Here is a 57,505-nt window from a genome sequence, read left to right on the forward strand (position 1 = left end):
ATGGCTAAAGGTGTTCGCGAGAAGATCAAGCTGGTTTCTTCTGCTGGTACTGGTCACTACTATACCACTACGAAGAATAAACGTACCAAACCGGAAAAGTTGGAATTGAAAAAATTCGATCCGGTTGTACGCCAGCACGTACTGTACAAAGAAGCTAAAATCAAATAATTTTAGCGGCTTGCAAAAAACCCGGCCTCGGCTGGGTTTTTTTATGACGTATGAAAAACAACGGGTGACATATGCCAGAACTCCCCGAAGTGGAAACCAGCCGGCGCGGCATAGAGCCTTGGGTCGCCGGCCAGCATATCGTCCGGGCGGAGGTACGCAACGCGCGCCTGCGCTGGCCGGTATCCGACGAAATCATCGCCCTGCGCGATCGTTTGGTCATCAGCGTGCAGCGGCGGGCCAAATACCTGCTGCTGGAGCTAGGCGACGGCTGGATCATCATCCATTTGGGCATGTCGGGCAGCCTGCGGGTCTTGCCGCGGCCGGCGCCGCCGGAAAAGCACGATCATGTGGATCTGCTGATGAGCAATGGCTGCACCATCCGCTATACCGACCCCAGGCGTTTCGGCGCCTGGCTGTGGAGCGCCGATCTGGCCACCAGCCGCGTGCTGGCGCATCTGGGGCCGGAGCCGCTAGGCGATGAATTTAACGGCCGCTGGCTGTTCGACAAGTCGCGCAATAAACGTACCCTGGTCAAACCCTGGCTGATGGATAACAAACTGGTGGTGGGCGTGGGTAATATCTATGCCAGCGAGTCCCTGTTTGTGGCGGGGATCCTGCCTGGGCGGCCCGCCGGTACGCTGACCGTGGCCGAGGCCAACCTGCTGGCCGAAACCATTAAGGCGGTATTGCTGCGTTCTATCGCGAAAGGAGGCACCACGCTGCGCGATTTTATGCAATCGGACGGCAAACCCGGTTATTTTGTGCAGGAGCTGCAGGTCTATGGCCGCGGCGGCGAAAACTGCCGGGTATGTGGAACGCCGATTCAGACGGCGAAGCATGGTCAGCGCAGCACGTTCTTTTGTCCCCGCTGCCAGCATTGAATCAGGGGTGCAGGCGCGCTTTGACTTCCCGCGCAATCGGATCCGGCAGGAAATGATCGACATCGCCGCCGTGCAGCGCCACCTCTTTCACCAGCGTCGATGAGATATAAGACCACTCCTGGGCCGGCATCAGAAACACGCTTTCCAGTTCCGGCATCAGGTGCTGGTTCATCCTGGCCAGCTGCATTTCATACTCGAAGTCCGACACCGCGCGCAGTCCCCGCACCAGGATATTGGCCTGCCGCTGATGGGCAAAGTTGGCCATCAGATCGCTAAAACCCGTTACCTCCACGTTGTGCAGATGGCCGGTGACCTGCCTTGCCAGCGCGACGCGTTCATCCAGGGTAAACAAGGGCTTTTTGCTTGGGCTGTGGGCAATGGCCAGGATGACCTGGTCAAACATTTTCGCGGCGCGGGTGACCAAATCGAGATGGCCGTTGGTAAGGGGATCAAAGGTGCCCGGATAAATGGCTTTGGTGGTCATCAGGCGTCTCTCTTATTAGCGCGGCGAAGCGCCCACAGGGCGGCATATTTATTAAATGTATACTGCGCGTTGACCATTGCCAGCAATAACCCCTGCTTGCCGTCAAGAAAACCGGCGCGCAGCAGCCAGGTCTTGATAAACGCGCCGAGCGTATGGCCGATGATGGCGAGGTAGCCGCAGTCTTTATTTTGCCGGTGGCGTTCAAGCGCCCAGGCTTCGGCATATTGCAACTGCTTGCGTTGGAAGGCCACCAGATCGCGGCAGGTCAGGTGTTGCAGGCAGCCGTTAAGATTGACCACCCGCGCCCGCCGGATCTCCAGGGATTCATGCACCGGATTATCATTGTAGCGAAACAGTTCGCGCGCATACAGGCGCACCACCCGATCCGGATACCAGCCGCTGTGGCGCATAAAGCGGCCGAGAAACAGATTGGAGCGCGCGCAGCTGTAGACGGTATCCGGCAGGGGGGGCAGGCGGGCTATCTGTTCAATCGCGCGCCTGAGCTCGGGCGTCACCCGCTCATCGGCGTCCAGCATCAGGATAAAATCGCCGGTGGCGTACTCCTGCGCCCGCTGGCGCTGTTTGCCGAAACCCGGCCACCCCTCGCTCTCAAACACCCTGGCGCCGGCCTGTAACGCGATTTGGCGCGTGAGATCGGTGCTGGATGAATCCAAGACGACTATCTCGTCCGCCCATTGCACCGACGCCAGGCAGTCCGGCAGCAGCTCGGCTTCGTTATGGGTGATAAGCACCACCGACAGACGCGTTCCCGACGGCATTTATTGACTCCGCTGTGGCAGGTAAGGCTCCAGCAAGTGTAGCAGCCGCTGCAGCGCGCCTTGGTTTTGGTGCAGTACCTCCACCGCGTGGCGGCCGTAATACAGGCGATAATCTTCGTCGGTCAGCAGGGTAGTGACTTCCTTGACAAGCGAAGGCATGTCGGTGACGGTAATCAATCCCCCGGCTTCGGCAAGCTTGCTGCAAATGTCCTTGAAATTGATGGTATAGGGTCCCATCAGCACCGGGATGGCATGGGCCGCCGCCTCCAGCGGATTATGGCCGCCGCGCTCGACCAGGCTGCCGCCGACAAAAGCCAGATCGGCAATGCCGTAAAGCAGCATCAGCTCGCCCATGGTATCGCCGATCACCACCTGCGTATCATGCGCCGGGATATCGCCGGAGCTGCGTAATATTGAGGTGAAACCGGCCTTGTCGGTCATGTCCCGCGCCACCGGGAAGCGTTCCGGATGGCGTGGAACCAGGATCAGCAGCAAATCGGGAAAGACGGCCAGCAGCTGACGATGGGCCTGTAGCAGGATGGTCTCCTCGCCTTCGTGGGTGCTGGTGGCAATCCATACCGGGCGGCGTGATGCCCACTGGCGCCGCAGCGTCAGCGCCCGCGCCGCCAGTTCCGGGGTCACGGAGATATCGAATTTCAGGCTGCCGGTAACGGCCAGCTGGCTGCGTTTAAGCCCAAGCTCCAGAAAACGTTCGCCGTCCTCTTGGTTTTGCGCGGCGATGAGCGTTATCCGCCCCATGATCCGGGCGATAAACGTGCTGAATTTCTTGTAACCGGCGGCGGAACGGGCGGATAAACGCGCGTTGGCCACCACCAGGGGGATTTTTCGTTTGTACAGGGCCTTGATCAGGTTGGGCCAAAGTTCGGTTTCCATCACGATAACCAGCTTGGGATTCACATGGTTAAGGAAGCGATTCATGGCTCCCGGCAGATCGTAGGGCAAATAAACGTGATGCACATCTTTGCCGAAGGCGGATTGGACGCGCTCCGATCCGGTCGGCGTCATGGTGGTGACGGTAATGGGCAAAAAAGGATAACGGTGGCGCAGGGCGCGGACCAAAGGAATGGCCGCCAGGGTTTCACCGACTGATACCGAGTGCAGCATAATGCCGCCGGGTTTCACCTTGCCCTGGCAGTATCCGTAGCGTTCCGCCCACCGGCGACGGTATGCCGGCGCCTTGCGGCTGCGCCATAATAACCGGATCCATATCAGCGGCTGGATGAGATAGATGAGTATGTTATAGATCATTATAGTTAGCTATAGTAAGGCACCGCGGCTGGTGTGAAGAGTTAATGTTTAACGAAATTCTTGAAAACGCTTTTAAGCGCGTCCATGCTAACAGATAAGTTGTTTTCCCACAGTATATCAGGTGTTTTTATACGGATAACAATTGGGTGTATAGCCCGGTCAACTGCTGGGAAAGACGCAAGGGAGTACAGTCTTTCACCCGCTCGCGTGCCGCCATGCCCATGGCGGGCTGCAACGGACGCGGTGATATGGCATCGACAAACTCCGCCAGCATGCCGATATCCAGCGCGTCGCAGACAAAACCTTCCTTACCGTTCTCGATAAACTCAGCCCCGCCGCAGCGCTCGCTGGTGATAACCGGCAGTCCGCAGGCCATGGCTTCCAGTATCACATTGGGGAACGGATCGTACAAGGTAGGTAAAATCAAACCGTCAGCGCCATGATAAAAGGCTAACACGTCCTTTTGCACCCCGACAAAACGGATGCGCCGCAGGCAGCCCAAACCCTGGGCAAAGGCACGGTACTTATCCTGGTGTTTATCCTGGCCGACCACGATCAAATAACAATCGCTGGCGGCGATGGCGGCGATGGCCGCTCTCAGGCCTTTGCGCTCAAATCCGGAACCGACGTAGATCAGGGCGCGGGCCTGTTCGGGTATGGCCATGTGCTCCCTGGCCCGCCGGCGCTGTTCCGGCGCGGCGGGATAAAAACGCGTGGAATCGATAGCGTTATAAATCAAGGCAAATTTTTCTTCCGGCACCTGATAACAACGGATAATGTCGTTTTTTACCATCAGGGAATTGCAAATGATCTTTTTTAACTCAGGCGCGTGGAACAGGGCTTCTTCCGCCGCCAGCACATAACGATGATAGCCGCTGAATGAGGTCAGCCATTGCTGATAAGCCGGGATAATCCGCGCCCGCTGCTCCAGCCAGACCCGATGCACGCCGTCGCCGGCGCGGAACACGTCGCAGCCGGCGATCCGCTCGTGGCTTTGCACCAGATCAAAATGTTCCTGTTGCCAGCAGCGCCTGGCGGCGTGGGCAAACCCACGCTCGCGGGATACCCGGCCCCATTTGGCCGGATTGCAGATATGCACATGCCAGTCGGGCCGGGGTTCGCCCGACCATTGCCGGGTAAGGATATTCAGCTCCAGCCCGGAGTTATCCAGAGCGTCGAGCGCCCGGGTGATAAAACGCTCCGCGCCGCCGTCGGGCCGGTACTTTTGCCGGACAATCGCCAGCCTGGTTTTTTTCATCATGCCTGCTTAAGGTGCGGTTGATAAATAACGCCGCGCGGCGTCCAATACCCTGTCGACGGGAATGGCGTCGAGATAACGTTGCCGGGTGCGGGTATCAATGGCGTCAGGCCGCGGAATCTCGGCGAAATCGCCGGCCCAGATCACGGTGCTGTTATCACTCCAGGGCCGCCAATGTTGCAGCTTGGTCGGGCCGAACAAGGCGACACAGGGCGTATCGAGCGCCGCGGCCATGTGCATCGGCGCCGAGTCGACGCCGATAAACAGCCTGGCATGGTCGATAAGCGCCGCCAGTTGGGTCAGGGTCAGCTCCCCTGCCAGGGAGATAACCTGGGGATTATGGCAAAGGGATTGAATATGCGTGATCATATCGCACTCTTTTTTATCCGGCCCGGCGGTGAGGATTACCGTTAATCCCTGTGGCTGCAGGGCGTCAATCAGCTGCGCCATCTTGGCGTCGTCCCAGCATTTGTAGGTCCAGCGCGAGGTGGGCTGGATGACGATATATCCGCCGGTAACGGCGCGTTCGGTCAATAGACGCTGCCGACTGCTTTCATCATCGGGCGAGTAGTGCATCGAGGCGCGCCGGTCGGTAATGCCGATATTCAACGGCGCCAGAATGCTGAGGTTTTGCTCAACGGTATGCAGGACGCCATGGTTTTCGGTGGATACCAGGCTGGTATGCGCCTTGCGCCAGAAAAACGATTGCCGTTTTTGATAATTAAAGCCGATGCGTACCGGCGCCCCGCTTAACAATGTAATGGCGGCGCTACGCCACTGGTCGGCCAAATTGATCACCAGATCAAAATGGCGCGCGCGAATGTTTTTCAGCAACGCCAGTTCTTGTTTGAGCTGATATCGGATCCCCTGTTTTTTCCAGGTGCGATCGATGGCGTGGATAACCGATATCGCCGGATGATAGCGCAGTATGGCTTCGGTTTCCTTATACAGCAGGACATCGATTTCGCAATCCGGGTAATGCGCGCGCAGGGTATTGATAACCGGCGTGGTCAACAGCATATCGCCGTGATGGCGAAGTTTGATTAACAGAATTCTTTTAACCGGGGCGGGTGTAACGGCATGGCGAATGGACATGTTGGCACTGACCTATTGATATTCTGATAACTCAGACCATGAAATCACGCTTAAATTCAGCGCTCGCGCCACGCATAAATTCTGCGCAGCCACAGTAATAATTGATACCACTGTTTAATACCGCGGGCATTGCGGATCATACGCTTATGGGTTCCGCTGGCAAAGATATCATTAATCATGATTTGTCTGGCCGCCGGGTCAGGTTCGCGGCGCAGGGAATGACAAATGGATAGCGCCTCATGCGTGACCTGGTAGGCGAATTCGGGATACATTTTTATCTTGCCGCGATAACGCTCATTGATTTCTTCCAGACGTTGCGCAATCCGCAGGTAATGGCGCTGGTACTCAACGTTCTTCATGCCGGTTCTTTTGCGGTTGCTGATGGATTGATCGTGAATGTAATAGCGGTACAGCACCTCCTGGGTATAGCGCACCCGGCGGGCATTAAACATCAGCTCCGTGGTCCAGGGAATATCCTGGTGATGCAGGCCCGGCTCGAAGTCCAGGTTGAGCCGCCTGATTAATGCCAGACGATAGATCCCCAGCCAAACCACATGCAGGTAACGTTTGGTCGCCAGGGCTTTATGCAGCCAGGTCGGGCCGTCCAGCACGCCGGTGGATACCAGGCGATCCGTTGGGATGAGGGTTTTTATGCGCCTGGATCCCAGGAAAAAACGCTCGCCGTTACATTGGGCGACATCAAGATTATCTTGTTCGGCCATGTCCATCAGCGTCTGGTAAAGCGTGGGATACAGCAGATCGTCGGCATCGGGGAAGGTCACGTAGGCGCCGCGGGCCACGGCAAGGCCGGCATTGCGCGCGCGCGAGACGCCGCCGTTGGCCTGGTTGATAACGGTAATATGCCCATGGGCGCTGGCATACGCTTGGGCCAGGATTTGCGAACCGTCGGTTGAACCATCGTTAACGATGATAATTTCGATGTCTTGCAGCGTCTGGGCCAGCAGCGAGTCCATAAAAGCCGTAAACATCCCCCCGGCGTTATACAGGGGGATGATGACGCTCAGCTTGATGGGGGGAGGCATATTAGTGTTCATAAAATAAACTTTTCGGCCAAAGTGACGCTATACCCCCGGGCCGTATCGGCCGATAGCATGGATGTTTAAACCGCATTGGTGGTTTTTTCGGCGCTGTCCGACCGGCGGCTTGGCATGCCGGGTGCCGGCTCAACCTGGCGCAACAGCATTAAAAAACCCAGGACAAGCATGAAAAAATAGGGCGATTCACGGTTATAAAACTGACAGTCAACCTGGCTGAAGATAACCACGGGCAGCGACAGCAGCAAGAATGCCCCCGCGCCGGTAAACAGGACAAAAGGGTAGACCAGCAGGGCCAAAAACACCGCCAGCATCAAGACCGCGCCGACAATACCCTGTAATGACAGCGTATCCAGCAGATCGTTATGCATGTGAAATTGTACGTTATACAAGGCTTCCGGGTTTCCCGCTTCGTGCTGCTGGATATAGCGCGTGGCCAGCGCATTGCGGCTATCCACCGATTGCCCGAACGGATGCTGGCCAAAGCTGTACCAGGCGGATTTCCATAAGCTGAGCCGCGCGCCCAGCGAGGTGTTGTTTTGACCGTCCATGTATTGCTCCGCCTCTTGCTGCATAGCGTCCAGCCGGTCCAGGGCGGGGTGATAATACGATTTGCCGTAGAGCAGGGCGCAGACCCCTAAAATGACAATGGCGGTGGCAAAAATGCGTTTATGGTTTTTTTTGCCGTAAAACAGCTCATGTCCCAGACAAAATACGACAAATACGCCATAGAACAATAATGCCGAGCGGGTTTCGGTGGCGAGCAATGTCACCAGGGTCAGGCCGATGGACAGCAGACATAGCGGACGGTAGAGACGCGTGGCGAAACGGCGCAGGCAATAGATGGCGATCATTGAGAACAACACCAATATATAGGCGCCGGTGGTGGCGGCATCGGCGTTGATTTTTATTCGATCGCCGCTCTTGATATAAAGCAGCGTATCGATAATGGCAATGGCCGCCAGCAGCGCAAACATCACGTAGCCGGCGATTTCGGCGGTACGGAAGTTGAAACGCCAGTTCGGCCTGTTGCGCTGGATGCAGTAAAGCACAAAAGAGCCTAATACCATCCGCTTACCGCTTATCTGATAATGGTAGGCTACCAATGGGAAATCGGTGTTGCTGGTCAAGGACAGCCAGATGAGCTTGCTCAGGCCGAGCAGGAAAAACAGGGTGGGGAAAAGATAAAAATAGATTTTTTTATCGATCCTGAATACCAGGATCAGGAAATGAATGGCACTGATATACGTCAGGATGTAAAACGCATTACGACTAACCGGTCCTGAATACAAAAAAAAAGCGATGGAAATGCTGACGAGAAAAAAATAGGTCAGCGAAAGAATTCTATCAACATTAGCCAATCGAAAAGCATTATTCAAAGCAATCATTTAGCGGTTCCAGCATGGAAATATTTATTTTTTATGTATTTTATCAACCATACCAGGCTATCTGAATAACGCTTTTGGAACCAAAGCACATAAGCATAGCGCTTCATTTCCTTATGCTTGACGGGGGTATCCAAAGGCTCGGATTGCCAGGGCGTACGCAGATAATAAGTACTATAGAGATCGGACAAGGGCCCCGAGCCCCATAAATGCCAAGGCTTGCATTTGCCGGTGTAGTGGATCAGCACGGTATCAGCGGGGATTTTGGGTCGATGGCTGACCTTATTGGCTATGATATCGTAGATAAAATTGTATTTTTTCGGCAATAGCAGGACTTCTTTTTCCAATACCAGATTAAGCGCATCCTGATCGGGGAAACGGAAATAGTCGCCCTTGTCATTGAGCAGCTTGAGCAAACGCGCGGTAGTTTTACGCTCCAGCCATAACGGGATATTGATATATAAAAATCCAGAATTGAAATAGTTTCCCGAGGCCAGGCTCAATTCCGGGCAAAGCGTATTGCGCGCGCGTTTGTTATCGTTGACCGCGCACAGGGTATAATTTTCAAAATTAAGATCAATCAAGGGCTTGATGCTACCGATGCACAGCGTATCCGCATCCAGATAGATAACCCTCGACGCGCAGTCCTGAAGTATCAACGGGATGAAAATCCGGAAGTAAATCGTTTTGGCGTACCTGCCGATACAAGGCATGTCATCAAAACAGCCGCCTCGATACTTGTATAATGTCATGGCAAGCGAACGCCCCGCCACCAGGGTCAGCAGCTTCTTTTTAACGTCATCGGCCAGGCCATTGCTGAAAATATGGATATGAAAAAAGCTATCCGGATTATTTTCCAGCAATGAAAACAACGTTACGCCCATACCGCGCGCATACTGGTTATCAATGCCGAACGCAATATGACACCGTGAGTGGGCGGTGGTCGGCAACGTATCGATGAGCACCTCTTGATGCTCAATCAAGTTTGTCACGACTTTGCTATTCATTGATCACTTCCTTATGATTAAGTTTAGCAACAAAGGCGAAAATATCGTTGCGATTAGCCGATGTTAGCGCAAATAATCTTAACGGAGAGTGTTCGAAGCGGTAAGGCGCGGAAAAAACAAACGATGATGGCGCAATATCCGCGGGGGAGATGACAAGCACATGGCCCAGCGGCCGCTGTTCGGCCATACAGCAAGGGCCGGACAGGCAGATCACCGGTACCCCCTGCGCGTCGGCAATATACACATTGCCCGAATCCGAGGCGATATAGCAATCCATGCGCGCTATGGCCCAGGGAATTTCCTCCAGCCGCAGCTGACCGACCAGGCTTACCACGTTGCCGGTGTTGCCGTTGACCTGGTAAAACTCATCCAGGTAGCGCTGCTCATCCTGGGGTCCGAAGACATAATACACGCAAGGCAGGGGAGCCAGGGTGGCCAGGATTTGTCCCCAGACGGCGGCGGGAATGGTTTTAGCCTTGTTGCCGGCGGAGATGCTGATGCCGATTTTTATTTTCCCCGGCGCATCCGGTATCGGCAATGGCCGCGTCGGTTGCCAGAGCGGCAGCGTGGCATGTTTGGGTTGGCTGCGCCAGGTCAGCGACCGATCGGCAAGCTTCAGGTAGCTCTCAAGCGTCAGCATATCGCGATGGTGCTCGACGCAGCCTGAGGCCGTCAGATAAAAAATGCCGTGGTACCATTTGCGCGTGTAGACATTAAGGAATTGTTTATTACGCGCATTACAAACGGCGGCGTAAAACAGATTGGTGCTATTGGGTTGCAGCAGGTAGACATGGCTATAGCGGTTTAGCAACTTCAGCGCCAGGCGCATTTTTTTTAGAAAACCAGACTTGTGGTCTTCAATAAAAAAACAGTCGGCAAGCGTAGCGTCACGGGAGGCCAGCGGCCCCACCGTTCGGCTAAGCAGCGCGTCGGATCGGCCCAGTTGCCGCAGCAGCGGCGTGATATTGACAAAATCGCCAATCTTGGCGGTTTGGATGATTAGGTTTCTACCCTTGTGCTTTTGAAAAGGCTTCAGCGCCAGTTTGATTGGTAGCAGTAATAAAAACAGAAACACATAGTTCATTAGTGAATTCGTCCGCTTGCCTCAAGCGATAATAGGGCCGCCAACTCGTCGTAGACACGCGTTGCCGGGAGATTCTCCAGCCGGTTATCTTCTGACTGCACTGCATGCTGATTATCGCCATAACCCCCAATCAATCCCGGATCGGTGGGGCCGTATAACGTGATATTCGGCCGATCGAGCGCGGCGGCAAGATGGCTCAGGCCGGTGTCAACCGAGACCACCGCCCTCGCGCCCGCCAGCACGGCGGCCACTTGCGCCAGATTAAGCCTGGGAAGCACCTCGACAGAAGGGAAATTTTCCGAAAGACGCAGGGCGCGTTCATATTCCAGCGCCGTCCCCCATGGCAGCCTGATGCCAAAGCCGCTGCGGGACAATAATTCGATAAGCTTGCGCCAATGCGCTTCGGGCCAATGCTTTTCCGGACGGGTGGTGGCATGTAAAAAAACCAGATAAGGCGCCACGGCGTCATCTCGTCGTGTGGCGGGGCCGGTAAAATGCCCGGCGATGGCATAATCCCCGCGTCCCGCCGGCACGTCATAACCGAGGCTGGCGGCAAACAGTTGGCGAATGCGCTCAACCGCGTGCTGCCGGCGATCGACGTGATGGCGATGATGGTAAAACCAACAGGCAAAAGGTTCGCGCGCGCTTTGGGCATCCAGGCCATGTTTTTCACCCCTGGCGGCCCGGGTCACCAACGCGGCGCTTTTTATCAATCCCTGCGCATCGATCACCACATCGTAGCGTTTTTCCCGCAGCTGGCGCTTAAACTCGCCGCGTTCCCGACGGGTTGCCGCGCCAAACCATTTTTTCCGCCAACGCCTGATGGCCACCGGTATAACCCGGTCGACCGCCGGATGCCATGAGGGAATTTGCGCAAAACCTTCTTCCACCACCCAATCAAAACGAATGCCCGGCAGCGCGTGCATGGCGTCGGTCAGGGCGGGCAGCGTATGCAGCACGTCGCCCATGGAAGAGGTTTTAACAATCAACACCTGCATCAGTTCCCCTCGCCCGCCGCAAGCAGTTTTTCCAGCTCATCGCACACCCGGTCGGGCTGGATATCCATCAGGCTCTGATGATAGCCCTGCGCGTCATCCCCTTTACGGATGCGCTGATACCCGCTGATTAAACGGATCACTTTGGCATGTCGGGCAAGCGGCGGGGTAAAATCGGGACTGCTGGGACCGTAAAGCGCCACCAGGGGCCTGTCCAGCGCGGCGGCGATATGCATCAGGCCGGAATCGTTGCTGACCACCGCCCTACAGCCTGCGAGCAGCGCCACCGCCTGTTCAAGGGTGGTCAGTCCCGCCAGATTGAGGCAGTGTTCACCCGCGGCCGTTTCCAGCATGCCGGTTATCTCATCGCCCGAGGCGCGATCGTTCGCCGAGCCGAACAGCAGGACCTGATAACCGCGGGCGATAAGCATGTCGGCAAGCGCGGCGTAATGATAATGGGGCCAGCGCTTGGCCGGTCCGAATTCCGCGCCGTGACAAAAGCCGATTGCCGGCCGTTGGGCGGACAGGGAAAAGGCGGCGCGGGCAGCCGCTATTTCATCCTGGCCGACGACAAGGCGCGGCCAGAGCAGCGGCTGCGGCAAATCCCCGGCGCCGCGGATATCCGCTTTGTCATATGCCAGCGCCACATAGCGCTGCACCATGAGGGGAAAGGCCGTTTTATCCAGCACGCGCAGGTCGTTTAACAGCCCGTAGCGCATTTCCCCGCGCCAGCCGGTGCGTCTGGCGACGCCGGCAAAAAAAGGCACCAGGGCGGATTTAAAGGAATTGGGCAGAACGATGGCCCGCTGATAGCCCTTGTTTTTCAGGCTGAGGCCAAGCCGCCGCCGCTGTGCCAACGCCAGGGCGCCATGGCCAAGCGGCATCGACAACGCATGCCGCACCTCCGGCATAAGGCTTAACAGCGGACGACACCATTCGGGCGCCATCACGTCTATTTCCGCGCCGGGATGAAGGCGTTGCAGAGTACGGTACAGGCTTTGCGACATCATCATATCGCCAACCCATGACGGCCCGATAACCAGTATTTTCATACCGCTATATCATTCCTTGCTCAATCCTTGCGTGGGAATCAATGGTTGCGATTTAACCATGCTAAATATTCATCAACGCCTTCGGCCACGGTTTTAAACGGCCGATTATAGCCCGCGGCCCGCAGCTGGGTCAGATCGGCCTGGGTGTAAGCCTGGTAACGGCCCCTGAGCTTCTCGGGGAAATCGATGTATTCAATCTGGCCTTTTTTATGGAAATCCAGCACCGCGTCCGCAACCGCCTGGAAGGACTCCGCCCGTCCGGTGCCGCAGTTGAAAATGCCGGAAGCGCCGTTTTGCCAAAACCAGAGATTCACCTCGGCAACGTCGCCTACGTAAATGAAATCACGTTTAAAGCCTTCACTGCCGGAAAATAATTTTGGATTTTCGCCGGCGTTGATCTGGTTATTCAAATGGAACGCGACGCTGGCCATGCTGCCTTTATGACCCTCATGGGGACCATAGACGTTAAAGTAGCGAAAGCCGCAGATCTGGGATTCAGCTTCCGGCAATAAGGCGCGGACATACTGGTCGAACAGGAATTTTGAGTAGCCGTACACGTTCAGCGGCTGCTCGTACTGCCGTTGCTCGATAAAATGCTCCGTCCTGCCGCCGTAGGTGGCGGCGGAAGAAGCGTACAGAAAGGGAATCGAGCGCTCCAGGCAATAATGCAGCAGCTCCTTGGAGTATTGATAGTTGTTGTCCATCATATACTTGCCGTCCCATTCGGTGGTTGAGGAACAGGCGCCCTCATGGAATACGGCTTCGATATCGCCGAAATCATCGCCGGCCATGATACTGGCGATAAAATCTTCCTTATCGATATAATCGGTGATATCCGCATCCACCAGATTAATGAATTTTGTGCCATCCTTGAGGTTGTCCACCACCAGGATATCGCTGTGTCCGATTTTGTTCAGCGACTTAACAATATTACTGCCGATAAATCCGGCCCCACCAGTGACGACTATCATGGGTTACCCTTGTTGATCTTGCGTGGAGCCGGCACTGTGCCTGCCCCTTTATGTTCATTATGATACCATTTCCCCGGTGACCTTAGTATCCATGCGGTGAATTGGCCGGAGGTTAAGGCAATACTGTTTAAAGACGCGTTAGATTACAATAATTGTTTTTCATTATCAGTAAGATAGCGTACTTTTCTGGTATAATCCTGCGATTTGAACAACAGCTCGCTATCCGGAGATTCCAAATATTTGCGCCACTCCGCCAGCGGGAACCCCCCATGCGCTCCCACCACCTGCCTGGGGATGGGCGACGGCGTGCCGCCGATTTTTTTCGACACCGGCCAATTCATCCATTCGCCCAGATTGACGGTGCGGATATCCAGCGTATCGAGCATGGCGGCCAGGGGCAACTGGTCGGTCGGCGGCTGGTCGTCCCCCAATCGCGTCCAGGTATCGATAAAGAACGCCGTCCAGAGGGGGCACATCCGCCGCCAGGTTCCGGCCGTGGCCGCCAGAAAAGCGCCGTTAACGTGATAATCCAGCGCCGGCCGTACGGCGTCGCGATAATACGCCGGGATGCGATCGGGCGCGGCGCCGCTGAGCTTGGCCATCATTTTGCCCCGCCGGAAACTGGAGTACAGGTGATCGTCCGCCAGCCGGATAACGGGCATCTGCAGCAGGTTCAGATCGGAATCGATCATCAATACGCCCTCGGTGCGGGCCTGCAGTGGCGCCTGTAGCTTGAAAAGACGGCTGAGATAGATTTGTTTATAGCGATATTCCCCGTCCCGGGTTGCCGTCGCCAAGGTAACGACCCTGACTTTTTCGGGCAGCGGCGGGAATTTTTGCTCGGGCTGGTCGGTCACAATCACGATTTCCCGCACCTCCGGGGCATAGCGCTGCGCAAAGGTGGCGCTCAGCATCGCTTCTTCGATATAGTCCACGCCCACCGATGGGATCACCACGGACGTCACCGGCACCCCAGCCATAGCGGACGATGCTTTTTCATCATAGGCGATGTTATGACGACGGACGATATGGCGATATTTGGCGTTTAGATATTCGAACATATCTACCTCAAAGTGTTTTTATGCTGCCGAGCACGGCTTCGACGCCCAGGACATATTTATCGATGGTGAAATGGGTCTTCACCATATGATTGGCCTGCTGCGCCAGCGTGCGGCGATATTGGGCATCGAGATAAACCCTGTTCAACTGTTTGAACAGGGTCTGGGTATCGCCGTAGGGGAACAGCAGTCCGGTTGTTTCATGTTTTATCAATTCCATGGTGCCGGTCACGTCGGATCCGATAACCACCGTGTTGAGCAGCATGGCTTCCAGGATCACGCGCGGCAAACCTTCGCTGCGCGACGCCAGAATGAAGGTATCGAAGGCGGCCAGATATTCCATGGCGTTGCTTTTAAAACCGGTAAACACCACTTTATCCAGCAGGCGAAAGCCGGCGGCCATCCTGACCAGGCGCTGATGCTCGGGACCCGCCCCGACAATCACCATTTTCCAACGCGCCTCGGGATAGGCCTGGTTGAATAAATGCAAGGCCTGCAGGGTATGGTGGTGCGCCTTGCGCGGGATAAGGGAACCTATGCTGCCGAAGATAAAGGTTTGATCGTCCGCGCCTAACGCGTGGCGCAGCGGCAGGCCGTCCGGCAGGGGCTGTTCGACATCGATGCCGTTAAATACCGTATAGCAGATCTCCGGGCGCACGCCGCTTTGGATCAGCTTATCCTGCACGCCGGAGGATACCGAGATGATGGCATGGCATAAGCTATTGACCATCTTGACTATCTGGCGGCTCATCACCGGTTCGATACGGCAGTGCTGCACCACGGTGGTCGATAAACCCATGGTGGCGTAATATCCCTCGACATTGGAGCTGGGCTGGTTGTTCATATACAAAATATCATATTGGCCCATTTCCAATAGGGAATTGATTTTATTGATATTGGGATCAATGCGCCAGATTTTATCAATGGCGTAAATGGCCGACAGCCGGATTTTTTTATTAAAAAACAAGATAGTACGAAGGAATTCCTTACCCCATTTCGCCCAGGCGGGTTGACAGGTTTGGGGAATAAAGAATACCTGGATCCCAAGCGCCGACAGCACCTCGCTGACGGTCTCGTTGTTGTCGCGAGAATAATTATTATAAAAACAGCAACTTATATCGAATTTGTCGCGGTCGATGCGTTTAAGCAATTCCAGCATGCTGTTGGTGCCACCGCCCCATTCCTTGCCGCTGTCCAAGAGAAGAATTTTCATCCGGCTTTGTGGCATCGTCATGCATTCCTAATATGTGATGATTGTCATTTAAGGCCCGATAACACGGGTAATCACCCGCCATTATCCCGCGTTTCACGGTCGCAACCCATTACTTTTCCGGGCGCGATGGCGCCGGCAACGGTTTGCCGCCCCCGCCGAACATAACCCGTCGCGTGTCTTCAAGGCTTGAGAATATGGCCTTGAACATGGCGTCGGCGTAGACCGGCGGCGGCGTTTGTTTCGCGATACACTGTGGTATGCCACGGAACGGGGTGCGCGGCGGCACGGGTTTTGGCCCAGGCGCGGGGGCCGGGGCGTAGGATTCATTCAATAACATGCTTGGCCGTACCAGCACAATATCCGCGGGCAGCGTGGACAACATTTGCGTCAAGACCCGGACGGTATTGGGATGGGGATGACCGATGGCGATCGCCGAGCCGTTACGGCGGGCCAGGGCGACGGCGCGGTTGAACTGCTGGCGAATGTCCGCTTCGTTGCTGGTATCGTCCAGAAAAACGTTACGCTTAATGACGCTGATGCCGGTGCCCGCGGCCGCCTGGCGCGACTGGCTGTTGCCGATGGTCATGCTGTCGAGGAAATAAAAGGGATATTGTTCCAGCACCTGCATGACATTGCGCATGCCGCCGAGACTCGAGGTCATGGCGCTGCCCATATGATTGTTGACCCCGCGGGCGTAGGGCACTTTGCCGACCGCGTCGCGCACGATGCGCGCTATTTCATCGCGGCTCATTTCGGGCCGCAGCGTATCGCGTTCCAGGGGCTGCTTGCTCAGGGGCGCCATCGGCAGATGGATCAGTACCTCGCGCCCCTGCTGATGCGCCCGGGTGGCCATTTCCCGCGCATGGGGCGCGTTGGGCAACACCGCAATCGACACTGCCGTCGGCATGGCGAGAACCTGGTTTTCGTTACGCGGCTGATAGCCAAAGTCATCGATGACAATCGCCAGTTTGCCGGCATTAACCCCGGCGGAGGCGGTGAGCAGGATGGTCATTAAAATGCGATGAAGGTTTTTCCTAAGCAAACTATCTTCCTAACCAGGGTAAAGGGTTCACCGCCTGGCCCTGGCGACGAATTTCAAAATAGAGCGCAGGACTTCCCTGGCCGCCGCTGCTGCCCACCAGCGCGATGGGCTGGCCGGATCTGACCTGGGCGCCTACGCTTACCAGCGCGCTTTGGTTATAGCCGTAAAGGCTCATATCGCCTTTGCCATGTTCAACCACCACCACCAGCCCATATCCTTGCAGCCAGTCCGCCATCAGGACGCGTCCGTCGGCGATGGCCCTGACTTCACTGCCTTCCGCCGCGGCGATCACCATGCCTTTCCAGCGTAGTTCACCTTGCAGGGATTCACCAAACCGATGCAGCGTACGTCCCCGGACCGGCCACAAATCCTGGCCCGCCGGCTGTCCCAGGCCGCCGGTGCGGGAAACCAGGGCGCGTTCGGTGGGCGAAGGCTTATAGGTATCGCCTTTGCGTTTGGCTTGTTCCTGGCGTTCGCGGACCTGCTGCGCTTCCCGTGCTTCCCGTTCGGCCCGCGCCCGCGCTTCCCGCTCCGCCCGGGCGATGTTATCCCGCAAACGTGATTCGTTCTGACGCAGTTCGCCCAGGCTTTGCTGATCCTGCGCAATAGACGAGTCGAGGCTTGAAACGGTTTTACGCCTGGCCGCGCGGGCTTTTTCCAGCACGTCTTGCTGCGCGCTCTGCTGTTGCAGCAGGGCGGTTTGCTGCTGCTGCTTTTGTTGCTGTTCTTTTTTCTGGTCCGTCAGCGCCTGCCGGGTGGCGCCAAGATCGCGGATGGATTTTTCCCGCGCTTCATTCAGATAGCTGTAGTAAGCAAATATACGCTCGTTTCGCATACTCTGCTCACCGCTCAGGATAAGCTGCATGCCCGCGTTGCGGCCTTGCCGGAAGACGGCGTCGAGCTGTTTGGACAGCAGCTTCTGCTGCGCGGCCAACCGCGCTTCCAACTGTTTGATGGACAGGTCAAGCCGGGCAATCGCCTTGTCCAGCGCCGCCAGGTTGGCCTGCGTTTCATGCAGGAGACGGCTGGATTGGGAGACGGCGATTTCCTGCTGCTTCAACTGCCCGAGCAGTTTACCGCGCTGCTGCTGTTGCAGATGCACGCTTTTCTCTTTTTCGGCAATGCTTTGCTGCAGGGTTTTGAGCTGTTGGTTATTATCCTCGGCACGGCCGATCGCGGGCAATAACATAACGCCAGCGAAAATAATGCTGGCGAACATGGTATGTTTTCGCGTGGAAGGACGGCGCTGCCGGCCGTTTTCCCTGACACTCAATCTGTTCAACGATGCCTTTCCCCTCATTGGCGGGATTATTCCACGTTGAACTGCCGCTTACCAGTCATCTCTTGCGGCCATGCCATGGCCGGCGCCCGCGCGCGCGGAACAAAACAGCCGATAAACCGCCCTGTTTTTAGCGACATGACGCGCATTGCAGGTAGTTTCTTCTTTTCGGTCATGTATATTGGCTGAATTTGCCGTAATGCGAGGGTATACTCGAATGCTTCAAAGCGTGGCCACAACTAACGGGAGCTTTTACACCCCATGCAAGAAATTACGCAGTTCGTCAGCGATCACCCTATGCTATGTTTGGCGTGGGTCGCTTTATTGATCGCCGTCATCGTCACAACGTTCAAAAATCGTTTTTCCAAGGTTAATGAAATTTCCCGCGGCGAAGCCATCCGCTTGATCAACAAGGAAGACGCGGCGATCGTTGATCTGCGCACCCGTGAAGATTACCGTAAAGGACATATCGCCAACGCGCTTAACCTGACGTCGGCGGAGATCAAAAACGGCAGTCTGGGCGAGCTGGACAAGGCCAAGACCAAACCGGTCATCGTGGTGTGCGCCACCGGCAGCACATCGCGTGAACCGGCCGAAAACCTGAGTAAAGCAGGCTTTGAGCGGGTTTATGTTCTGAAAGAAGGCATATCCGGCTGGAGCGGAGAAAATTTACCGCTGGTCCGGGGTAAATAAATTATTACCTGAAAGGGGGAACCATGGCCAATATAGAAATCTACACCAAATCGACGTGTCCATATTGCCATCGCGCCAAGGCTTTACTCACCCGCAAGAACGCCGTGTTCCAGGAAATACCCATTGACGGGGACGCGGATAAACGGGAAGAAATGATTAAACGCAGCGGGCGCACCACGGTTCCACAAATTTTCATCGACGGACAGCACGTGGGTGGCTGTGATGATTTACACGCGCTTGATGCGCGCGGCGGCCTGGATCCCCTGCTGAAATAGGCGGGGCCGGCCGGCGCGCCCGGGCGCATGCAGCACATTAACCATAGGGTTTTTTTAATGTCAGAACAAAATAGTACCGAGATGGCGTTTCAGATCCAGCGTATCTATACCAAAGACGTCTCGTTTGAAGCGCCGAACGCGCCGAAGGTTTTCCAGTTGGAATGGCAGCCGGAAATCAAACTGGATCTGGATACCGCGTCCAGCCAACTGGCCGATGGGATCTATGAAGTGGTGCTGCGGGTTACCGTCACCGCTTCGCTTGGCGAGGAAACCGCGTTCTTATGTGAAGTCCAGCAGGCGGGGATTTTCACTATTTCCGGCATCGACGGCGCGCAAATGGCCCATTGCCTGGGCGCATACTGCCCGAATATCCTGTTCCCGTATGCCCGCGAATGCATCACCAGCCAGGTTTCACGCGGCACGTTCCCGCAATTGAACCTGGCGCCGGTAAACTTCGACGCCTTATTCATGAACTACCTGCAACAGCAGTCGGAAAGCGAAGGAAGCCAGCCGGCGCAGGAAGCCTGATAATGCACAAGAACGCCTCAATGATTGTTATTGGTGCCGGTTCCTACGGTACGGCCCTGGCTATTACCCTGGCACGCAATGGTCATGAGGTGGTGCTCTGGGGGCACGAACCGCAACATATCCAGGCGCTGCAGGCGGCGCGATGCAATCAGGCGTTTTTGCCCGATGTGCCTTTCCCGCCCTCGCTGCGCCTGGAAACGGATTTATCGCTGGCGCTTGCCGCCGGCCGCGATGTGTTGCTCGTGGTCCCCAGCCACGTATTCGGCAGCGTTCTGGCGCAATTAAAGCCCCATTTGCGGCCGGATGCCCGGGTGGTTTGGGCGACCAAGGGCCTGGAGGCGGAAACCGGACGATTGCTGGCCGACGTCGCGCGCGAGGTGCTGGGCGATGATATCCCCCTGGCGGTCATCTCCGGACCGACCTTTGCCAGGGAACTGGCGGCGGGCCTGCCCACCGCAATCGCCCTGGCGGCCACCGACGCCGTTTTTTCGGCGGATCTGCAGAATTTACTGCACTGCGGCAAAAGTTTCCGGGTCTACGGCAATCCTGATTTTATCGGCGTCCAGCTCGGCGGCGCGGTTAAAAACGTCATTGCCATCGGCGCCGGCATATCCGACGGCATCGGTTTCGGCGCCAACGCCCGCACCGCCCTGATTACCCGCGGCCTGGCTGAAATGACCCGCCTCGGCACGGCGCTGGGGGCCGACCCCAGCACCTTTATGGGCATGGCGGGGCTGGGCGACCTGGTGTTGACCTGTACCGATAACCAGTCCCGTAACCGGCGTTTCGGCATGCTCCTGGGCCAGGGCGTCGACGTGCAGGCCGCGCAGGATTCCATCGGCCAGGTGGTGGAAGGTTACCGCAACACCAAGGAAGTGCTGGCGCTGGCCGGGCGCGCCGGGGTGGAAATGCCGATTACTGAGCAACTATACCAGGTGCTTTACCAGCATAAAAACGCCAGGGAAGCAGCCCTGACCCTGCTGGGTCGGGCGCAGAAAGATGAAAAAACCGGCGGTTGACGCCGGTATGACAGCAGATACCCATCCGCGGAAGGTAGTGAGTATGTCCACTGAAGAATTGGAATTAGTCTGGAATAACATTAAAGCTGAAGCACGTTTGCTGGCGGATTGTGAACCCATGCTGGCCAGTTTTTTTCATGCGACCCTGCTCAAACATGAAAACCTCGGCAGCGCGTTAAGCTATATGCTGGCCAATAAGCTCGCCAATCCGATTATGCCCGCCATTGCCATCCGGGAAATCGTCGAAGAGGCATACAGCGCCGATCTGCAGATGATTGTGTCGGCGGCGCGCGATATCAACGCGGTGCGGCTGCGCGATCCGGCGGTGGATAAATTCTCCACGCCGCTTTTGTACCTTAAGGGGTTTCACGCCTTGCAGGCCTATCGTATCGGCCATTGGCTATGGGGCCAGGATCGCAAGGCGATGGCCATCTATTTCCAAAACCAAATTTCGGTCTCCTTCGGCGTCGATATCCACCCGGCCGCCAATATCGGCTGCGGCATCATGCTCGATCATGCCACCGGCATCGTTATCGGTGAAACGGCGGTCGTTGAAAACGACGTTTCCATCCTCCAGTCGGTTACGCTCGGCGGGACCGGTAAAACCAGCGGCGATCGCCACCCGAAGATTCGCGAAGGCGTAATGATTGGCGCCGGCGCCACCATCCTCGGCAATATCGAGGTCGGGCGGGGCGCCAAAATCGGCGCGGGTTCCGTGGTGCTGCAATCGGTGCCGCCGCATACCACCGCCGCCGGCGTGCCCGCCAGGATTGTCGGACGGCCGGATAGCGATAAGCCGTCGATGGATATGGATCAATACTTTGGCGGCCAGGGTTTTGAATATGGCGACGGTATCTGACCGGCGTTAACGGCTACGGACGCGCGCTCTCATACCCCAGCTGGCGCCAGGCTTCATAGACCACCACTGAAACCGCGTTGGAAAGATTCATGCTGCGACTGCCCGGCTGCATGGGGATACGGATCTTTTGATCCAGGGGCAGGGTATCGAGGATATCGGGCGGCAACCCGCGCGTCTCCGGACCGAACAGCAGATAGTCATCCGGCTGATAGCTCACCGCGCTATGGGCCGGTCCGCCTTTGGTGGTCAGCGCAAACAGCCGTCGCGGCGTTTGCGCGGCCAGGAAAGACTCATAATCAGGGTGGCGCCTGATATGGGCGAACTCATGATAGTCCAGGCCGGCGCGGCGCAGGCGCTTATCATCCCAGTTAAATCCCAACGGCTCGATCAAATGCAGATGAAAACCGGTGTTGGCGCACAGGCGTATGATATTGCCCGTATTTGGCGGGATTTCCGGCTCGAATAAAACGATGTGTAGCATGATGCCCCCTTGACGAGGGCGAAGGATAGCAAAAAAAACGGCGGCATGCCGCAACCGCGGCCGCCGGATACGCCTTATTTATCCTCGGCTTTGCTTTCTGCGCCCGCCGCCTGGCGCCGGTGATGCAACGGCAGCCACATGATAAGCCTCAGTCCGCCCAACGGGCTATCCTGCGCTTTGACCCAGCCGTGATGTTGCTCCACCGCTTTTTCGACAATCGCCAGGCCCAGTCCGGAACCACCGGAAGCGCGATCGCGCGCCTCGTCCGTGCGATAGAACGGCCGGAAAATCTGTTCCCGGTCTTCAGCGCTGACGCCCGGGCCGTCGTCGTCGACGATAATAGTGACGCCCTGCGCATCGGCGGTAAACGTCACCGAAATTTGCTGATTTGAATAGCGCAGCGCGTTGCGCACCACATTTTCCAGCGCGCTGTCGAGCGCGGCGGGATTGCAGACCAGCATCCAATTACCGGGAGGCGAGGCAATGAGCAATGTTTTACCCATCTGCTCGGCTTCAAATTTGGCATCATCGAGCACATCGCTCCACAGATCGCCGGCCGTAACGTATTCGCGGGTCAATTCGTTCTTATGCTGATTGCGCGACAGGACCAGCAAATCGTTAATCATCGAGTCCAGTCGCTGTGCCTCGGTTTCGATACGGGCCAGCTCATGGCCTTCGCCATGTTTACGCCGCATCAGGGCGGTAGCCAGCTGCAAACGCGTCAAGGGGGTGCGCAGCTCGTGGGAGATATCGGACAGCAGACGCTGCTGCGCATTAACCATCCTTTCCAGAGCGCTGACCATTTGGTTAAAGCTGACGCCGGTGGCTAAAAATTCCTGTGGGCCGGACTCCAGCTCGGGATGCTGGCGTAAATTGCCGCGGGCGACCTCATCGGCGGCGTGCTTGAGCTTACGCGCCGGTTTCGCCAGGCTCCAGGCCAGCCAGAGCAGCAGCGGAATGCTGATGAGCATGGTCACGATCAGCAGCAACAGCGGGCGGTCGAACATCAGGTTGATGAAATCAGACTGTGAATTGCCGGCGGGGCGGATTTGATAAAGCTGATAGTTGTCTTCGCCGTCACGCACCGGGAACGGCCCCACCAATTCGACGCGGCCATATTTTTTCTTTTGCGGATGGTCGGAGTTATCGGACTGGCCGATGAAATTACGGATTACCTGCATCTCATTACGCTGGGCGCCGATAACGCGTCCTTCGCTGGTGACCAGGATCAGCCGCTGCCCGGGCGGTGCCCATTTATCAATGGAACGGAACAGCCGCCGCCACCACATCAGGTCATTGGCCGGATCGCCGGCCAGCTCCGCTTCCACATGCTGTTGCAGCATGATGCCCTGGCGCTGTTCACTGTCGAGCAGCGTCGTCAACTGACGCGAATCCAGCTTGGGCACCATCAGCACCAGCATCAGCACCAACGCCAGGGTCAGCCAAAAAATGGCGAAGATCCTGGCGGTTAAACTGTTTATCATGCGGCCGATACCATCAGGTAGCCCCGTCCCCGCAGCGTTTTGAACCACGGATGTCCGTCCCTGCGTTCCGGCAGTTTGCGCCGCAGGTTCGAGATGTGCATATCGATCGCCCGGTCAAACGGCGTCAGGCGTTTGCCCAGCACCTCCTGGCTCAGGTGTTCGCGGGATACCACCTGGCCAAGATGCTGGGCCAGCAGGTAAAGCAGGGTGAATTCGGTGCCGGTCAGCTCCAGCGCGACGCCGTCGAAGGTGGCCTCCTGCCGCCCCGGATTCAGGCGTAGAAAATCCACTTCCAGCGCGGGGGTGCCGGCATCGCCGGCCTGCTGCTGCTCAGTCCATTGCGAACGGCGTAAAATCGCCCTGATTCGCGCCACCAGCTCACGATCGTTAAACGGCTTGGGTAGGTAATCATCCGCGCCCAGTTCAAGCCCCAGCACCCGATCCAGCTCGCTGCCGCGCGCGGTCAGCATGATTACCGGCGTCTGGTGCTGCTGGCGCAGTTCCTTAAGCGTATCGATGCCGTTTTTGCGCGGCATCATCACATCAAGCAATAAGAGATCCACCGAGCTGTCCAGCATGTTCAGCGCCTGCTCGCCGTCATAGGCGACCAGCACCTCGAAGCCTTCCATCTCGAGTAATTCTTTTAATAACGCGGTTAATTCGCGATCGTCATCGACCAAAAGGATTTTATTCATTTTTATTCACCTCATGATGCAAAATACGTCATCAATCACTACCAATCCATGACTTTACGTAGCTTTACATCCCCTGACGCATGTTTGCAGCGGCCTCAGTAGAATGACTTCATGGTTAAGCAACAAAGAAAGAGTCAAGGGGTTAAGGATGCACAAACTTAACGTATTGGTCATCGCCGCCGCCCTGGCAACAGGAAGCACCCTGGCTGGCGAGCAGACCGCTACGGAAGGTTGGCATCATGATGACATGGCCAGTCGGCTAAGCGATAGTCATTACAGCATGTTTGACGGCGTCAGGCTCACAGAGCAACAGCGGCAGCAAATGCGTGATTTAATGAGTCAGGCCCGGCTTGCAACGCCCCGCTTTAATATCAGCGAAATGGAACGGCTGCATACATTGGTAACAGCGGAACATTTTGATGAACCGGCGGTCCGGGCTCAAACCGAGCAAATGGCGCAGCAGCAGGTAATCCGCCAGGTTGAAATGGCCAAGGTACGCAACCAAATGTACAACCTGCTGACCCCGGAGCAAAGACAAATTTTGAATCAGAAACATCAGCAGCGCATTGCCGAGATCCGGCTGCAGATGACGGAAATGACCCAAACTTCGCCCCAGAAGCCAGCGTTGAGTCAATAGTAGCAGCGCAAAGTGAAATGATGTGAGATGTGAAAAGTTGTGATGAGTAAAGTAACGCGTAAGTAACGTAAGTGTAAGTGAGTAATGAGTAAATAGTGCATTCCCATTTTTCCTTGCCATAGACACCATCCCTGTCTTCCCCACCGAAAGGTGGGGTTTTTTTTGCCCAAACCCGCCCGCGGCCCACGCCAAAAATATAAATATAATCGGCGGCAGGCCTCAAGTATCAGGATGGCCTTCAGCGTAATGGCAACATTTGTTATCACCTGCAATGCTGCATTCACCTGGCATTGGCATTATGGTACCAAGCGCTGCGTTATCGGCGCCATTGTCAAATGTACGGAAAAAAAGCACGGGCAAGCGGAAATGCAATGCATTATCATATGCCTTAAAACAATCATATAGTCGGAAGTTGCCTGACCTGAATCAATTCAGCTAAACGGATTTGATATACTATTTTTACCATAAGCCATGGGCCATGTTGCGAATGGGACCCGATATCGAGTCGGCATAGTGTATTCTACAATTATATTTAAAGTTCAGAGGTAGTCATGATCAAGAAAATCGGAGTACTGACAAGCGGTGGCGATTCGCCGGGTATGAACGCCGCGATCCGTGGCGTGGTGCGCGCCGGCCTGTCCGAGGGATTGGAAGTGTATGGCGTCTATGACGGCTACCTCGGCTTGTTTCAGGATCGGATGAGCAAGCTGGACCGCTATAGCGTGTCGGATATGATTAACCGTGGCGGCACCTTTCTTGGCTCGGCGCGTTTCCCGGAATTCCGGGAAGAGGGAACCCGCGTCATCTCCATCGAAAATATGAACAAGCGCGGACTTGACGCCCTGGTGGTGATCGGCGGCGACGGTTCCTATATGGGGGCGAAACGCCTCACTGAAATGGGTTTCCCATGCATCGGCCTGCCCGGCACCATTGATAACGACGTCGCCGGCACCGATTACACCATCGGCTATTTCACCGCGCTTGAAACGGTGGTGGAGGCGATAGACCGACTGCGTGATACGTCCTCTTCCCATCAACGCATCTCCATCGTTGAAGTCATGGGCCGCTATTGCGGCGACCTGACAATGTCCGCGGCTATCGCCGGCGGCTGTGAATTCATCGTGTTGCCGGAAGTGGAATTTAAACCCGACGATCTGGTTTATGAAATCAAGGCCGGCATCGCCAAAGGTAAAAAACACGCCATCGTCGCTATTACCGAACATATCTGCAATGTGGCCGAACTGGCGCAATATATCGAAAAAGAAACAGGCCGGGAAACGCGCGCCACGGTGTTGGGTCATATCCAGCGCGGCGGCAGTCCGGTGGCCTACGATCGCATCCTCGCCTCGCGCATGGGCGCTTATTCGATCGAGCTGCTGCTGCAAGGCTACGGCGGGCGCTGCGTCGGCGTGCAAAACGAAAAACTGGTACACCATGACATCGTCGATGCCATAGAAAATATGAAGCGGCCGTTTAAAAGCGATTTGCTGGAATGCGCTAAAAAACTGTATTAATAACGTTGCGCAGCAGGCAAAGGTAACAGCGCCGCCCAGGGTTGGACCTTTCACAGGTTCTCATGGATGAGAACGCCATTGCGGTGTTCCATGGCACCCTGGCGAAATGCCAGACCGACCTTCCCCCTTACCGCCCCCGTTCTTCCTCGCCTCCCGTTGGCGCCAAACCGCGCATTATCGTCTTATGCCGACATTCTTATCGCGCTCGCCATCGCCGATTCGCCATGGCCATATCGGGCGGTTATCTCTTTTGCTTATATAAATTGCGTTTTTATTCTTTAAAAGGCGGAGCGATTTCTGACACTCTCTGGTGAAGCACTATTCATACGATTAAAAATTCTCTTGGGGAGTGGAACGATGTCGAAATGGCAAGCAGGGCTGTTATTGATTTTATTATCAGGAAGCGCACTGGCAAAAGATGTGCAGATATTGAATGTGTCCTATGACCCGACGCGCGAGTTATACCAGGATTATAACGTGGCTTTCAGTAAATACTGGCAGGCCAAGACCGGTGATAAGGTCACCGTGCGCCAATCGCACGGCGGCTCAGGCAAACAGGCCACCTCGGTTATCAATGGCCTGGACGCGGATGTGGTGACGCTGGCGCTGGCCTACGACGTGGATGCGATTGCCGAGCGCGGCAGTATCGATAAAAACTGGATTACCCGCCTGCCCGACAACTCCGCCCCGTACACCTCCACCATTGTGTTTCTGGTGCGTAAAGGCAATCCAAAACAGATCCACGATTGGCCGGATCTGATTAAACCGGGCGTTTCGGTGATTACGCCCAACCCAAAAACCTCCGGCGGCGCGCGCTGGAATTACCTGGCGGCCTGGGGTTACGCCCTGCATCACAATAATAACGATCAGGCGAAGGCCCAGGACTTTGTCAAGGCGCTGTTCAAAAACGTCGAGGTACAGGATTCCGGCGCGCGCGCCTCGACCAATACTTTTGTGGAACGCGGCATAGGCGATGTGCTGATCGCTTGGGAAAACGAAGCGCTGCTGGCCGTCAATGAAGTCGGCAAGGATAAATTCGATATCGTGGCGCCAAGCGAGTCCATCCTGGCGGAGCCTACCGTATCGGTGGTGGATAAGGTGGTCGACAAACGCGGCACGCGTGACATCGCGACCGAATACCTGAAGTATCTTTATTCCGCCGAAGGCCAACGCATCGCCGCCAAGAATTATTACCGTCCGCGCGATCCTGACGTTGCCAAGGAGTTTGCCAAGGAGTTTCCGCAGATAAAATTATTTACCCTTAAGGATGAATTCGGCGATTGGCAGAAGGTGCAAAAAATACACTTCTCTACCGGCGGCAGTTACGATCAAATCAGCCAGCGTTAATTACATATTAACCGAATGCAGGTTTCCAACTTAAAAAGCCGTGCGGCGAGACCGCGCGGCTTTTTATTATTTGTTGGTCAGCTGTTTATAATTTTTCCTTAACGCAGTCTGCCCTCCGCACAAGAGCGAACCGTTTCGTTAATCTATCGTTAATCCTCTGATTTTTATATTTTAATTAGTCCCTGCCGGTTTTTTTATGCAAGATACAGATAACAGCGCCACATTATTAATTAATGTATATGTTGCTTGTCATGATTGATGGCTTTTTGCCGTGCCGAAGGTCATTGGGCCTTCAATAACACCGTGAAAAAAATTGGGAAGGGATGCAGATTATGCCGTTATCCGTTATACAGCACAGGATAAATATAGGTCGTCACTACAACCAGACCCGTAGTTATGTCAGTGATAAAAAAATCAGGCAAAAATTGAGCCGAATGGCCGCGTCGCCAGGCGATCCGGCGGCGGGCGCCAGAGCGCATCTCATGCTGCAGGCGCTCACGCTGGCCACCAATTTTTCAGTCAGCCTGGCGCCGGTTATTTCACAGCCATATCCCCGCGCCGTTTATCCTTTGCCTGTCCGGCAGGGCCCGCCCGACGGCCTGCCGGGGGCGGTGATTGCCGACAGAAAGCCTGAACCGGCTGACCGGGCGCAAAAAGGGCGATTTTTAACCCTTTCCCACGCCGGCAAAGGCTTTGCGGATCATGGCAAGGGCCGAGGCGTTGTGCCTTTTATTTATATTTCGCCGGAAAGGGATAAATCATGCAGGAATAAGCGAATCGCAATAGATGTCTCATCCGGTTTGCAAGAAATGGCCTATCGCGAATATCTAGAAAATCATTGTCATATCCGAACCAAAACCAATCAAGGCGAAGTGTTGGGTGATAGCCTGCTCGTCGCCGGCGAATATGTCAGAAATCCGGTTCGCGGCCTCGCCGAGAGAGTGAAGGAGTGGATCAAGGGCGATGGGGAATTGTCGCAAGTAGAAGCTATAATTCTTGAAGTCGCCAATATTGGGCAAGACATTATTTTGGGATTTTTTACTGTAGGCACTTATCCGATTATTAAATATACTTCGGCAAAAGCCTTGGGTATTTCCGGCCATTATATCAATGGTGACAGCACCTGCGTAAGGAACGAATTTTCAGCTGAAGAGCTAGCCAATCTGCTTTTCAATACAGAAGTTGGCATTACCGACCGCCGGGCTTTTTTAAATTCGGGTTTGAACCTTAAGCCACGGGAATTGCAAAACGTTAATGCCTTCGAACCAGACGGGGTATTTGTTCATGAAAAAAATCCAACCGGGATCAATACCGTCAAACATCTTGTTGTTGATCTGGATGCTACCAACGTGCTGGTTCGTCAAACCGAAACAGGTGAATTATTTATTACACACCCGCCGAAGGGTAATACAATACAAGCCGGACGAAAAGTATTTTATGACGCTATAAATGATAAAATACATATTGACGGAGAAAGGCTGGAGGGGCTGGATTACACAATACAGGACGGGAAAAAATTCATTAAATTATATGATGTAAATTATGAACTCACCTATAGCGTTGATAAAAGAACACCGCAACTCAAATTGCAGAACCGTGACGGCACGGAGTCCATAATTCCCGTGTACCATGAAAAAATAAGCCATACCTGGCACCTGGGCACACACAATAACAAACCCGCCTTCACGCCTAGACAGGAAAAAAAAATTCAATTGTGGAAAGAAAAATTTAATGATGCTTATCAGTATATTCAAGTTGATAACCTTTATCCAAAGAATTATGGCGCTGGAAAAATCATTGAAGTCAGGACAAAATACGCCGGTGCTCTGGTTGATGATGTCATAATGAAGGTGGTTGAGCTGAAGGGGGAATTGGTGCCGGTACGTGAGTCGCTGGTGCCTAAAAGAGGCGTAAAATATGAAATATACAATCGGGCCATTCCCGGCAGGCGCGGCCATCCCGTCGAGTTTGACGGCCGCCGCTGGTTGTTTGAAGCCCCGACGTCAATCCATGTTGCCAAAACGTTGCGGCACGCTATTCCCAAGAATGCTGTAGGCGGGCGCGTGAACGCGTTTGATTTATCCACGCCGGATAAATTGGGCCTGCGTTGGGATATGAAAAATAATGCATATTTAAAAATTAAAGATAAGTATTTAAAAGTGAAAAGGTACCCTAAAACCGCAAATAAATTTTTTCTGATTGTTAATAATCGAAAAATCAACCTGCGCTTCAAAAAAAATAAATTTCATGTAGAAAATTTTAGAGAAAGACTTAACGATATACGCAAAATAGGCTTGAGTGGCCGCGCAGGACCTACCAAGCGTAAGCATGCTGTGGATATACTGAAGAATTTGCATGGATTCGACCTTGACCGAGCCAAGACACTGTTGTCTCAATATCGTTTTCCCCCCGAAGGTTTGTTCAACGAGTATTCGTTTGCCTTGGATTTAGAACAGTATGGGGAAATTCCACCCTGGGCAAAACGTTTTAAAATTGAGGAAAGCAACGATAACTTAGTGCCGGCGCCAGGGCGCAAAATAAATGTGTATGATCCCGACGATGAATCCGTCACTCATGAACTCCTGCTTGGTACGGAAGTTGGCGCAGGCGATTATGGTATCGTTTTCCAGGATGGCAAGGATCCCGATTGGTATATCAAAATAATGCGCCCACATCCTGATGGCGACAGCGATATAGATGTCGAGGTATTGGCGGAAAAGGAAGCGGAAAGCTTTCGTTTATTTTATGGGCCGGATTCGGCAAAAATCTTTACTGATAACAAGGGTAATTTTTATAACAGAATGTACAAAATCCCCGGCGCGACATTGGATTCTCTTCCCCAGAGTAGTCTGCCGCGCGATGCTATTGAACGCTTTGTCGATATGCTGGAAAAAATGAATAACGTCAACCTGTTACACGCCGATTTGCATTCGGCGAATATGCTGTGGGATGCCGGCAGTGAAATGTTTTTCCCTATTGATATCCTTGATATCAAGAGAGATTTTTTTCGCAGCGGTAACGACTATAAAGAGGGTTTAAACCAACGTGGCGAAGACCGATGGGACGATGTCATATATGAGATCAGGCAAAAAATGGTCCCCTGAGTTCCGGCATGCATGCGGCCGTCCTGAAAGCCTCACTGGCGTCGCCAAGGCCAGCGAAACGTTTCGATAGCGATCACATTTTTGATGTTTCGCGCTTGTGGCCGGGCGCGTTTGTGATTATTTTCAGGTCAGCGAAACGTTTCGCTGAGAGGATCTGGAAATGAAGAAAGGGTTATTGCTTAACGCCGATGTCTCCGCGTTAATTTCCCGCTTGGGACATACCGATGAAATCGTCATTGCCGATGCCGGGCTGCCCATACCCGCGTCCACCGACAGGATCGACCTGGCGCTGACCCAGGGGGTGCCGGGATTTTTACAGGTATTCGGCGTGGTGGCCAGTGAGATGCAGGTGGAAAAAGCCATTATCGCCAGCGAAATGGCCGCGCATAATCCCGCGCTGCATCGGGCGTTGCTCGACCAGTTGTCACGTCTTGAGCTGGCGCAGGGCAATACCATCGACATCGATTATATCAGCCACCAGGCGTTTAAAGGGCGGACCGCCCTTAGCCGGGCCGTGATTCGCACCGGGGAGTGCACTCCTTTTGCCAACGTTATCCTCTGCTCCGGCGTCACCTTCTGAGGCAACTATGCAACCCTTATTGCAACTGACCGGTATAGACAAGTCGTTTCCAGGCGTCAAAGCGCTTTCCGGCGCGTCGCTCAAGGTCTATCCCGGGCGGGTAATGGCTTTGGTGGGGGAGAACGGCGCCGGTAAATCCACCATGATGAAGGTGTTGACCGGGATATACCACAAGGATGCCGGTACCCTCGCCTTTATGGGGCGCGAGGTCGCCTTCAGCGGCCCCAAGGCGTCGCAGGATGCCGGCATCGGCATTATTCATCAGGAACTTAATCTGATCCCCGAACTGACCATTGCCGAAAATATTTTCCTCGGGCGCGAATTTCTTAACCGTTTCGGCGGCATCGATTGGAAACGTATGTATAGCGAGGCGGACCGGCTACTGGAGCGATTGAACCTGCGCTATAGCAGCCACCGGCTGGTGGGTGAATTGGCGATTGGCGATCAGCAGATGGTGGAAATCGCCAAAGTGATTAGCTTTCAGTCAAAAGTCATTATCATGGATGAACCCACCGATGCGTTAACCGATACCGAGACGGCATCTCTGTTCAGCGTGATAAACGAGTTGAAACAGCAGGGGTGCGGCATCGTGTACATCTCCCACCGGTTAAAAGAAATTTTCGAGATCTGCGACGATGTCACCATCATGCGCGACGGACAGTTTATTGCCGAACGGCCGGTAACCGGGCTGCAAGAGGACCAACTGATTGAAATGATGGTGGGCCGCCGCCTGGAGGAACAGTATCCGCGCATTGCGCAGCGTCCGGGCGCGGAGCGGCTGGTCGTCAGCAATCTGTCGGGTCCGGGGGTGATCGATGTCAGTTTTACCCTGCGCCAGGGGGAAATCCTGGGCTGTGCCGGGCTGATGGGCGCCGGGCGTACCGAACTGATGAAAACCTTATATGGCGCCGCCAGGCGCACCGGCGGCAGCGTGACCCTTGACGGCCGCGCCGTAACGGCCAGATCGCCCCAGGACGGATTGGCCAACGGCATCGTCTATATTTCCGAAGATCGCAAGCGTGATGGGCTGGTGTTGGGGATGTCGGTTAAGGAGAACATGACGTTGACCGCTCTGCGCTACTTCAGCCATCAGGCCGGTTGGCTAAAGCACGCCGACGAGCGGGTGGCGGTGGGGGATTTCATTCGGTTATTCAATATTAAAACGCCGTCGATGGAGCAGCCTATCGGTCTGCTGTCCGGCGGTAACCAGCAAAAAGTCGCCATCGCGCGCGGCCTGATGACCCGCCCCAAGGTGCTGATCCTGGATGAGCCGACCCGGGGGGTGGACGTGGGCGCCAAGAAAGAAATTTACCAGTTGATCAACCAGTTCAAACAGGAAGGGCTCTCCATCATTCTGGTGTCCTCCGAGATGCCTGAAGTCCTGGGCATGAGCGATCGCGTCATGGTGATGCATGAAGGCCGCCTGAGCGGCATATTTCCCATTGGACAGGCCACCCAGGAAGTGCTGATGGCCGCGGCCGTCGGCAAGCTTCCTCGTACACAGCAGGAGAATCAGTGATGAATTCCCGGACCATCCCCGCCAAACGCGGCATCAGTAAAGCCTGGCTGCTGGAGCAAAAATCGTTGATTGCGCTGCTGGTGCTGATCGCCGTGGTTTCCTCGATGAGCGCTAATTTTTTTAGCCTCAACAATCTGTTCAATATTCTCCAGCAGACCTCGGTCAACGCCATTATGGCGGTGGGCATGACGCTTGTGATCCTTACCGCCGGCATTGATTTGTCCGTCGGGTCGCTGCTGGCGCTGACCGGCGCGATAGCCGCCTCGGTGGTGGGACTGGAAATGAACGTGATGGTGGCGGTGGGCGCCTCGCTGGCGCTGGGCGCGGCCATCGGCGCCGTGACCGGCCTTATCGTGGCCAAGGGCAAGGTACAGGCTTTTATCGCCACCCTGGTCATGATGCTGCTGCTGCGCGGCATTACCATGGTGTATACCAACGGCAGCCCGGTCAATACCGGCTTCAGCGATGCGGCCGACGCGTTTGGCTGGTTTGGCATCGGCCGTCCCCTTGGCGTTCCCACGCCGGTATGGATTATGGCCGTGGTATTTCTCGCCGCCTGGTACATGCTGCATCATACCCGCCTGGGCCGTTATATCTATGCGCTGGGAGGTAATGAAGCCGCTACCCGGCTGTCCGGCATCAGCGTCGATCGGGTGAAGATTATCGTCTACTCGCTGTGCGGGCTGCTGGCGGCCCTGGCGGGCATTATTGAAGTTGCCCGCCTGTCCTCGGCGCAGCCCACGGCGGGTACCGGCTATGAGCTGGACGCCATCGCCGCGGTGGTGCTGGGCGGCACCAGCCTGTCAGGCGGCAAGGGTCGCATCATGGGGACGCTGGTCGGCGCGCTGATCCTGGGCTTCCTGAATAATGGACTGAATTTATTAAGCGTTTCCTCCTACTACCAGATGATCGTTAAAGCCGTGGTAATTTTACTGGCGGTGCTGGTGGATAACAAAAGCAGTAAATAACCTCTCCCCGCAGGAATGATAAAGATGAAAATGAAAAAATTAGCTTTTTTGATGTCCGCCGTTGCCTTGGGCGCCACTCTGAGCGGCAATGCCCTGGCGAAAGACAGTATCGCGCTGGTGGTATCCACCCTGAACAATCCGTTCTTTGTCTCCATGAAAGACGGCGCCCAGCAGGAAGCGGATAAGCTGGGCTATCAGCTGGTGGTGCTTGATTCGCAGAACAATCCGGCCAAGGAACTGGCCAACGTGCAGGATCTGACGGTGCGCGGCGTTAAGCTGTTGCTTATCAATCCAAGCGATTCCGACGCGGTGGGTAACGCGGTGATCATCGCCAACCAGGCGAAGATCCCGGTTATCACATTGGATCGTAAGGCCAGCAAAGGGACCGTCGTCAGCCATATCGCCTCCGACAACCGGGTGGGCGGCAAAATGGCCGGTGATTTTATCGGCCAAAAACTGGGCCAGAATACCAAGGTCATTCAGTTGGAAGGTATTGCCGGCACATCGGTTGCGCGTGAGCGCGGCGAGGGCTTTAAACAATCGGCCGATCAGTATAAATTTACTATGCTCGCCAGCCAGCCCGCCGATTTCGATCGCACGAAAGGACTTAACGTGATGCAGAACCTGCTGACCGCGCATCCGACGGTGCAGGCGGTATTCGCGCAAAATGACGAAATGGCCCTGGGCGCCATGCGCGCCCTGCAAACCGTTAATAAAACCGATGTGCTGGTCGTCGGTTTTGACGGCACCGCCGACGGCATCAAAGCGGTGCAAAGCGGTAAACTTGCCGCCACCGTGGCCCAGCAGCCCGACCAGATCGGTATCATCGGCGTGGAAACCGCCGATAAGGTCCTGAAAGGCGAAAAAGTGGATGCGGTAATCCCGGTTGCCCTGAAGCTGGTCACCCAATAAGCCCGTACAACCTCGACAGCAGTGGCTTGCGTTATCGCCGCGCGCCGGCGATAACGCGTCTAACCAGGAAACAGGCTATGGCAATAAAAAAGCTGGTGGTTCTCGGCAGCATTAACGCGGACCATATACTTAATCTTCAACGCTTTCCCCGTCCCGGTGAAACGGTGGTCGGCAACCACTATCAGGTGGCGTTCGGCGGCAAAGGGGCTAATCAGGCGGTGGCCGCCGGCCGCAGCGGCGCGGACATTGCGTTTATCGCCTGTGTGGGCGAGGATGATATCGGCGCGCGGATTCGCCGGCAGCTGCAGGCGGACCACATCGATATTGTGCCCGTGGAACCAAGCCCGGGCGCCAGCACCGGCGTGGCGCTGATTTTTGTCAACGGCCAAGGCGAAAATATCATCGGCATCGATCCCGGCGCTAACGCCGCGGTAACCCCGGCCTACCTGGCCCGCTTCGAACCCTGGGTCATCAATGCCTCGGCATTATTGATGCAGTTGGAATCCCCCCTGGAAACCGTGATCGCCGCCGCCCGTCTGGCGCGGGATCACCAGACCCGGGTGATATTGAACCCGGCCCCGGCGCGTCAGCTGCCGGACGAATTGCTGGCCTTGGTGGATATCATAACCCCTAATGAAACCGAGGCGGAGCAACTGACCGGCGTCGCCGTGGACAATGACGCCGCCGCCGCTCGCGCCGCGCTGATTTTACATGACAAAGGCATCGCCACGGTTATTATCACCCTTGGCAGCCGCGGCGTGTGGCTAAGCGAGCGCGGCAACGGCAAACTGGTGCCCGGATTCAAGGTCAGGGCGGTGGATACCATCGCCGCCGGAGACACCTTTAACGGCGCGCTGATGACCGCGCTGCTGGAAGACCGGGACATGGATAGCGCCATCAGGTTCGCCCATGCCGCCGCCGCGCTGGCGGTTACCCGTGCGGGGGCGCAGCCGTCAATTCCCTGGCGTGACGAAATCGACGCTTTTCTACAGGGTTAGGAGCTTATTTGGCCACCATGAAGGATGTTGCCCGTCTGGCGGGCGTTTCCACCTCCACCGTATCGCACGTGATCAATAACAACCGTTTTGTCAGCGATAAGGTGCGCGATAAGGTGTTGGCGGTGGTGGAGCAGCTTAACTACGCGCCCTCGGCCCTGGCCCGCAGTCTGAAGATCAACCAGACACGCACCATCGGAATGCTGATTACCTCCAGCAATAACCCGTTTTACGCCGAAGTGGTGCACGGCGTCGAGCGCAGCTGCTACGAACGCGGCTACAGCCTTATCCTGTGCAATACCGAAGAAGATGCCGATCGCATGAGTCGCAGTATGGAGACGCTGCTGCAAAAACGCGTCGACGGACTGCTTATCATGTGCACCGAAAATAACCGGCCCTCCCGCCTGGCGCTGCGCCGCTATCCCTCTTTACCGATTGTCATGATGGATTGGACGCCGTTTGAGGACGCGCTGGATATTATCCAGGACAACTCGTTATTGGGCGGCTGCCTGGCCACTGAATATCTGATTTCGCGCGGCTACAGTAAAATCGCCTGTATTTCCGGTCCGCAGGATAAAACCACCGCGCGCCACCGTCTGCAGGGGTATCGCCTCGCCATGGAGCGCGCCGGGCTGGCGGTTCCGGCCGGTTATGAGGTTTTCAGCGATTTCGAATTTGGCGGCGGCGTGAGCGCGATGCAACAATTGTTATCCTTAACCGAGCCGCCGCACGCGGTGTTTACCGGCAATGACGCGGTTGCGGTGGGCGTCTACCAGGCGCTGTACCAGGCCGGGCTATCGGTGCCGGGGGACATGGCGGTCATCGGTTACGATGACATTGAGCTGGCAAAATACCTTACCCCGCCATTGACCACCATCAACCAGCCGAAAGACTCGCTGGGGCAGTTGGCAATCGACACCCTGCTTTACCGGTTGGAACATCCCGATACCGAACCTCAGGTGCTGGTGCTGACCCCCGAGCTGGTGGCGCGCGCGTCGGTTGGCCAACGCTGAGTCATGCAGAAGGCCGTTGCGCTGTCATGGCGCCGAAAAAAAACCGGAAACGCGGGGTTTTGTACCCGGTTCCGGTTGATCTGATAGATAACGCATGATGGCAGGGCCGGTTAACGCGCCGTGAACCCGCCCGCCAGGTTAAATCAGGCTGTTTTGGCTTGCGCCGCCGCTTTAACGATCACCGCGAAGGCGTCTGCTTTAAGCGAAGCGCCCCCTACCAGCGCGCCATCGATATCCGGCTGGGTAAACAGTTCCGCCGCGTTGCCGGCATTCACCGAGCCGCCGTACTGGATAATAACCTGTTCCGCCACGGCTTCGTCGTGTTTGGCGATATGGCCGCGGATAAACTTATGCACCGCCTGGGCCTGCGCCGGGGTGGCCGATTTACCGGTGCCGATGGCCCAGATGGGTTCGTAGGCGATAACCGCGTTGTCAAAGGCTTTGGCGCCCATGGCGTTCAATACCGCGTCAAGCTGGCGGGCGCAAACCGCTTCCGTTTCACCGGCTTCGTTTTCCGCTTCGGTTTCGCCGATACATAATACCGGGATCAGGCCCGCTTCTTTCAGGACCGCGAATTTCTCGGCGATAAGCTCATCGCTCTCTTTATGATAGGTGCGCCGCTCGGAGTGGCCGATAATGATATATTTCGCACCGATATCCTTGAGCATGTCGGCGGAAACTTCGCCGGTAAACGCGCCGGAAAGGTTGGTATCGACGTTTTGCGCGCCCAGCGCCAGCTGGCTGCCGGCAAGCTGACGCTTGGCCTGTTCCAGATACACCACCGGCGGCGCGATAGCCACGCCGCAGCCGGTCACGCCGTTTAATTCCGTGCGCAGCGCGGCGATCAGATCGTTAACCAAATGCTTGCTGCCATTCAGCTTCCAGTTACCCATTACTAACGGATATCGCATTTTAAAATCTCCAATAGGGAACGCGAAACAAAAAAATTGACTGCCCCGGGGACAGTATTACCTGCCCCCAGTATAGAGAGAAAGCGCCGCGGTGGCTTTGTTTTTTGTCATGAAACCGCGGCCGCTCAGGGTTCGGATAAGGCGAGTTTAACCGGCTCTATGGCAAAAGTGAGACCTTTGTCACCATTGTCGGCCACCACGTAACGCAAGGCGCCCCAGGACTGTTGGAAAAAGCGCGACCCTTTACCTTTGGCCAGCAGGTCGGCCACCCGGGCGTTGCTCTGCGACGCCGTCAAGGCCGGTTCGAATTCCCGCAGCAGCGCGGCCATATAACTCAGGGCCACGGTGCGCGCCGCTTTTTCGCTGCCCCCTTCCACCGCCAGGTAGGTCAGTTGCAAGGTTTTGATCTTGCCGCTGCCCTTTTCCAGGGCGGTGGAAGCATAGAGCGTCTCGTTGATTTTGCTGGCGGCGCGCGTGAGGTTCATGCCGTCGCTGCGGCTGTCGATAGCCCGGAACTCGCCTATCTGGAGGGCGGGATTGTGCGTATTGAATTGCTCGCGGAACGTCATTACCGTCAGATCAAATGTCGGGGCGCCGGCCAGCAGATAGGGCGCGGTCGTATCGGCCGTGGTTTCGGCCGCCGCGACCATCACCGACCATGATGGCAATGCCAGCAATAGGGCCGCGAGAGCGGCGCGGTTTTTGATATTCACTGCCTGTTGCTTCCCATTGGCATCACCCGGAAAAAAAACGCATGGCTCTTACCAGTAATGTTCGCTGGTAATATGACCCGGTTTGCGGCGCAGATGCTTACGCATCTCGCGCGTATCTTTTAATATCTGCTGTGTATCCCTGACCATTTGCGGATTACCGCATAACATCACATGCCCGGTTTCGGCATTCAACGGTAGCCCGACCGCGGTTTCAAGGGAACCGTCGGCTATCAGGGCGGGAACGCGGCCGGTCAACGAGCCGGGAATCTCTTCGCGGCTGACCACGGTCTGGACATGCAGCCTGCCGTTAAAACGCTGTTGCAGCTCCAGCATCATCGGCAGGTAGCTGAGGTCCCGGGCAAAACGCGCCGCATGCACCAGTACGATATCCTTGAAGCGTTCCAGCCCTTCCCCCTGCTGCAGGATGGACAGAAAAGGCCCCAGTGCCGTACCGGTCGCCAGCATCCAAAGCGTTTCGCATTGCGGGATTTCGTCCAGGACAAAAAAACCGGCGGCCTCTTTGGTTACCATCAGCGAATCCCCCGGCCGCAAGGCGTGCAGCGGAGGACTGAGCTTACCCTCGGGCACCGTCACCAGGTAAAATTCCAGGTTATCGCTGTGCGGCGCGTTGACGTAAGAATACGCGCGCTGGACACGCTCGCCGTTGATTTCCAGGCTGAGTTTGGCGAATTGTCCGGCGGTAAAAGGATCAACGGGGGCTTTAACGATTAAGCTAAAAAGGCTCTCAGTCCAGTGTTCCACATGTATGATTTTCCCGGTTACCCATTCTGCCATAACGCATTTTCCCCTTGTTCTTTCCGGCCGGTACCCGGACCGGCTAACGATTCCCCACTCTGTCACAGCGGCTGATGATGATGGCGGACCCGCTAAACGCCGGCTTTTGCCGGCATCACCCGTCGGGCCGCGAACGCGTCATTATCGGCTAATTCGGTAGCGGCATCCAGCATGGCGACGTTAATTGTTAACAATTCGTTTTGCAAATGATGCCATGGGGCAAAATCCGGGGTTAAAGAATAAAGGGATGCAGGGCGATGTCCTTGCGATCGAGGTAATGGGTCGAGGCTATGCGCCTGATGGTGCGGCTATTGCCGCGAATCAGCAGCGTTTCGGTGGTGGCCAGGTTGCCCTTGCGGGTGATGCCGCTGAGCAGATCTCCTTTGGTGATCCCGGTGGCGGAAAAAACCACGTTGTCGTTGCGCGCCATATCGTTAAGCGTCAGCACGGTATTGGCGCTGATGCCCATGGCGGCGCAGCGCGAGAGTTCATCGGCGCCGATGCGGCGATTCGACTCGTTATCGCCTTTGACCTGATGGCGGGGTAATAACCGGCCCTGCATATCGCCGTCCATCGCGCGGATGGCCGCCGCCGAGATAACCCCTTCAGGGGCGCCGCCGATGCCATACATGACATCCACTTCGCTATCCGGCATACAGGTAAGCAGGGAAGCGGCCACATCGCCGTCGGGAACGGTAAAAACGCGCACGCCAAGCCGCTGTAAACCGGCGATGCATTCATCATGGCGGGGTTTGGCCAGGATGGCCACGGTCAGCCGCGACAGGGGTTTATTCAGTTTACGGGCAATGTTGCGCAGATTTTCATCCAGGGGCAGGTTAAGATCGATTGCGCCTTTGGCATCAGGGCCGACCACCAGCTTTTCCATATACATATCCGGCGCGTGCAGAAAGGCGCCTTTTTCCCCCACCGCCAAGACCGCCAGCGCATTGGCCTGGCCCATGGCCGTCATTCGGGTGCCTTCGATGGGATCCACCGCGATATCCACCGCGTCTCCGTCACCGGTGCCGACGGCTTCGCCGATATACAGCATCGGCGCTTCGTCGATTTCGCCTTCGCCAATGACAATACGCCCGTCGATCCGCACCTGGTTGAGCATAATGCGCATGGCCTGGACCGCCGCATTATCGGCCGCGTTCTTATCGCCGCGGCCCAGCCAGCTGTAGCCCGCCAGCGCGGCGGCTTCGGTTACACGGGAGAATTCGATGGCTAATTCACGTTTCATGTTAAACCTTGCGTTTTCAATCAAGAGAAGTTTATCGCAAAGTTTATCACACCTGGCGCGCATTCCGGGCGGCGGAACCGCGACGCAATGCGGCCAGGATAAAACGCGCCGTCCGGGGCCTTATTCGTCCGAGCGTTCTTCCCACGCGCGGGCGCGTTCAACCGCCTTTTTCCAGCCGCTATAGCGAACGTTGCGTTCCACCGTTTCAATGCTCGGGCGGAATTCCCGTTCAATTACCGCCTTGCTCCTGACTTCTTCCACATCGTTCCAGAAGCCCACGGCCAGGCCGGCCAGATAAGCCGCGCCCATGGCGGTGACTTCCCGCACTTCGGGCCGCTCGACGCGGGTGCCGAGGATATCGGATTGGAACTGCATCAGGAAGTTATTGGCCACGGCGCCGCCGTCCACCCGCAGGGACTGGAGGCGGGCGCCGGAATCCGCCTGCATGGCATCGAGCAGATCCCGGGTCTGGAAGGCAATGGATTCGAGGGTGGCGCGAATAATATGATTCGCGTTAACGCCGCGGGTCAAGCCGAATATCGCGCCGCGCGCATAGGGATCCCAATACGGCGCGCCCAGGCCGGTAAACGCAGGTACCACATACACCCCATTGGTATCCTTCACCTTGGTGGCGAAATATTCCGAATCGGTGGCGTCGCTTATCAGTTTTAGCTCGTCGCGCAGCCACTGGATGGCGGCGCCGGCAACAAACACCGCGCCCTCCAGGGCGTAATTGACTTCACCGCGCGGTCCGCAGGCGATGGTGGTCAGCAACCCGTGTTTGGATTGTACCGCCTTGGTGCCGGTATTCATCAGCAGGAAGCAACCGGTGCCGTAGGTATTCTTGGCCATGCCGGGCTGCACGCACAGCTGCCCGTAGAGCGCGGCCTGCTGATCGCCCGCGATGCCGGCGATAGGAATACGGGTGCCGCCTTTACCGCCGATATTGGTCTGCCCGTAAACTTCGGACGAGGGACGCACGTCCGGCAGCATGGAGCGGGGAATATCCAGAATTTCCAGCAGCTTGTCGTCCCATTCCAGTTTATGGATATCAAACAGCATGGTGCGCGAGGCATTGGTATAGTCGGTGACATGCACCCGACCCTGCGTCATGCGCCAGATAAGCCATGTGTCGATGGTGCCGAACAGCAGTTCGCCGCGTTTGGCGCGTTCCCGGGCGCCCTCGACATTGTCCAGGATCCATTTCACCTTGGTGCCGGAGAAGTAGGGATCGATAACCAACCCGGTGGTTTTGCGCACATAATCCTCAAGGCCGTCGCGCTTTAACTTTTCACACATATCCGAGGTGCGGCGACACTGCCAGACAATCGCGTTGTAGACGGGTTTGCCGGATTCCTTATCCCAGACCACCGCCGTTTCACGCTGGTTGGTGATGCCGATGCCGGCGATTTGGTCGGAACGGATATCGGCCTTGGCCAGGGCTTCCACCAGGGTCGAGCTTTGCGATGCCCAGATTTCCATCGGATCGTGTTCCACCCAGCCCGGTTTGGGATAAATCTGGGTGAATTCGCGCTGCGAAACGCTGACGATATTGGCGTCATGATCCATGACAATGGCGCGGGAGCTGGTTGTTCCCTGGTCGAGAGCCACAATATATTTTTTATCTGATGACATAATTGATTCCTGCAAAAGTTATAATTCACATGGTAAGCATTATGCTTTACGTTCGGAATTGGCGGCGTTTGGCGAGCGTGTCTCCTCCAGGCCATCCTCAACAATATTAGAAGGAAGATAAGGGCTAATCAGCGAACGATAGATAAAGGCGCCCAGGCAGGCCCCGACAATAGGCGCAATCAGCGGCACCAGGAAGTAGGGGATTTCACGTCCGCCGGTAAAGGCCACTTTGCCCCAGCCCACCAGGAACGCAAACACCTTGGGACCGAAATCACGGGCGGGGTTAAGGGCGAATCCGGTCAACGGACCCATCGAAGCGCCGATTACCGCGATCAGGAGACCGATCAGCAACGGCGCCAGCGGGCCGCGGGGGATGCCGTTGCCGTCATCGGTCAGGGCCAGGATCAGGCAGAGCAGGATGGCCGCGATAACCGTTTCCACTAAAAACGCCTGGATAACGGTGATATGGGGGTTGGGGTAGGTGGAGAACACGCCGGCAAGCTGCAGGCTTTCCACGCTGCCGCGCACCATATGGTTTGTCTGTTCAAAATCGAAAAACAGGCTGTAATAAAGGCCGTAGACCAATGCCGCGCCGCAGAACGCGCCGAGCATTTGGGCAATAGTATAGGGCAAGACTTTACGACCTTCGAAGCTGGCGAACAGCCATAGGGCGATGGAAACCGCCGGGTTGAGGTGGGCGCCGGACACGGCGGCGGTGAGATACACGGCCAGAGCGACGCCCAGGCCCCAGATAATGCTGATTTCCCACTGGCCGAAACTGGCGCCGGCCAGTTTCAGGGCGGCGACGCACCCGGCGCCGAAGAAAATCAGTAACCCGGTTCCCAAAAATTCAGCTATGCATTGGCCTTTCAATGTTGGAGTTCGTTGTTGGCTCATAATCTTTTCCTGCTGGCGAAAAGTGAAGTAGCAGCCGAGGACATGTCTGCTTACCGAATCAAATCTAACCTAGTAAGACATGTAGGTATGTTGTAAATTTATCGTTAACGAGCAGAAACGAGAAATATCGAAATCAAATTGTGTGCAGTACGTCATAAAAATGAGCGTATTCGCTTAATTTAGACTGAAAAGGACAAAATATCTGTGTGCTGGCTATCACCTTTTTTAACAGAGGATGTTAATTGCCAAAACGGGCATGCAATGCGCGGGAAAACTTACCCCGCCCCGCGGGCTTGATAGCGTACAATAACAACCGTCTTATTCGGCCGTTTGGGCGATTGCGGCTGGACACCAGGGGTAGGGCTACTTAAAATCCCCTCACCGGACTGTACCAAAGGCATTTTGACACGCGCTTTTGCGCTGCTGACGCAAAGACGGCTACAGGGCTACACCCAGGCGTGTGGCTCACATTCACGATTACACCTTGTAGGCTTAAGGGGGCTGAAATGGCTTTTGAAGTATTTGAAAAATTAGAAGCGAAGGTACAGCAGGCGATAGATACCATCACGCTGTTGCAAATGGAAATTGAAGAATTGAAGGAGAAAAACAACAGTTTGGCTCAGGAGATTTCGCAAGCGTCCAGCAACCGTGAATCGCTGGTAACTGAAAACGAGCAGTTAAAGCAGGAGCAGGGCGTATGGCAAGAGCGTTTGCGCGCATTGCTCAGTAAAATGGAAGAGGTTTAACGCCGCTTGGCCGGCGGCAATAAGGGCGATACCCGATCGCCCTTTTGTGCGCCGCGGCGGGTTATTCGAGGTCTAAGGCGTCTTCCGACAGGATGATGCCGGTATTATCGGCATAAAGATGATCGCCGGAAAAGAAGGTGACCCCGCCAAAATTGACCCGGATATCGCTCTCGCCGATACCCTCGCTCGCGGCGCCCGCCGGCGTGGCGGCCATGGCCTGGATGCCCAGATCGAGCTCCTCGAGATCGTCCACTTGACGCACCGCGCCGTAGACCACGATGCCTTCCCACTCGTTTTGCGCCGCAAGCATGCCCAGCTCGGCATTAATCAGCGCGCGCCTGACCGAACCGCCGCCGTCGACGACTAATACGCGGCCCAGTCCGTTTTCTTCAAGCACGTCATAAAGCAAACCATTATCCTCGAAACATTTCACGGTAACGATCTGCCCGCCAAACGATGTCCTCCCGCCAAAATTGCTGAAGAGAGGTTCAACAACATTCACGTCTTCATGATAAATGTCGCATAGTTCTGAAGTATCGTATTTCATAGGATTTACGTCGGTTTGCCGCTGGAGCGCAAAGTATATCGCGTTCTCGCGCCAGTTGCCAAAATCATCAATTGTTAACTTGATGCGCGTCAGAAAACGTTTAGCTAAACAACAACCCGACGGCAAACAGGATATTGATAAGCAAGGCGCATTTGACGGTTTTTTCAAGCATGGGCCGGATGCCCGACGGGTCAGGTTCGTGCAGGACATAACGCGCCTGCATATACAGCGCCGGCACGGCCAGGGCGAACAGCCAGCCCACCAGGTTGCGCAACTCGAGCAGGGTGAAAACGGCCAGGCATAACACCGCGCACGCCAGCAGGCCCGCGTGATAATAACGCGCCCGCAGCGGCCCGAGACGCACCGCCAGGGTATTCTTCCCGGCCAGGCGATCGGATTCAATATCGCGCAGGTTATTGATATTCAATACCGCCGCCGCCAACAGTCCGCAGGCGGTGGCCGGCAACATCACGATGGTATGGAAGGCGCCGATTTGCAAATAATAGCTGCCGCCGACGCTGAGCCAGCCGAAAAAAATCAGCACCGACAGATCGCCAAGCCCCATATAACCGTAAGGGCGGGTGCCCATGGTATAGGTAATGGCGGCGATAATCGACAAAATGCCAAGGGCCAGGAATCCCAGGATATCCGCGGGTTTTTCGCAGGCAATGGCAATGAGCGTCGCGCCAGAAATAAGCGATAGGGCGATGGCGATAATCAACGCCAGTTTCATCTGCTCGCGGGTGATAACGCCCATTTGCATACCGCGCAACGGTCCGATGCGGCCATGATCGTCGCTGCCTTTGACGGAATCGCCATAATCATTGGCCAGGTTGGACAGGATTTGCAGCAGCGCGGCGGTGAGCAGCGCCAGCAGCGCGACGCCGGGTTTGAAATGGCCTTGCCAGCCGGCGATCGCCGAGCCGGTGACGATGGAGGCCAGCGCCAGCGGCAGCGTGCGCAAACGCAGGCTGACCATCCAGGCTTTGGTCGGACTGATAGTGACGGTTTCGCTCATAATTAACGAATCTTATGTGTAATACCCGGTTTTGGCAAAAAAAACGGGAGGCCGGAGCCTCCCATTGCGGATGTCGTCTATCCAGTGGCGTTTACAGGATAAATCGGCTCAAATCTTCATCAGATATTAGCTCATCCAGATGGCTACGAACATAATCTGCATCAATTGTAATTGTTTTACCATCCCATTCGCTGGCGTCGTAGGAAATATCTTCCATTAATCGCTCAAGCACGGTATGCAGGCGACGGGCGCCGATATTCTCGGTGCGTTCGTTAACCTGCCAGGCGGCCTCGGCGATGCGGCGGATGCCGTCGGCGGTAAATTCAATGCTGACGCCTTCGGTGGCCATCAGCGCTTTGTACTGAATCGTCAGTGAAGCGCTCGGTTCGGTCAGGATACGCTCGAAGTCGTTGGTCGTCAGCGCTTCAAGCGCAACGCGAATCGGCAGCCGGCCCTGTAGCTCCGGAATCAAATCCGACGGACTGGACACCTGGAACGCGCCGGAGGCGATAAACAGGATATGATCGGTTTTTACCATGCCGTGCTTAGTGGAGACGGTACAACCTTCCACCAGCGGCAGCAAATCCCGTTGCACGCCCTCGCGGGAAATATCCGGGCCGGATGTTTCGCCGCGCTTGCAGATTTTATCAATTTCATCGATAAACACGATGCCGTGCTGCTCGACGGCTTCGATGGCCAGCTCTTTCAGTTCTTCCGGATTGACAAGCTTAGCCGCCTCTTCCTCAACCAGCAGCTTCAGCGCTTCCTTGATGCTTATTTTACGCGGCTTTTGTTTTTGTCCGGCCAGGTTTTTAAACATGGATTGCAGCTGATTGGTCATTTCCTCCATTCCCGGGGGCGCCATGATCTCAACGCCCATCGGCGCGGCGGACAGGTTTATTTCAATTTCTTTATCGTCAAGCTGGCCTTCGCGCAATTTTTTACGAAAGTTCTGCCGCGCCGGCGAGGACTCGGTGGCTTCTTCCGGCTGGCCCCAGTTATTTTTGGCCGGGGGAATAAGCACGTCCAGCACACGTTCTTCCGCCAGTTCTTCAGCGCGCTGACGATTTTTATCCAGGGATTGCAGGCGCACCATTTTTACCGCCGCATCGGTCAGGTCGCGGATAATCGAGTCAACCTCTTTGCCGACGTAACCGACTTCGGTAAATTTGGTGGCTTCAACCTTGATAAAGGGCGCATTGGCAAGCTTGGCCAGGCGACGGGCGATTTCGGTTTTACCGACGCCGGTCGGGCCTATCATCAGGATATTTTTCGGCGTCACTTCGTGGCGCAGTGCTTCGTCCAGCTGCATGCGGCGCCAGCGGTTGCGCAGCGCAATGGCGACGGCGCGTTTCGCGTTATGCTGACCGATGATATAGCCGTCCAGTTCGCTGACGATTTCACGTGGAGTCATCTCAGACATTTTCAGGTTCCTTCACTTTGGAGGTTAATTCTTTAATAGTGTGGAATTGATTGGTGTAAATGCAGATGTCCCCCGCAATCGTCAATGCTTTCTCTACTATATCCCGCGCCCCAAGCTCGGTGTTATCAAGCAGGGCGCGCGCGGCGGCCTGGGCATAGGGGCCGCCGGAACCAATAGCGATCAGATCGTCTTCCGGCTGGATAACATCGCCGTTGCCGGTAATGATGAGCGACGTTCTCTCATCCGCCACCGCCAGTATGGCCTCCAGCTTGCGTAACATGCGATCGGTGCGCCAGTCTTTGGCCAACTCCACGGCCGCCTTGGTCAGATGGCCCTGATGCTGTTCCAGCTTACGCTCGAACAGTTCAAATAAGGTAAAGGCATCCGCGGTGCCGCCGGCAAAACCCGCTATAACCTGATCATTGTAAAGCGAGCGGACTTTGCGCACATTCCCTTTCATCACGGTATTACCCAGGGTGGCCTGGCCGTCGCCGCCGATGGCCACACTGCCATTGCGGCGTACGCTTACGATTGTTGTCACGAGCAACCCTCCGGTAACTATAGATTCAAACGCCTCATAATTAGTATGAGACATATTGAATGTATAGATGGGGTGGGATTAGGGGTTTTCAACCCCCACTGGCGATGGGGATGCAATTTGATACCCCGGAGGCGCGTAAATTCTGCAGCGACTTATCGGCGCCGGCGCGGGTGGAATAAGGCCCCAACATGACGCGATTCCAGCCGCCATTGCTGGTGATCCGGCTTTCAATCCCGCCGAAGGCGAGCTGGGCGCGGATAGACTCGGCCTGATCCATCGCTTTGAACGAACCGCACTGGATAAGCCAGCGTTGGGCTTTTTCAGCCGGTTCTTTGTCCGCCTTGGGTTCCGCCTTGGGTTCGGCGCGGGCTTCCGCTTTCGGCTGCGGCTCCGGTTGTATGGCGGTCACAGGCGCCTGACGGGCCGGCTGCTGCACCTGCTGTACGGCCGGCGCCTGACGGGCCGGCTGCTGCACCTGCTGTACGGCCGGCGCCTGGCGGGCCGGCTGCTGCACCTGCTGTACGGCCGGCGCCTGGCGGGCCGGCTGCTGTACCTGCTGTACGGCCGGCGCCTGGCGGGCCGGCTGCTGTACCTGCTGGGCGGCCGGCGCCGGACGCGGCTGCTGTTGTTCTACCGGCGCGGAAAAGACCTGGCGGGGTTGTACCGGCGTGACGGCGCCGAGCGCCGGACGCGGCGCAGGCGCCGCCTGGAACGATGGCTGGTTCTGTTGGTTCTGCTGGTTACGGGGGTGATTCGCCGCCGGTGTTTTCACCTGGTCGTTATAAGGCACTTCATTGAGGTGGGTCGGCTGCTGGCGCATATCCGCCTGCATCTGCTCAAGAAGCTGGCGCTGCTCGTCGGTCAATTGGGCCGGTGTTTGCACTTCGCCGCCCGCCGTGGGTTCGGTAGGCGTTTGCACACCTATCTGGCGGTTTTCCAGTTCTTTTATATAGCGCCAGCGCTCTTCCGGTTTGGGCGGCAGACCGTTGCTGGTATGGTTGCCGTGGCTTGGCAGGATGACCGCCTCCTCCGTCTTATTGTGGGCAATAAAGTAGAGACCGCCGACAAACGTAATCAATAAGGCGACCGCCAATGCGATCATGGTCTTAGAAATGCCGGAAGAGGAGCGTTTTTTTCGACTGTTGGTTTTTTTGCGCCGCGTATTTGTCCTTCCACGGCCTACATAGTCTCTTTGTGCCACTGTCGTTTCGCTAAGTTTGAGAAAGTAACCAGCCCGTCATGTTACTGAAGGCAATAAAATTTGACTAGCGCCTGTAATCCTAAAGCGCGTTTTGTTTTATGCGGGGCACGGCGGTACTGCCCCGGACGATCAGTTTGCTATCCAATAGCAGGGAGGTATTCGCTACCGCCTGTTGCCTGAGCTGTTGCAAGAGTAACAAAAGCGCCTCGCGCCCGAGCTCATAGCCCGGCTGGGCCACGGTTGTCAACGGCGGGTCGCAGAATTTCGCCAGCGTAATATCATCAAAGCCTACCAGGGACAGATCGCCCGGCACGTGCAGCCCGATTTTTTTCGCCTGTGACAAAACGCCGAACGCTATGATATCACTGTGACAAAAGATAGCAGTAGGCGGATACGTTCGCGACATTAATGCATTCAGTCCCGCCGCGCCGGCCTCGAAACTGACGTCGCCCTGGATGACGACATGGTCATCGGCGGGGATGCCATGGCGTCGCAGCGCCTGAATATACCCTTGTACCCGGTAATGGCAAAGCGTCAGATGCTCCGGCCCGCTAATACAGGCAATACGCCGGTGCCCAAGGCTGAACAGATAATCCACCGCCTCATAGGCCGCGGTAAGATTATCAATATGCACGGTGGGCAATGCAAGCTCCGGGACAAACTCATTGACCATCACCATCGGCGGCAGGTTTTGCTGTTCCTCGATATCAATGGCAAACGGCGGCCCGGATCCTAGCAGCAACATACCATCTATCTGCCTGGCAATGATCAAATCACTAAAGCTTTTTTTATGTGGCCGCTGATGGGCGCAGTCGGCAATCAAGACCAGATAACCGTTTTCATCGGCGGTTTCCTCGATGCCGCGCAGGATGTCAGAGAAAAAGGGATCGCAGATATCGGGCACCAGCGCCAGCAGGTTACGGGTTTCGTTGCGTTTTACCTGGCGGCCGAGAGGCTGTGGGGAATAGCCGACATCGCTCACGGCGAGCTGGACTTTTCTGCGCGTCGTGACCGAGACCTTTTCCGGATTCATCAGCGCCCGGGAAACCGTGGCCGTCGACACGCCGGCTTTTTCCGCCACATCCTTCATGGTCGCTATGCCGGCAAACTTTTTTGGTTGCACATCTTTCTCCTGATGTCAGCGCAATAGACGAACACAGCTTCATCGCGCATGTTCCCATAGGGTGTTCCGCGGCCGCCAACGTGAGCGCCTGGGATTGTGACGGACGCGAACGTCGGCACAAGAAGGTTCCATTTTTTCCAGGCCCGTCCTTTCTATCAGATAGTGCGTTACTTGAGTTACTAAAAAGATCGGTCCGGTACTCACTTTGAATATTATCCGAATGCGGCCCGCAAAATACTGATAACCCCGACAGGATTAAATATCCATCGGATCGACATCCAGCGACCATTTTACCTTGCGCGCCTGAGTCATGGTGCCGACCAGCGGCAGGCTGGCGGCGACCAGCCGTTGCAACTGCGCGCGGGATGGGTGCTGCAACAGCAATTGCCAGCGAAAGCGTCCGCCGCGTTTGGGCAGCAGCGCCGGAATCGGCCCCATCAGCCACGTGGCTTCGTCGCGCAGCGGGCTGGCATCCAGTAGTTGGCGCAGGCGTTCGAGGAACAGCCGGGCCTGCTGATTGTCATGGTCTTCCGCGCGAAACAGGATATGGCTGGTAAACGGCGGCAACATTACCGTCTGGCGCTCGGCCAGCGCCTGTAGCGCAAAGGCCATATATCCTTCATGCAGCAATACCTGCAGTAACGGGTGATCGGGATGGTGTGTTTGCAAAAACACTTCGCCCGGTTTGCCCGCGCGCCCCGCGCGTCCGGAAACCTGGGTATAAAGCTGCGCGAACCGCTCCGCGGAGCGAAAATCCGCAGAGAACAGCGCGCCGTCCACATCCAGCAGCGACACCAGCGTGACGTCGGGGAAATGATGCCCTTTCGCCAGCATTTGGGTACCGATTAAAATCCGGGGGCCGCCTTTTTGCACTTCGGCCAAATGGTGTTCCAGCGCGCCTTTGCGCGATGTGGTGTCGCGATCGACGCGGGTAATGGGGGTGGTGGGGAATAATGCCGCCAACGTTTCTTCAAGTTGCTCGGTGCCGAGGCCAACCGGCACAAGTTGGGTGGAACCGCACTGAGGGCATTGATTGGGGATCGGCCGTTGGCTATCGCAATGATGGCAACGCATCAGGCGCTGCTGCTGGTGAAGGGTATAATAATGATCGCAGCGCTGGCATTCGGCGATCCATCCGCATTCGTGGCACAGCAACGCCGGGGCGAAACCGCGCCGGTTCAGGAACAGCAGCACCTGGTTACCGGCATCAAGATGGGTACGCATTTTGTTCAGCAACGGCTGCGACATACCGTTGGTCAGCGCCAGTCCTTTTAGATCCTGCAACTGCTGCGTGGCCGGCCGGGCGTTGCCCGCGCGTTTGCCGAGCGTCAGGTTGCGGTACTTTTTCAACTGGACGTTATACAGGGTCTCCAACGCGGGCGTCGCCGACCCCAGCACAATGGGGATGTTTTCTTCGCGCGCACGGAATACCGCCAGGTCGCGGGCATGGTAACGCCAGCCCTCGTGCTGTTTATAAGAGCTGTCATGTTCTTCGTCGATAACGATAATGCCCAGGCGGGCAAAGGGCGTAAACAGCGCCGAGCGGGTGCCGATGACAATCGCCGCCTCGCCGCTGCGCGCTTTTAGCCAGACCGCCATGCGCTCACTGTCGTTCAAACCGGAATGCAGTACTTCCACCGGCGCGTGAAAGCGTTCGCGAAAGCGGGCAATGGTCTGCGGGGTCAGGCCGATTTCCGGCACCAGAATCAGCGCCTGCTTGCCGTTGGCTAAAATATTTTCCAGCACCGTCAAATAGACTTCTGTTTTACCCGAACCGGTAACCCCGGCCAGCAGCCAGGCGGCGAACCGATCGTCTTCGCTGCGGATCGCGCCGACGGCGGTGGCCTGTTCCGTGTTTAGCCGCAACCTTTCCCCCTCGACCCGATAGCCGTCGCGCCAGTCGCTGCCGGCGACCGGGCTGGAACGCAAATCGCTTAACCCTTTGGCGCGCAGGGCCTGCAACGCGCTGTCGGCCAACATGAGCTCAGCCACCTGATGCCGGTAAACCGGGCCTTGCAACAAGGCTCCCAGCGCCTGCTGCTGTTTCGGCGCCCGTTTCAAGCTATCAAGCGTCGTCGCCCGCCCCTGTTCGGTGGCGAACCATTGCCATAACGGCGTCATTTCCGCCGGCTTGCCCTGGCGAATCAATACCGGCAACGCATGGAACAACACTTCGCCGACGGGGTAGTGATAATAACCAATGGCCCAATTCAGAATGCGCCACAGACTTGGCGGGAACAGTGAATGTTGATCAAGCACGGCGCTGATGCTTTTCAGCTTATCCAACGGCAATTCGCTTTCTTCGCTGATGCCGGTGACGATGCCGATGGCATGACGTTGCCCAAATGGAACACGCACGCGTCCGCCCATCGCGGGATGCAGATGGCCGGGCAAAAGATAATCGAAGGTGCGTGCCAATGGCACCGGTAACGCAACGTGAACAACAGGCATTGGATCATCCAGGGTGGAAAAAATGCGCTGATAGTGTACACTGTGTCGCCTTCAATGCACGGATGTGTTTGCAAAGCCCGGTGGCATTCTGTATGATTCGCCGCCTTTGGTGCTATTCGGCATTAGAGAAACTCAACTCCATTCGCGTGGTGTCCGGCGGAAGAAGACTGGATAGCGACGCGGCCTTACGACGAGGTTTTCCATGAAAAAAGATATCCATCCTAAATATGTAGAAATTACTGCAACCTGTTCTTGCGGTAACGTTATCAAGACCCACTCCACGCTGGGCCACGATATAACCCTGGACGTGTGCGGCGCTTGCCATCCTTTCTATACCGGCAAACAACGCGTTGCGGACACCGGTGGACGTGTAGATCGCTTCAACAAGCGTTTCAGCGTTCCGGTCAGCAAAAAATAATCAACTGACCGACAATAGAAAGATCACCCGGCGTGACTTTTGCCCGTTAACCAAGCCCCGGCCGTCAGGTTGGGGCTTGGTTTTTTAACGGGTGGGCACGTGTTCTCTTCCCCGTTTTATTGTGACCTCCTTTATAAACGCGCCGCGCCTGCCCGAACCTTTCTTTTGACAGCTTGCTTCAGCAACTCGATGATTGCGCCATTGCGCTGGATTTTTGCATAGAACAATGCGTTACAGCCATAATCAAAGCCTTCGATATCGGTAGCCGGCTCGTCAAGCAATCGTTTTACCGTCTGGGCATGGCCATTGAACACGGCGCAATGTAACGGGGTCCATCCGTCATCCCTGCGCACATTGATCTCGATATCGGGCTTGCGCAATAGCCTGTCTACCAGCAGGGTATCGCCTCGGGTCGCGGCATAATGCAACGCAGTCCAGCCTTCAGCCTGGGCGATATTGATATCGATCTCCGGCAACTCAATCAGGCAAACGGCGATATCGGTATGAGATAACGCCAGCGCGCTCAGCAAGGCCGTCCAGCCGAGGTTGTCGACAACGTTAGCGTTAATGCCGGGCGCGGCCAGCAATCGTTGTACGATGGGGCCGAGACCCTCGCTGACCGCGAAGTGCAGGGGCGTACGGCCATCGTTATCACAATGGTTCACATCAATGCCCGTCGTGTTCAGCAATTGCCCTATCACCGCTATTTTATTGTCAAGTATGGACTCAACAAAATGCTCGTGGCCGAGAGCCAGGGCGCCATAATGCAGCGCGGTCGCGCCAAGATTATCAGGGGCGTTAGCGTCAATCTCTTGTCTTGCCAGCAATAACTTCATCATAGAGACATGGCCGAACGCAGCGGCGCAATGCAGCGCCGTAGAACCGAGATTGTTACCGGCGTGGATATTGATGCCGGGTTGGGCAAGCAATTGAGCGCTGATAGCTTCATTATCCATCAGGGCGGCAAAATGCAGAACGCTGAAGTTATTCCAATCGGCGGCATTGACATCTATTCCCGGCAGCGCAAGCAGTTGTTTGACGATAGCGGAATGATTAAACCAGATCGCTTCCATTAACAGCGTCCTGCCATGTTTTTTTTCATTGAGCGTGGCTATATTCAACGCCATGGTCTGGTTATCAAGCGTGGCGCTATGCGACGCGGTGGCTTGGCAAAAGGGCACTATCCTCTTGTCTCCACAGCGGATATGCGCAAATATTTGCCGCTCCCGCGTCTCTTTTTTAATGCCCCGCAACGCAAACAACGCCTCGTCCCGGTAGAGACCTCCCAATTCCGCCATGCTAAGTAAATCGGCCAAGTCCAGGTAACTGAAAATAGCGGCCTTGATTTCGGAGGGCATGGCGGCCAACGATGACACTGGAGGCGGGTCGATATTTTTACAAGACATGTTATCCGGGCATGGCGAAATCGATTGTATTTTGCTGACGAAACGTTGAAGCGACACAGGGGGAGGGGCAGGAGACGATGGACGTTGGGCTGAGAAAAAAAGAATCGGAACAGGGATGCCGGGTAAAGCAAAATGAAGCGTATTCATAGTATTAAGCCCATGTGAAGTAAGGCTTTTATGATAATGGTTACCAAAGGGAATTCAGCCTTTTTTATCGCCGCCCTTGGGCGATAAAGGCCCGCCCCGGAAGGCCTCCGCTGGCGAGGAAATTTATTTAACTGATTTTTAATGATTTTTTTCTATTTATCACCAGCGAGAGTGAAAGAAGGGCTTCGCTTAATACGTTAATGCCCGTCAGTTAATAACCGGCAGGCTGCGACGGCACAGGGATTTATGCCTGGCAGGGTGTATGCCGACAACGATTCGCCTGGGGAGAACACAGGTAGCGCGAAGCTTTCACTACGCGCTGACCGTGACTGGGCGCGGCTAGTACTCCCAGGTGTCCGGATCGATGCCCATTTCGCGCATCAGTTCCTTGGCCGCCTCGGGGATTTCGTCGCTACGCTCTTTACGTAAATCGTTATCGTCAGGTAATGGCTGGCCGGTAAACGCATGCAGGAACGCCTCGCAAAGCAGTTCGCTGTTGGTGGCATGCCGCAGGTTATTGACCTGCCGCCGGGTTCTTTCGTCGGTAAGGATTTTCAGAACCTTCAGCGGAATGGATACCGTGATTTTTTTGACCTGCTCACTTTTTTTACCATGTTCAGCATAAGGGCTGACATACTCACCTTTCCATTCCGCCATGGGATACCTTAACTCTCATCAAATGAATAATATGCTAAAAACGAGCAGATTATGCCGTATCCGTCCGTTTCCCACTACCTGGTGTCCGCTTATTTTGCGACTTATCAACTTTTCCTATCACCCCGCCCTCGACCTTGCCGGGCGACTACGGTAAAAAGTCAGTTAGATTTTAACACTTAAAACCCGCATAATTTTAGCTGTTATTAATGCATTGCTCAATCTATACGCAAAGAAGTTTAGATGTCCAGATGTATTGACGTCTATCTCCGGGCGGTTTACTCTTTGACCTTCAAACTCACGCACACATTCAGGATGCGGATACATGACGCGCAAGCAGGCCACCATCGCAGTTCGCAGCGGGTTGAATAATGATGAACAGTTCGGCTGCGTCGTTCCCCCGATAACCCTTTCCAGCACCTATAACTTTACCGATTTCAACCAGCCGCGCGTTCATGATTATTCGCGGCGCGGTAACCCGACCCGCGATGTGGTTCAGCGCGCGTTGGCGGAACTGGAGGGCGGCGCGGGCGCGGTCATGACCAGCAGCGGTATGTCGGCGATACATCTTGTCTGTACGGTATTTTTGCAACCCGGCGACCTGCTGGTGGCGCCGCATGATTGTTATGGCGGCAGCTATCGCCTGTTTGACAGCCTGAGCAAACGCGGCGCGTACCGGGTCAAATTCGTCGATCAGGGGGATGAGCGGGCGTTGCAGGCGGCGCTTGACGAGAAACCCAAGCTGGTGCTGATCGAAACGCCCAGCAACCCGCTGCTGCGGGTGGTGGATATTGCCGCGATTTGCCAGCTCGCCCATCAGGCCGGCGCCTTGTGCGTGGTGGACAATACCTTTATGAGCCCGGCGCTGCAGCAGCCGCTGGCCCTGGGGGCCGATCTGGTGGTGCACTCCTGCACCAAATATCTTAACGGGCACTCGGATGTGGTGGCCGGCACGGTGATATCCAACGATCCGGCGCACGCCACCGAGCTTGCCTGGTGGGCCAATAACATCGGCGTGACCGGCGCCGCCTTCGACAGCTACCTTTTATTACGCGGCATCCGTACCCTGGCGCCGCGCATTCGCCAGCAGCAAAGCAATGCCCTGGAGATTGTCGCCTATTTGCAGCAGCAGCCGCTGGTGAAAAAATTATATTACCCCGGCCTGCCCGACAACGCGGGCCATGAAATCGCCCGTCGCCAGCAAAAAGGCTTCGGCGCCATGCTCAGTTTTGAAGTGAACGGCGATGAATCAGTGCTGCGGCGCTTCTTGTCCAGCCTGGAATTGTTCACCCTGGCGGAATCCCTCGGTGGGGTGGAAAGCCTGATTTCCCATGCCGCCACCATGACCCATGCGGGCATGGCGCCCGAGGCGCGCGCCGCGGCCGGTATATCAGAAACATTATTGCGGGTGTCCGTTGGCATCGAAGACAGCGAAGATTTAATTGCCGATCTGGAACAGGCTTTCCAGGCGGCGGCGAAGAGGTAGGTATGAGTGCTCTGGGAACGACGGTACGCTTGGCCGGCAGGCAACTGCACAAGTTTGGCGGCAGCAGCCTGGCCGATGTAAAGTGTTACCAACGGGTCGCCGGCATTATGGCCGACTACAGCCAACCCGGTGATTTGATGGTGGTCTCCGCGGCCGGTTCCACCACCAACCAGCTGATAAGCTGGCTCAAACTGAGCCAGACCGATCGTCTTTCCGCGCATCAGGTTCAGCAGACCCTGCGCCGCTACCAGCAGCAGCTGTTCGCCGGCCTGCTGCCGCCCGAACTTGCTGAACCGATGATGGCGGAATTTATCCGCGATCTGGAACGTCTGGCGGTATTGCTGGACGGCGCGGTCACCGATGCCGTTTACGCGGAGGTGGTCGGCCACGGCGAAATCTGGTCGGCGCGTCTTATGGCGGCGGTTCTCAACCGCCAGGATATGGAAGCGGTCTGGCTGGACGCGCGGGATTTCCTGCGCGCCGAGCACGCCGCCCAGCCGCAGGTCGACGAAGGGCTGTCATGGCCTTTAATGCAGCAGCTATTGGCGCAATACCCCGGCAAACGTCTGGTGGTGACCGGCTTTATCTGTCGCAACCAGGCAGGGGATACAGTGTTGCTTGGGCGCAACGGCAGCGATTACTCCGCCACGCAAATCGGCGCGCTGGCCGGTGTGGCCAGGGTAACCATCTGGAGCGACGTGGCCGGGGTCTACAGCGCCGACCCACGCAAGGTAAAGGATGCCTGCCTGCTGCCCCTGCTGCGCCTGGACGAAGCCAGCGAACTGGCGCGCCTGGCGGCGCCGGTATTGCATACCCGTACCCTGCAGCCGGTCTCGGGCAGCGATATCGATTTGTTACTGCGCTGCAGCTATCAGCCGGAACAGGGATCGACCCGTATCGAACGGGTGCTGGCCTCCGGCACCGGGGCGAAAATCGTCACCAGCCATGACGATGTCTGTCTGATCGAGCTGACCATCGCGCCGCAGCACGATTTTTCCCTGGCGCAAAAAGAACTCGATCTGGCCTTAAAACGCGCGCAAATCAAGCCGCTGGCGGTAGGCGTTCATCGCGATCGGCGTCTGTTGCAGCTGTGCTATACCTCCGAGCTGGTTCACAGCGTGTTCCAGACTCTGCAACAGGCTCAGTTGCCGGGCGAACTCAGGCTGCGCGAAGGCCTGGTGCTGGTGGCGATGGTCGGCGCGGGCGTCACCAAAAATCCGCTGCACTGCCACCGCTTCTATCAACAGTTGAAATACCAGCCGGTGGAATTTTTCTGGCAGGCGGAAGACGGCATCAGTCTGGTGGCGGTGTTGCGCATCGGTCCCACCGAACATGTGGTGCAGGGTTTACATACGTCGCTGTTTCGCGCCGAAAAGCGGATTGGCCTGATCCTATTCGGCAAAGGCAATATCGGCTCACGCTGGCTGGAGCTGTTTGCCCGCGAGCAGGAAA

Annotated in this window: 56 protein-coding genes (1 of these 56 cut by a window edge); 21 read left to right on the forward strand and 35 right to left on the reverse strand. The window is 56.0% G+C overall.

All coding sequences use genetic code 11. From position 1 onward, the window contains the following. Together rpmG and mutM are read left to right on the forward strand one after the other, a co-directional pair. A complete protein-coding gene (gene rpmG, locus VGC33_RS17720) occupies positions 1-168 on the forward strand; it encodes a 50S ribosomal protein L33 (RefSeq protein ID WP_012882902.1) in 168 nt (55 codons plus the stop codon). 71 nt (positions 169-239) lie between these two features. Then, on the forward strand, positions 240-1,049 hold the full coding sequence (gene mutM / locus VGC33_RS17725; protein WP_331122095.1) for a bifunctional DNA-formamidopyrimidine glycosylase/DNA-(apurinic or apyrimidinic site) lyase: 810 nt from the start codon (positions 240-242) through the stop codon (positions 1,047-1,049). Position 1,050: 1 nt separating this feature from the next. On the opposite strand, the gene coaD is transcribed toward mutM, so the two are convergent. The 17 genes from coaD to VGC33_RS17810 form a co-directional block, all read right to left on the reverse strand. Then, positions 1,051-1,533 (reverse strand): pantetheine-phosphate adenylyltransferase, encoded by a 483-nt coding sequence (gene coaD, locus VGC33_RS17730; protein WP_331122096.1) that lies wholly within the window; start codon positions 1,531-1,533, stop codon positions 1,051-1,053. Beyond that, positions 1,533-2,312 carry a glycosyltransferase family 2 protein gene (locus VGC33_RS17735; protein ID WP_331122097.1) on the reverse strand — a complete coding sequence of 260 codons (780 nt, stop codon included), beginning with the start codon at positions 2,310-2,312 and terminating at the stop codon, positions 1,533-1,535. The genes coaD and VGC33_RS17735 overlap by 1 nt, the downstream gene beginning before the upstream one ends. Beyond that, positions 2,313-3,581 carry a lipid IV(A) 3-deoxy-D-manno-octulosonic acid transferase gene (gene waaA, locus VGC33_RS17740; protein WP_331122098.1) on the reverse strand — a complete coding sequence of 423 codons (1,269 nt, stop codon included), beginning with the start codon at positions 3,579-3,581 and terminating at the stop codon, positions 2,313-2,315. It abuts the gene before it with no gap. 127 nt (positions 3,582-3,708) lie between these two features. After that, positions 3,709-4,839, reverse strand: a complete 1,131-nt coding sequence (locus VGC33_RS17745) for a glycosyltransferase family 4 protein (RefSeq protein ID WP_331122099.1) — start codon at positions 4,837-4,839, stop codon at positions 3,709-3,711. A 9-nt stretch (positions 4,840-4,848) separates the two neighbouring features. Continuing rightward, complete coding sequence (gene rfaQ / locus VGC33_RS17750; protein ID WP_331122100.1) at positions 4,849-5,934, reverse strand: putative lipopolysaccharide heptosyltransferase III; 1,086 nt, start codon at positions 5,932-5,934, stop codon at positions 4,849-4,851. Positions 5,935-5,990: 56 nt separating this feature from the next. Then, entirely contained in the window at positions 5,991-6,989 is a 999-nt protein-coding gene (locus VGC33_RS17755; RefSeq protein ID WP_331122101.1) for a glycosyltransferase, read from the reverse strand. Positions 6,990-7,054: 65 nt separating this feature from the next. Continuing rightward, positions 7,055-8,377 carry an O-antigen ligase family protein gene (locus VGC33_RS17760; RefSeq protein ID WP_331122102.1) on the reverse strand — a complete coding sequence of 441 codons (1,323 nt, stop codon included), beginning with the start codon at positions 8,375-8,377 and terminating at the stop codon, positions 7,055-7,057. Next, positions 8,374-9,381 (reverse strand): glycosyltransferase family 8 protein, encoded by a 1,008-nt coding sequence (locus tag VGC33_RS17765; protein ID WP_331122103.1) that lies wholly within the window; start codon positions 9,379-9,381, stop codon positions 8,374-8,376. Before VGC33_RS17765 ends, VGC33_RS17760 begins: the two co-directional genes overlap by 4 nt. Next, on the reverse strand, positions 9,374-10,465 hold the full coding sequence (locus VGC33_RS17770; protein WP_331122104.1) for a glycosyltransferase family 9 protein: 1,092 nt from the start codon (positions 10,463-10,465) through the stop codon (positions 9,374-9,376). Before VGC33_RS17770 ends, VGC33_RS17765 begins: the two co-directional genes overlap by 8 nt. Further along, positions 10,465-11,463, reverse strand: coding sequence for a lipopolysaccharide heptosyltransferase RfaC (rfaC, locus tag VGC33_RS17775; RefSeq protein WP_331122105.1), 999 nt, complete (start codon positions 11,461-11,463; stop codon positions 10,465-10,467). The genes VGC33_RS17770 and rfaC overlap by 1 nt, the downstream gene beginning before the upstream one ends. Then, on the reverse strand, positions 11,463-12,512 hold the full coding sequence (rfaF, locus tag VGC33_RS17780) for an ADP-heptose--LPS heptosyltransferase RfaF (protein ID WP_331122106.1): 1,050 nt from the start codon (positions 12,510-12,512) through the stop codon (positions 11,463-11,465). Before rfaF ends, rfaC begins: the two co-directional genes overlap by 1 nt. A gap of 38 nt (positions 12,513-12,550) precedes the next feature. Next, positions 12,551-13,483 carry an ADP-glyceromanno-heptose 6-epimerase gene (gene rfaD / locus VGC33_RS17785; RefSeq protein ID WP_331122107.1) on the reverse strand — a complete coding sequence of 311 codons (933 nt, stop codon included), beginning with the start codon at positions 13,481-13,483 and terminating at the stop codon, positions 12,551-12,553. A gap of 143 nt (positions 13,484-13,626) precedes the next feature. Then, positions 13,627-14,544 (reverse strand): hypothetical protein, encoded by a 918-nt coding sequence (locus tag VGC33_RS17790; protein WP_331122108.1) that lies wholly within the window; start codon positions 14,542-14,544, stop codon positions 13,627-13,629. A gap of 7 nt (positions 14,545-14,551) precedes the next feature. Then, positions 14,552-15,769 carry a glycosyltransferase gene (locus VGC33_RS17795; protein WP_331122162.1) on the reverse strand — a complete coding sequence of 406 codons (1,218 nt, stop codon included), beginning with the start codon at positions 15,767-15,769 and terminating at the stop codon, positions 14,552-14,554. A 94-nt stretch (positions 15,770-15,863) separates the two neighbouring features. Further along, positions 15,864-16,766, reverse strand: a complete 903-nt coding sequence (locus tag VGC33_RS17800) for a divergent polysaccharide deacetylase family protein (RefSeq protein WP_331122163.1) — start codon at positions 16,764-16,766, stop codon at positions 15,864-15,866. A gap of 31 nt (positions 16,767-16,797) precedes the next feature. After that, complete coding sequence (envC, locus tag VGC33_RS17805) at positions 16,798-18,096, reverse strand: murein hydrolase activator EnvC (RefSeq protein ID WP_414636956.1); 1,299 nt, start codon at positions 18,094-18,096, stop codon at positions 16,798-16,800. A gap of 8 nt (positions 18,097-18,104) precedes the next feature. Beyond that, entirely contained in the window at positions 18,105-18,251 is a 147-nt protein-coding gene (locus tag VGC33_RS17810; RefSeq protein ID WP_331122109.1) for a hypothetical protein, read from the reverse strand. A gap of 85 nt (positions 18,252-18,336) precedes the next feature. On the opposite strand from VGC33_RS17810, the gene VGC33_RS17815 reads away from it, so the two are divergent. Genes VGC33_RS17815 through cysE form a run of 5 tightly spaced genes read left to right on the forward strand, consistent with a single transcriptional unit; the run spans position 18,337 to position 21,449 of the window. Then, positions 18,337-18,768, forward strand: a complete 432-nt coding sequence (locus VGC33_RS17815) for a rhodanese-like domain-containing protein (protein ID WP_331122110.1) — start codon at positions 18,337-18,339, stop codon at positions 18,766-18,768. A 23-nt stretch (positions 18,769-18,791) separates the two neighbouring features. Then, positions 18,792-19,043, forward strand: a complete 252-nt coding sequence (gene grxC, locus VGC33_RS17820) for a glutaredoxin 3 (RefSeq protein ID WP_331122111.1) — start codon at positions 18,792-18,794, stop codon at positions 19,041-19,043. A gap of 57 nt (positions 19,044-19,100) precedes the next feature. Then, a complete protein-coding gene (gene secB, locus VGC33_RS17825) occupies positions 19,101-19,571 on the forward strand; it encodes a protein-export chaperone SecB (protein WP_331122112.1) in 471 nt (156 codons plus the stop codon). A gap of 2 nt (positions 19,572-19,573) precedes the next feature. Next, entirely contained in the window at positions 19,574-20,590 is a 1,017-nt protein-coding gene (gene gpsA / locus VGC33_RS17830; protein WP_331122113.1) for an NAD(P)H-dependent glycerol-3-phosphate dehydrogenase, read from the forward strand. Positions 20,591-20,633: 43 nt separating this feature from the next. Then, positions 20,634-21,449, forward strand: a complete 816-nt coding sequence (gene cysE / locus VGC33_RS17835; protein WP_331122114.1) for a serine O-acetyltransferase — start codon at positions 20,634-20,636, stop codon at positions 21,447-21,449. Positions 21,450-21,462: 13 nt separating this feature from the next. On the opposite strand, the gene trmL is transcribed toward cysE, so the two are convergent. From trmL to cpxR, 3 genes are all read right to left on the reverse strand, one after another. Further along, on the reverse strand, positions 21,463-21,930 hold the full coding sequence (gene trmL, locus VGC33_RS17840; protein ID WP_331122115.1) for a tRNA (uridine(34)/cytosine(34)/5-carboxymethylaminomethyluridine(34)-2'-O)-methyltransferase TrmL: 468 nt from the start codon (positions 21,928-21,930) through the stop codon (positions 21,463-21,465). Between the two features lie 74 nt (positions 21,931-22,004). Then, entirely contained in the window at positions 22,005-23,414 is a 1,410-nt protein-coding gene (gene cpxA, locus VGC33_RS17845) for an envelope stress sensor histidine kinase CpxA (RefSeq protein ID WP_331122116.1), read from the reverse strand. After that, on the reverse strand, positions 23,411-24,109 hold the full coding sequence (gene cpxR, locus VGC33_RS17850; protein WP_331122117.1) for an envelope stress response regulator transcription factor CpxR: 699 nt from the start codon (positions 24,107-24,109) through the stop codon (positions 23,411-23,413). The genes cpxA and cpxR overlap by 4 nt, the downstream gene beginning before the upstream one ends. 148 nt (positions 24,110-24,257) lie before the next feature. On the opposite strand from cpxR, the gene cpxP reads away from it, so the two are divergent. The 10 genes from cpxP (at position 24,258) to rbsR (ending at position 36,698) form a co-directional block, all read left to right on the forward strand. Continuing rightward, positions 24,258-24,746, forward strand: a complete 489-nt coding sequence (cpxP, locus tag VGC33_RS17855) for a cell-envelope stress modulator CpxP (RefSeq protein WP_331122118.1) — start codon at positions 24,258-24,260, stop codon at positions 24,744-24,746. A 551-nt stretch (positions 24,747-25,297) separates the two neighbouring features. Next, entirely contained in the window at positions 25,298-26,260 is a 963-nt protein-coding gene (gene pfkA, locus VGC33_RS17860) for a 6-phosphofructokinase (RefSeq protein WP_331122119.1), read from the forward strand. 357 nt (positions 26,261-26,617) lie between these two features. Next, entirely contained in the window at positions 26,618-27,607 is a 990-nt protein-coding gene (locus tag VGC33_RS17865) for a sulfate ABC transporter substrate-binding protein (RefSeq protein ID WP_331122120.1), read from the forward strand. Between the two features lie 332 nt (positions 27,608-27,939). Then, positions 27,940-30,711, forward strand: a complete 2,772-nt coding sequence (locus VGC33_RS17870; protein ID WP_331122121.1) for an OspG family effector kinase — start codon at positions 27,940-27,942, stop codon at positions 30,709-30,711. A gap of 160 nt (positions 30,712-30,871) precedes the next feature. Beyond that, positions 30,872-31,291, forward strand: coding sequence for a D-ribose pyranase (gene rbsD, locus VGC33_RS17875; RefSeq protein WP_331122122.1), 420 nt, complete (start codon positions 30,872-30,874; stop codon positions 31,289-31,291). 7 nt (positions 31,292-31,298) lie between these two features. Continuing rightward, a complete protein-coding gene (rbsA, locus tag VGC33_RS17880; protein ID WP_331122123.1) occupies positions 31,299-32,810 on the forward strand; it encodes a ribose ABC transporter ATP-binding protein RbsA in 1,512 nt (503 codons plus the stop codon). Further along, positions 32,810-33,778, forward strand: a complete 969-nt coding sequence (gene rbsC / locus VGC33_RS17885; RefSeq protein WP_331122124.1) for a ribose ABC transporter permease — start codon at positions 32,810-32,812, stop codon at positions 33,776-33,778. Before rbsA ends, rbsC begins: the two co-directional genes overlap by 1 nt. A gap of 24 nt (positions 33,779-33,802) precedes the next feature. After that, the gene (gene rbsB / locus VGC33_RS17890; protein ID WP_331122125.1) at positions 33,803-34,690 is read left to right on the forward strand and encodes a ribose ABC transporter substrate-binding protein RbsB; all 888 of its coding nucleotides are present in this window, start codon (positions 33,803-33,805) and stop codon (positions 34,688-34,690) included. A 77-nt stretch (positions 34,691-34,767) separates the two neighbouring features. Continuing rightward, positions 34,768-35,688, forward strand: a complete 921-nt coding sequence (rbsK, locus tag VGC33_RS17895; protein WP_331122126.1) for a ribokinase — start codon at positions 34,768-34,770, stop codon at positions 35,686-35,688. Positions 35,689-35,696: 8 nt separating this feature from the next. Further along, positions 35,697-36,698, forward strand: a complete 1,002-nt coding sequence (rbsR, locus tag VGC33_RS17900; protein WP_331122127.1) for a ribose operon transcriptional repressor RbsR — start codon at positions 35,697-35,699, stop codon at positions 36,696-36,698. A 143-nt stretch (positions 36,699-36,841) separates the two neighbouring features. On the opposite strand, the gene tpiA is transcribed toward rbsR, so the two are convergent. From tpiA to VGC33_RS17930, 6 genes are all read right to left on the reverse strand, one after another. Beyond that, positions 36,842-37,609: a triose-phosphate isomerase gene (gene tpiA / locus VGC33_RS17905; protein WP_331122128.1), complete on the reverse strand. Its 768-nt coding sequence runs from the start codon at positions 37,607-37,609 to the stop codon at positions 36,842-36,844. Between the two features lie 125 nt (positions 37,610-37,734). After that, a complete protein-coding gene (locus tag VGC33_RS17910; protein ID WP_414636957.1) occupies positions 37,735-38,322 on the reverse strand; it encodes a DUF1454 family protein in 588 nt (195 codons plus the stop codon). Between the two features lie 48 nt (positions 38,323-38,370). Next, the gene (gene fpr / locus VGC33_RS17915) at positions 38,371-39,117 is read right to left on the reverse strand and encodes a ferredoxin--NADP(+) reductase (protein ID WP_331122129.1); all 747 of its coding nucleotides are present in this window, start codon (positions 39,115-39,117) and stop codon (positions 38,371-38,373) included. 232 nt (positions 39,118-39,349) lie between these two features. Next, entirely contained in the window at positions 39,350-40,360 is a 1,011-nt protein-coding gene (gene glpX, locus VGC33_RS17920) for a class II fructose-bisphosphatase (protein WP_331122130.1), read from the reverse strand. Between the two features lie 120 nt (positions 40,361-40,480). Further along, the gene (gene glpK / locus VGC33_RS17925; RefSeq protein WP_331122131.1) at positions 40,481-41,995 is read right to left on the reverse strand and encodes a glycerol kinase GlpK; all 1,515 of its coding nucleotides are present in this window, start codon (positions 41,993-41,995) and stop codon (positions 40,481-40,483) included. Positions 41,996-42,034: 39 nt separating this feature from the next. Beyond that, entirely contained in the window at positions 42,035-42,892 is an 858-nt protein-coding gene (locus VGC33_RS17930; RefSeq protein ID WP_331122132.1) for an MIP/aquaporin family protein, read from the reverse strand. A 506-nt stretch (positions 42,893-43,398) separates the two neighbouring features. Between VGC33_RS17930 and zapB the strand changes: the two genes are divergently transcribed. Beyond that, entirely contained in the window at positions 43,399-43,638 is a 240-nt protein-coding gene (gene zapB, locus VGC33_RS17935; RefSeq protein WP_331122133.1) for a cell division protein ZapB, read from the forward strand. A gap of 61 nt (positions 43,639-43,699) precedes the next feature. Here the strand turns inward: zapB and rraA are convergent, their stop codons facing one another. From rraA to priA, 7 genes are all read right to left on the reverse strand, one after another. Beyond that, a complete protein-coding gene (gene rraA, locus VGC33_RS17940; protein WP_331122134.1) occupies positions 43,700-44,185 on the reverse strand; it encodes a ribonuclease E activity regulator RraA in 486 nt (161 codons plus the stop codon). A 100-nt stretch (positions 44,186-44,285) separates the two neighbouring features. Beyond that, positions 44,286-45,203, reverse strand: a complete 918-nt coding sequence (locus VGC33_RS17945) for a 1,4-dihydroxy-2-naphthoate polyprenyltransferase (protein WP_331122135.1) — start codon at positions 45,201-45,203, stop codon at positions 44,286-44,288. A 91-nt stretch (positions 45,204-45,294) separates the two neighbouring features. Then, positions 45,295-46,626 (reverse strand): ATP-dependent protease ATPase subunit HslU, encoded by a 1,332-nt coding sequence (gene hslU / locus VGC33_RS17950; protein WP_331122136.1) that lies wholly within the window; start codon positions 46,624-46,626, stop codon positions 45,295-45,297. Beyond that, positions 46,619-47,167, reverse strand: coding sequence for an ATP-dependent protease subunit HslV (hslV, locus tag VGC33_RS17955; protein WP_331122137.1), 549 nt, complete (start codon positions 47,165-47,167; stop codon positions 46,619-46,621). Before hslV ends, hslU begins: the two co-directional genes overlap by 8 nt. 88 nt (positions 47,168-47,255) lie before the next feature. After that, entirely contained in the window at positions 47,256-48,368 is a 1,113-nt protein-coding gene (gene ftsN / locus VGC33_RS17960; protein ID WP_331122138.1) for a cell division protein FtsN, read from the reverse strand. Between the two features lie 79 nt (positions 48,369-48,447). Then, positions 48,448-49,491, reverse strand: coding sequence for a DNA-binding transcriptional regulator CytR (gene cytR, locus VGC33_RS17965; RefSeq protein ID WP_331122139.1), 1,044 nt, complete (start codon positions 49,489-49,491; stop codon positions 48,448-48,450). Positions 49,492-49,746: 255 nt separating this feature from the next. Continuing rightward, the gene (gene priA / locus VGC33_RS17970) at positions 49,747-51,942 is read right to left on the reverse strand and encodes a primosomal protein N' (protein ID WP_331122140.1); all 2,196 of its coding nucleotides are present in this window, start codon (positions 51,940-51,942) and stop codon (positions 49,747-49,749) included. A gap of 202 nt (positions 51,943-52,144) precedes the next feature. Between priA and rpmE the strand changes: the two genes are divergently transcribed. Further along, positions 52,145-52,360, forward strand: a complete 216-nt coding sequence (rpmE, locus tag VGC33_RS17975; protein WP_331122141.1) for a 50S ribosomal protein L31 — start codon at positions 52,145-52,147, stop codon at positions 52,358-52,360. Positions 52,361-52,491: 131 nt separating this feature from the next. Here rpmE and VGC33_RS17980 read toward each other — a convergent pair whose 3' ends face one another. Both VGC33_RS17980 and metJ read right to left on the reverse strand, forming a co-directional pair. Continuing rightward, positions 52,492-53,913: an ankyrin repeat domain-containing protein gene (locus tag VGC33_RS17980; protein ID WP_331122142.1), complete on the reverse strand. Its 1,422-nt coding sequence runs from the start codon at positions 53,911-53,913 to the stop codon at positions 52,492-52,494. 339 nt (positions 53,914-54,252) lie between these two features. Then, entirely contained in the window at positions 54,253-54,570 is a 318-nt protein-coding gene (gene metJ / locus VGC33_RS17985) for a met regulon transcriptional regulator MetJ (RefSeq protein ID WP_331122143.1), read from the reverse strand. A 322-nt stretch (positions 54,571-54,892) separates the two neighbouring features. On the opposite strand from metJ, the gene metB reads away from it, so the two are divergent. Together metB and metL are read left to right on the forward strand one after the other, a co-directional pair. Continuing rightward, a complete protein-coding gene (gene metB, locus VGC33_RS17990; RefSeq protein WP_331122144.1) occupies positions 54,893-56,053 on the forward strand; it encodes a cystathionine gamma-synthase in 1,161 nt (386 codons plus the stop codon). A 2-nt stretch (positions 56,054-56,055) separates the two neighbouring features. Next, positions 56,056-57,505 carry the 5' portion of a bifunctional aspartate kinase/homoserine dehydrogenase II gene (gene metL, locus VGC33_RS17995; protein ID WP_331122145.1) on the forward strand. The gene runs 986 nt beyond the window's last position, so 1,450 of the gene's 2,436 nt are visible here — the first part of the coding sequence; its start codon is at positions 56,056-56,058; the stop codon falls past the right edge of the window.

Source organism: Acerihabitans sp. (assembly GCF_036398755.1).
Lineage (GTDB): Bacteria > Pseudomonadota > Gammaproteobacteria > Enterobacterales > Enterobacteriaceae > Acerihabitans.

What these genes read in the sequence shown, in the direction of transcription:
- rpmG (WP_012882902.1), top strand. Translation starts at nt 1, where the DNA reads ATGGCTAAAGGTGTTCGCGAGAAGATCAAGCTGGTTTCTTCTGCTGGT.
- mutM (WP_331122095.1), top strand. Translation starts at nt 240, where the DNA reads ATGCCAGAACTCCCCGAAGTGGAAACCAGCCGGCGCGGCATAGAGCCT.
- coaD (WP_331122096.1), bottom strand. Translation starts at nt 1,533, where the DNA reads ATGACCACCAAAGCCATTTATCCGGGCACCTTTGATCCCCTTACCAAC.
- VGC33_RS17735 (WP_331122097.1), bottom strand. Translation starts at nt 2,312, where the DNA reads ATGCCGTCGGGAACGCGTCTGTCGGTGGTGCTTATCACCCATAACGAA.
- waaA (WP_331122098.1), bottom strand. Translation starts at nt 3,581, where the DNA reads ATGATCTATAACATACTCATCTATCTCATCCAGCCGCTGATATGGATC.
- VGC33_RS17745 (WP_331122099.1), bottom strand. Translation starts at nt 4,839, where the DNA reads ATGAAAAAAACCAGGCTGGCGATTGTCCGGCAAAAGTACCGGCCCGAC.
- rfaQ (WP_331122100.1), bottom strand. Translation starts at nt 5,934, where the DNA reads ATGTCCATTCGCCATGCCGTTACACCCGCCCCGGTTAAAAGAATTCTG.
- VGC33_RS17755 (WP_331122101.1), bottom strand. Translation starts at nt 6,989, where the DNA reads ATGAACACTAATATGCCTCCCCCCATCAAGCTGAGCGTCATCATCCCC.
- VGC33_RS17760 (WP_331122102.1), bottom strand. Translation starts at nt 8,377, where the DNA reads ATGATTGCTTTGAATAATGCTTTTCGATTGGCTAATGTTGATAGAATT.
- VGC33_RS17765 (WP_331122103.1), bottom strand. Translation starts at nt 9,381, where the DNA reads ATGAATAGCAAAGTCGTGACAAACTTGATTGAGCATCAAGAGGTGCTC.
- VGC33_RS17770 (WP_331122104.1), bottom strand. Translation starts at nt 10,465, where the DNA reads ATGAACTATGTGTTTCTGTTTTTATTACTGCTACCAATCAAACTGGCG.
- rfaC (WP_331122105.1), bottom strand. Translation starts at nt 11,463, where the DNA reads ATGCAGGTGTTGATTGTTAAAACCTCTTCCATGGGCGACGTGCTGCAT.
- rfaF (WP_331122106.1), bottom strand. Translation starts at nt 12,512, where the DNA reads ATGAAAATACTGGTTATCGGGCCGTCATGGGTTGGCGATATGATGATG.
- rfaD (WP_331122107.1), bottom strand. Translation starts at nt 13,483, where the DNA reads ATGATAGTCGTCACTGGTGGGGCCGGATTTATCGGCAGTAATATTGTT.
- VGC33_RS17790 (WP_331122108.1), bottom strand. Translation starts at nt 14,544, where the DNA reads ATGTTCGAATATCTAAACGCCAAATATCGCCATATCGTCCGTCGTCAT.
- VGC33_RS17795 (WP_331122162.1), bottom strand. Translation starts at nt 15,769, where the DNA reads ATGCCACAAAGCCGGATGAAAATTCTTCTCTTGGACAGCGGCAAGGAA.
- VGC33_RS17800 (WP_331122163.1), bottom strand. Translation starts at nt 16,766, where the DNA reads ATGACCATCCTGCTCACCGCCTCCGCCGGGGTTAATGCCGGCAAACTG.
- envC (WP_414636956.1), bottom strand. Translation starts at nt 18,096, where the DNA reads ATGAGGGGAAAGGCATCGTTGAACAGATTGAGTGTCAGGGAAAACGGC.
- VGC33_RS17810 (WP_331122109.1), bottom strand. Translation starts at nt 18,251, where the DNA reads ATGACCGAAAAGAAGAAACTACCTGCAATGCGCGTCATGTCGCTAAAA.
- VGC33_RS17815 (WP_331122110.1), top strand. Translation starts at nt 18,337, where the DNA reads ATGCAAGAAATTACGCAGTTCGTCAGCGATCACCCTATGCTATGTTTG.
- grxC (WP_331122111.1), top strand. Translation starts at nt 18,792, where the DNA reads ATGGCCAATATAGAAATCTACACCAAATCGACGTGTCCATATTGCCAT.
- secB (WP_331122112.1), top strand. Translation starts at nt 19,101, where the DNA reads ATGTCAGAACAAAATAGTACCGAGATGGCGTTTCAGATCCAGCGTATC.
- gpsA (WP_331122113.1), top strand. Translation starts at nt 19,574, where the DNA reads ATGCACAAGAACGCCTCAATGATTGTTATTGGTGCCGGTTCCTACGGT.
- cysE (WP_331122114.1), top strand. Translation starts at nt 20,634, where the DNA reads ATGTCCACTGAAGAATTGGAATTAGTCTGGAATAACATTAAAGCTGAA.
- trmL (WP_331122115.1), bottom strand. Translation starts at nt 21,930, where the DNA reads ATGCTACACATCGTTTTATTCGAGCCGGAAATCCCGCCAAATACGGGC.
- cpxA (WP_331122116.1), bottom strand. Translation starts at nt 23,414, where the DNA reads ATGATAAACAGTTTAACCGCCAGGATCTTCGCCATTTTTTGGCTGACC.
- cpxR (WP_331122117.1), bottom strand. Translation starts at nt 24,109, where the DNA reads ATGAATAAAATCCTTTTGGTCGATGACGATCGCGAATTAACCGCGTTA.
- cpxP (WP_331122118.1), top strand. Translation starts at nt 24,258, where the DNA reads ATGCACAAACTTAACGTATTGGTCATCGCCGCCGCCCTGGCAACAGGA.
- pfkA (WP_331122119.1), top strand. Translation starts at nt 25,298, where the DNA reads ATGATCAAGAAAATCGGAGTACTGACAAGCGGTGGCGATTCGCCGGGT.
- VGC33_RS17865 (WP_331122120.1), top strand. Translation starts at nt 26,618, where the DNA reads ATGTCGAAATGGCAAGCAGGGCTGTTATTGATTTTATTATCAGGAAGC.
- VGC33_RS17870 (WP_331122121.1), top strand. Translation starts at nt 27,940, where the DNA reads ATGCCGTTATCCGTTATACAGCACAGGATAAATATAGGTCGTCACTAC.
- rbsD (WP_331122122.1), top strand. Translation starts at nt 30,872, where the DNA reads ATGAAGAAAGGGTTATTGCTTAACGCCGATGTCTCCGCGTTAATTTCC.
- rbsA (WP_331122123.1), top strand. Translation starts at nt 31,299, where the DNA reads ATGCAACCCTTATTGCAACTGACCGGTATAGACAAGTCGTTTCCAGGC.
- rbsC (WP_331122124.1), top strand. Translation starts at nt 32,810, where the DNA reads ATGAATTCCCGGACCATCCCCGCCAAACGCGGCATCAGTAAAGCCTGG.
- rbsB (WP_331122125.1), top strand. Translation starts at nt 33,803, where the DNA reads ATGAAAATGAAAAAATTAGCTTTTTTGATGTCCGCCGTTGCCTTGGGC.
- rbsK (WP_331122126.1), top strand. Translation starts at nt 34,768, where the DNA reads ATGGCAATAAAAAAGCTGGTGGTTCTCGGCAGCATTAACGCGGACCAT.
- tpiA (WP_331122128.1), bottom strand. Translation starts at nt 37,609, where the DNA reads ATGCGATATCCGTTAGTAATGGGTAACTGGAAGCTGAATGGCAGCAAG.
- fpr (WP_331122129.1), bottom strand. Translation starts at nt 39,117, where the DNA reads ATGGCAGAATGGGTAACCGGGAAAATCATACATGTGGAACACTGGACT.
- glpX (WP_331122130.1), bottom strand. Translation starts at nt 40,360, where the DNA reads ATGAAACGTGAATTAGCCATCGAATTCTCCCGTGTAACCGAAGCCGCC.
- glpK (WP_331122131.1), bottom strand. Translation starts at nt 41,995, where the DNA reads ATGTCATCAGATAAAAAATATATTGTGGCTCTCGACCAGGGAACAACC.
- VGC33_RS17930 (WP_331122132.1), bottom strand. Translation starts at nt 42,892, where the DNA reads ATGAGCCAACAACGAACTCCAACATTGAAAGGCCAATGCATAGCTGAA.
- zapB (WP_331122133.1), top strand. Translation starts at nt 43,399, where the DNA reads ATGGCTTTTGAAGTATTTGAAAAATTAGAAGCGAAGGTACAGCAGGCG.
- rraA (WP_331122134.1), bottom strand. Translation starts at nt 44,185, where the DNA reads ATGAAATACGATACTTCAGAACTATGCGACATTTATCATGAAGACGTG.
- VGC33_RS17945 (WP_331122135.1), bottom strand. Translation starts at nt 45,203, where the DNA reads ATGAGCGAAACCGTCACTATCAGTCCGACCAAAGCCTGGATGGTCAGC.
- hslU (WP_331122136.1), bottom strand. Translation starts at nt 46,626, where the DNA reads ATGTCTGAGATGACTCCACGTGAAATCGTCAGCGAACTGGACGGCTAT.
- priA (WP_331122140.1), bottom strand. Translation starts at nt 51,942, where the DNA reads ATGCCTGTTGTTCACGTTGCGTTACCGGTGCCATTGGCACGCACCTTC.
- rpmE (WP_331122141.1), top strand. Translation starts at nt 52,145, where the DNA reads ATGAAAAAAGATATCCATCCTAAATATGTAGAAATTACTGCAACCTGT.
- VGC33_RS17980 (WP_331122142.1), bottom strand. Translation starts at nt 53,913, where the DNA reads ATGAATACGCTTCATTTTGCTTTACCCGGCATCCCTGTTCCGATTCTT.
- metJ (WP_331122143.1), bottom strand. Translation starts at nt 54,570, where the DNA reads ATGGCGGAATGGAAAGGTGAGTATGTCAGCCCTTATGCTGAACATGGT.
- metB (WP_331122144.1), top strand. Translation starts at nt 54,893, where the DNA reads ATGACGCGCAAGCAGGCCACCATCGCAGTTCGCAGCGGGTTGAATAAT.